Below are 57168 nucleotides of genomic sequence, written 5' to 3' on the forward strand. Positions count from 1 at the left end.
GACACGTTGCTGTTGCCCGCGATCGTCCCCGCGATCGAGAAGTTCCGCGTCACGTTCCTCGCGAAGACATCACCGCCAACCGTGTTCCCCACATCCTGGAGTGCACTCGAGTACGACGTCATCGTCGCGTTCTGGATCGCGCTCGGACCGAACCCGCGGATCACAGCATCGCCAATCCCGAAGCCGCTCAAGGTGTCACTGACGTACGAGACCACGATCGTGCCCGTGATCGGCCCCGGAACGGCGCCATTCCCATTCGAGATGCGAATCACGCCCGGCCCGGCCAGGGCCACCGCGCCACCGCCCGTAGGGCCGTCAATTCTTGGCCTATTCGCCCTCGCAGGGCTGATCGTGCCCTCCAAGAACACAGCAGCGTCATTGATGGATGCCGCCGCGAGCGGTGCCGCGACCGCGATCGTGATCACCGGCGTCGCCCACGCTGCCGTTTTAAGTAGGGCGCGACGAGAGGAAGTCTGATTGGGCTGCAAAGTTTCGAACTGCGTCATGGGAGACCTTTTCGATGCCCCGGCATTGAAAGCCGGAGGAAGCGGGGGAGCTGGGGAACGGCCAGTCACAGACCAACCATTTGTTAAGTATTGCGTTAACAGAACGGGACTTCACCCCTCCAACCCAAAATCTTAAGAAAAATGCCGTAGTTGGCTTGTCTACCGACACACAAACAAGAGATTCCCCCTTATTCCCCATGACAAATCGCGGAAGATTCCTGCTTTCGTGACGCGCATCCGGATACACCCGGGGCACCAAAGGTGCCAACGCGAGACCGAACACCACCACACGCGCCGCACCGAACGGCACCGAGCACGCGCATCTGCCCACAGACCTCGATATGCTCACCGTGGCGAGTTCTCCAGGCTCGCGACGCAGATGTAAGGACCTCAGTGACAGCAGCCGGCGCGTCTCCGGATACCGCGACCATCGCTTTCTCGGTAAGCGACGGAGTTGCGCTGTCAACCGCCCTCGCGCAGCACGTCGCCCGAGAACACCGCATCCGCATGCTTGTCATCAAGGGGCCCATCTCAGCCGACCTGGGACTGCGCACTCGCAGGTACTCGACCGACGTCGACATCGTCGTCGAACCGGCCCGCACAAAAGACCTCATCGAGGCCCTCGGCGCCTACGGCTGGACCCCCCGCCCCTGGCCCGACTTCCCGAAACTCCTCGAGCAGCACTCGCGCACCCTCATCCACGAGTCGTGGCCGAACGACATCGACGTGCATCACTACTGGCCTGGCTTCCTCGGCGAGCCCCAGGACGCATTCGACCGCCTCTGGATGCACCGCATCCAGGTCAACGTCGCCGGCCACCCCATCGAGACCCCCGACCGTGCAGGAAGCGCACTCGTGCTCGCCCTGCACTCACTCCGCGAAGAGGGACAAGTCGCGGACGACTCTCGTCAGATGACGGAGTACGCGGAACTCGTCGACGCGCTCAAGAAGATGGAAGGCGCAGACGCCGAGTACGTCTCCCCCACCCGCACTTCGACTTCCCTCACCGAGCAGATCCTCCAAGATGCGGTGGGCACCGACTCCACGCAGACAGCTCGACGGTTCCTCATCGACCTCGGCCACGACGTCCCACTGGTCCCAGACTCCACAGCAAGCGAACCATTGCGCCTGTGGCGCCTCAACGCGAAAGCCGAGCACGCCATGACCGGCTGGATGCTCAAACTCCAGCGGGCACCCCTGCTCAAGAAGCCCGGTATCGCCGCGCGAGCGTTCTTCCCTTCCCGCGCAGACCTCGAGGCAATCGACCCGGAGCTCCGCAACGGGACGATCAGCCTCCGGAAGTCCTGGTGGCGCCGAGTGAGCCGCGGCCTCCACGGACTGGTACAGGCAAGGCGCGACCTGCGGGCGTTCGACAAGCGCTGAGTCGCCGACGACACAGCCAGGGAACGCTCAGGCGGTCGTGGCCCCTGAGTCACGCTTCTGCAGCAGGCGAGCATCCAACAGCTGCGTCACAAAAGTCAGCACCTGCTCGCCGATGACCAACTCGTCGAGCCCGTACTCGCTCGCCAGCGCACTCACGACGAGACGCAACGATCGCTCACCGTCCAGCTCGTCCCAGATGACCGCCGCGGTGCCAGTCAGCACAAGCGGCTTGCAGTCGGTGTCCGTCAGCGAGAGGAGCGTGAGGTCGCCGCTCTCCTCATCGCGAACAAGCGCCAACGATTCCACCGGGGAGACAACAGCGTCGAAGAGCCCTTCGCTTTCGCGTCGCTCATCGCGTGTGCCCAGGTCCATCCCGTCAGCCTACTGTTTGCGTGCGACGTCGGTGACGCACCACCCGCCGAGACAGAAAACGGCGGCTGCTCGCAGAAGAGCAACCGCCGTCTCACGCCACCAAGTCGGGCCTAGTAGGCGCCTTCGCTCGCGACGACGGCGCGGGCCGTGCGGAAGAGAATGACGAAGTCGCCGGCCATCGACCAGTTCTCGACGTAGTAGAGGTCGAGGCGAACCGTTTCCTCCCACGTGAGGTTCGAGCGTCCGCTGACCTGCCAGAGGCCCGTGATGCCGGGCTTCACCATGAAGCGACGGTGCACGTGGTCCTCGTACTGCTTGACCTCGCGGTCCAGGGGCGGGCGCGGACCGACAAGCGACATGGAGCCGCCGAAGACGTTGAGCAGCTGCGGGAGCTCATCGATGGAGTAGCGACGGATGAACTTGCCGACCCTCGTGATACGAGGGTCGTCCTTCATCTTGAAGAGGATGTCGTTGCCGGCATCGCGACGTTCGCTCTGCAGCTTCTTAAGCACCTCTTCGGCATCGGCGCGCATGCTGCGGAACTTCCACATCGTGAAGCGGCTCCCGCCGTACCCGACGCGCTCCTGCTTGAAGAACACACCACCAGGCGACGTGACCGCGACCGCGACGGCCGTTCCGATGAGGATCGGCGAGAGCACCAGGATCAGGAGACCGGAGACGAGGACATCGAACGCACGCTTGAGCAGCAGGCCCATACGCGTGAACTTCGGGGAGTCGACGTGCAGCAGCGGGAGTCCGGCGACAGGTCGGGTGACGATGCGAGGGCCACCCACATCCAGCAGACCCGGCGCAACGATAAGGAAGTGACGGTCGGGGTCGAGGTCCCAGCCGACCTCGCGGAGCCACTGCGTCGATGTGACGTCGTTGCCCGCGATGACGACGGTGTCGGCGCCGATGGCGTCAAGCGAACCGGCGAGATCCTCGGGGTTGCCACCGATCGGCACCTCAGTGCCGGGCAGGAAGTCGGGAGCGTTCGGGTCGAGCTCACCGCTCTTCCCGTCGATGAGGCAAGCGCCGACGACGTTGTAGCCGGCCGCGTCGCGACGAGAAAGATCGCGGTTGAGGTCGAGAACCGAGTAGCGCGAACCCACGAGCAGCACTCGTGCCTGTAGGTTGCCGCCCTTGCGCTGGCGCACCAGCCACTGGCGGCCGATCCAACGCGACAGGATGAGCGCCACCGTGCCGACAGGGAAGGCGATCAGAACATAACCACGAGCCAGCTCGAACGCGGAGAGGTACGCGAAGATCGACACGATTCCCGCGAGCATGAGCGACGCGTTGAAGACACCGCGGTACTCCTCGAAACCGGAGCCGAGGATGCGGTAGTCGCGAGTGTCGAAGAGGGAGAGCATCCACGCCCAGCCGGCGACGATCACGGCGGAGACGAGCCAGTAGGAGACCTCGGTACTGAAAACGGCGTTAGCGCCAGACGGAACGGCGGCGTTGCCGCCGCCGAGCCAGATGAGCTGCGCGCCGAGCATGACAATCGCGAGGACGGCCAGGTCAGTGAGCACAAGAAGACGGGCGTAGCCCTGGCGCCAGTTCGCGCGACGCTTGATGCTGCGCTGAACGCGAGCCGACGGTTCAGCCGAGCTCTGCGCGAAGTGCGGCTCGACAGAGGGCACTGACTTGCTGTCGCGATCGCTGTCCGTCGTGGTTACGACGGGGATCTGCGCAGTAGCTGGCCCTGAGGTGGGAGGCGTCACGTGTGCTCCAATAAGAGATGAGTACTTTTTGGTGCGCACACCGCGTTGGGGACCGGGCATGCGCTTCGGGTCTCCACGGCCACTGGCCGCGCTCTGTCCGTGCCTGTGGGCTCGTCATAGAGATCCTGGGTGCCTCCTGAGAGTATCCCAACGTTCACGCATAACGAAAGGGTTACCCCGGTCTTTTTTGCGCATCTCTGGCGTGTTTTCCTGCCCGAAACATATTCGGTGTGCATTCGCGTGCGTACACATGCAAAAGGACCGCGCCGGCGCCCGAATCGTGCCAGAAACCAGGCCCGTGACATACTCACCTGCATGGAGCAGACCCCAGGCCAGGCTTCGTCGCGCCCCCAAAGCAACGACGACGCCCTCTCAGATCTCTTCGAGCACGACGCAGCCGGCGGCTCGGACGGCACCCGCCGAGGAGCCCGCAACGAAGACAAGAAGAAGCGTCGCGGCCCGAAGATCCTTCTGTGGACGCTCGTCGGAATCCTCGTTGCGGCCGTTGCCGGCGCCGGGATCATCTGGTGGAACGTGAACCAGGCGTTCAACGACGTCGAGAAGATCCCAGACGCTCTCCCCGACTACGAGGGCCGCCCCGAGCCCCTCACTACCGACGCCGGCACACCCATGAACATCCTGCTCCTCGGCAGCGACTCACGCGCCCCAGGTAGTCCGTCGATCATGACCGACCTCGGCAGCCGCAGCGACACCATGATGCTTGTACACATTCCCGCGGACCGCAGCGACGTTCAAGTCATCTCAATCATGCGTGACAGCTGGCTCGCCATCCCGGGGCATGGAGAGGCCAAGATCAATGCGGCCCTCTCGTACGGTGGCGTACCCCTGGTCGTCCAGACCGTCGAGGGGCTGCTCGGCCAGCGCATCGACCACGTTGCCGTTGTCGACTTCGACGGCTTCGCCGGCATCACGGATGCACTCGGTGGAGTCACGATCAACAATGACGTCGCGTTCACGTCCTCCCACAAGGCAGGTCACCAGTTCGCGGCCGGTCCCATCACACTGAACGGCGAGGAGGCGCTCGCGTTCGTTCGTGAGCGTTACGCCTTCACTGACGGCGACTACCAGCGCGTCCGCAACCAGCAGGCGTGGGTGAAGGCAGTTCTCGACAAGATGTTGACGACAGAGACCCTCACCAACCCTGGCAAGGTGCAGGACATCATCACGAAATTCTCCCCCTACATCGGCGTCGACGACACCTTTACGCTCCAGACGATGATCGATCTTGGAGTCTCCATGCGCGACGTCCGAGGAAGCAACATCCGCAGCTTCACGCTCCCCACAAACGGCACCGGCATGGTCGGTGACCAGTCCGTGGTCTTCCTCGACACCGTCAGCATCGCCGAGCTCAAGAAGCACCTCGCCGCCGACACGGTGAGCGAATACCAGCCGACAGGTCGCTGACCGCTCGTCCGCTGCTCATCGCCCCGCGCATCCACTCGGATGCGCGGGGCGATTCGTTTGCGCTGCGTTTCACCTATCTCAAGGAAATTCAAGTCCCGCTGCAGAGGATCAGTGTCGAGGACACTGAGGCGGCTGATTTCGCGCCGGTCCCGATGTACCCGCTCGGGAGGGACACGACCGCGTTCATGGCGAAGGCGACGCTGATCGAGAGCGTCGTTCGCAGCGCCAGGGTCGCGCCCGCCGGGAGCGGAGAAGTGAGGACCGCCTGCCGCGCGGTGCCGCTGAGCGTCGTGATCGACGCCGTGCCGCCCGAGGCACTGAACGTGCCAATGTTCGCGATTCCGCTTCCGATGATCGTGATCGTGGTGTTGACCGGCAGCGGAACGGTCGAGGATGCGCTCAGGGTGAAACCTGGCCCGATCACACCAAGAACCCCGCAGCTGCCGCGGTTCACGTACGCCCCTACGTCGATATCCGCGCTCGTCGACGCCGACGCGAGCGGCGCGGCGATAGCTGTCGCGATCGCCGGCACCGCCCAGGCGGTGTTCCGAATCAACGATCGGCGATCGGTGGGCTTCTCGAGGGCTCTGTGACGGGACGCGAAGGAATTCTGCACGGCAGGCCTTTACTCAATGGGAGAAATTGGAGCAGGACAAGTGGTGCATGCGCCGAGGGAAACACGACGCACAGAGGTTCAGATAGTAAACGCCCCGTTCGCCAACAGCAAGGCGCAGAGACACATCTGCCCCACGCACGGGAGCCATGCGTGGGGCAAACGAAGCTTCGGCTAGCCGCAGGTCGTATTGAACGTCATGTTGCCGAGGAACACGCCCTGGCCCTGGGCAGCGGCCGTTGTGCCGTTCCATGAGTTGTAGCGGAGGCGGAACGAGGAAATCGTTCCAGGAATCGTAACGACCAGTGAGTTCGCCGTCGTGATCACACCACTGGCCGCGTTTTCGACGTTGGCTCGCCAAGGGTTCGCGGCCGTGCCGGCGCCCTGCACCTGGGACCCGACGGCCGTGGACGTGGCCGTGAGCGCGGTGCCGGCGACCGTGGTGAGCGTGACGGCATCGTTGTACGTAGCAGCCCGAGTGATGCCCTCCAGACGGAAGGACAATCCGGTCACGGGACGCGAGAAGCTGATGTCGACCGTCTGTCCGCGCACGGGCGTCTCGGTGGCCACGCTGGTGCCCGTCACCGTCTGCACGATGGCGAACTTGCCAGGGGCGATCGTGTTGTTCCCGTCGAAGTTGCGCGCGTCGCGGGCGTAGGTGCCCCCGGTGGTGGCGCTCACGATGGAGCTGCTGCTGAACGTGACGTTGACGGGGGTGGTGGTGAAGCCGTTGACAGCGGGAAGCACGACGTTGGCGGAACCGGCAGTGGTCGAGCTCCCGGCGCCGCGAACGTAATTCACGGGCGAAGCGCCAACGGCCGAGAATCGCACCGCACCGGTGTAGGTCTGGACGCACGGCGACGCAGACGCGGCGGGAGTCGCAACCGCAATGGCCATGACGGGCACGCTCCAGGCGGCACTCTTGATGACACCGCGACGGTTGAGGGGTTCGGAAGCGGGAGCAAACACTGGGCGCTCAGGCATAAAGGTATCCGTTCATTTGGGACCGGCGGAGATGCTGCAGTCCACGAGGGGGGGGGAATCAAGTACAGGGGAATCGCCCGAGTATCTCGGGCACAACAGCACCGTAGGTCGTGTTTGTGAACTCAATCGAGCGGTGCGGAAATAGTGCTGGAAAAACGCAAACCGGATGGTCGCTCGGCACGAACTGCTCGGTCTGGTCAAATTTATGGGCTGATCGTGACCAGAGGACGAGGCGGGCGCTCTTCAGCATTGAGCTCGCTGAGAGCTGCCCGCATGAACTTGGCGGAGGTGAAGCCAGAGCGCGTTGCTGCGAGCGCAGGGTCGCAGTCCGGATCGTCGTCGAGCAGAATGCTGGCGAGTTCAGCTCGACTGCGTCTGATGACGCGAACAACCTTTTCGTCGGCCTGCTGGAAGACGGCTTGCAACTTGCGTTCAGAGACTCCGAACTCGATCGCGACCTTTCCAGGTGTCAGTGCCTGATCGACGGCGTGAACACGAATGAATCGCAGCGCCTCTTCCCGAAGATCCGCGTGATCGTCCCGCGGCATGACCCACTGCTTGAGGAGCGAGCGAGCGACCGCATCAGCGGCGTCTTGAAGCTCCCGCCCCACTCGGGACGAACTCGGCGGGAGTGCTTGGGCCAGACCGAAACACGCGCCGAACGCGAAAGCGTTGAGCGAGGGCTCCGGCAGCATGTGAATTGCTGGCTCATCCGGACGGCGCATCGTCAACCCAAGCATGCTCTTGATACTGAACACCAGCACATCGCTCTGGTCGTCGAACGCTTGGAAGCGGATGGTTTCGGCCCCCGGCCGCAAGGCCACCACTGCTCCTCTGTCCAGCGTCGCGCTCATACGACCGACGCTCAGCCGCACCTCTCCACTGTTCACGAAAAGGAACAGGCTGCGCGCTTGGCGCTCAGGCAGATCGCGAAGAAAGGTCGCTTCTACCGGTGAGCACTCGAGCCAGGTAGAGATGAAGTTTGGCCCACGAAGCGCACTGATACTGATCCGGGTCGGAACTGCGGCCTGCGAAAAGCGCACGCCCGCGTGAGCTGCGGCGCGAGCGAATGGAGGCGGCTGGTCGGTGTTGAGCCAGTTGCCTCGTATGCGTTCGAACTCCTGCTGCGTCATGAATTCGAGTCGATTTCCTCACTCACCCAGCGATTCGGCACCTGCCGAGCAGGTGCCGTTCGCAGGCGTCTCGGTTGCCGCATGGACGCGAACACTTCATCCGGTACTCCATCCATTCGTCCCGCACCATCTGTCCCCACCGTCCGAGGACACCCGTCAGAGGCAGACGGTGGACTCGCGGTCGACGCGCATCTGCGAGATGAAGATCGTCTGGGGCACTCGAGATGCCATCTGAGGGGATGCGACCACCCTAGTGAGCCCCATACGAAACTCGCTAGCTAGGCTAGGTAAATGGACAGTGAAGTTGCAAACGGAAGTAACGCACGCCCACACATCAGCACTGCTCTCGGTGGTAGAGATCGCTCCCCGGTGCAGTGAGGTCTCGGTCGCGGATGACCGTGAGCGGAGCCCGATCCGGGTCACCACACACCGCATCCGTCGAGATCTGTACATCCGCCCCCGGCGCCGGCAGGTTGTCGATGTACTCGATCTGCAGCACGCGCTCGCCATAGGCCCTCGAGTAGCTCGCGCATTCGCCGTACGCGCTGCATTCCTCGGTGACTGCGAAGTCGAACCCGAGCTCGTCGCGGCCCCGTTCGGCGAGTTCGGCGGCGTTCTTCTGCCCGATCGCGAGGCCGGATGCGTGCGCCGCGTCGACGTAGGCGCGTGCAAGGTCCAGCGCCCCGGCCTCATCGATACCGTCGAAGCGAGTAAAGGTGTCGAGGTTGTCGATCTCGACGGCGTCGAAACCCGACTCCGCGCATCCCGCGATGATCGGCGATATCACCTCGAGGATGCCGTCGCGTTGCTCGCTGGTCGACGGGTCGAGGACGTACTCGTCCGGCCAGTCGGGGTCGATGACAGGCTCTCCTGAAGAGTCCTGCAGCAGCAGGTCCGGGCGCTCGGCCAACCATTCGGCCGACTCCCCCGGCTGCGTCTGGAAACCGTTGACGTAGCAGATGCTGTAAGCGCCGGGTTCGGGGGCTGCACTCGAATCGCGGGCTACGACGTCGATGCCGCCCTCGATCTCGTAGGGCTCACCCAACTGGTAGTCGAAAGTGCCAGCCGTGGGCGGCAGGGCCAATGATGAGACAGCGCCGTTCTGTGCGCATCCGCTCAGGGACATGCTCAGCAACGTCGCGGCGGCAAGCACGATCGGGGGCAAGGCGTGGCAGGAGCGCATGAAGACATCATGAGCCACCACGGCTTCGCCGAGCAGAGCGGGCTCGGCGAAGCCAGCGGTGTCACCTGTCGTCGCGCAGCAGGACTCCGTCAGAGACGCTCCAGTGGAGTACACCCTGCTCCCCTGCACCCGGCACTCCGACATTGCTGTCGGTGCGAACCAGCGCACTTGAACCGTCTGGCAAGTCGATGACGATTCGCCACGCGGACCCCAGGTAGGTGACAGTCGAGACGGTCACCGGAAGGAAGTTCCTGTTCGTGCCTGAGGACGCTTCGCGAGTTCTGGAAAGCGACAGCTTCTCGGGTCGTATGAGCAGCGCCACCTTCGTGTCGTTCAGCACTTGAGTCGTACGCAGTTCGTGGCCTGCGAAGAGAACGACGGTGCCTTCGCTTCCCCCATCGGAGGAACGCACTGAGCTCCCGTAGAGCACGGTGGATTCACCGAGGAAAGTGCCCACGAACAGCGTCGCCGGGCGCTCGTACAGCTCAACGCCTGTCCCGACCTGCTCAATCTTCCCGTTGTTGAAGACCGCGATGCGGTCAGACATCGACAGCGCTTCCTCCTGGTCGTGCGTAACGTAGACGAACGTCGAACCGACCTCGGTGTGGATGCGCTTGATCTCCGCTTGCAGCCAATCGCGCAGCTTCTTGTCGAGAGCGCCGAGCGGTTCGTCCATGAGCAGCACCGAGGGGCTGTAGACGAGTGCACGAGCCAGGGCGACACGCTGCTGCTGACCGCCGGAGAGCTCACCCGGGAAACGATCACCGTACTCGGTCATGCGAACCATGGCGAGTGCATCTTCGACCATGACCGCGCGCTTGGCCTTGGAGATCTTCCGCACACGAAGCGGGAACTCGACGTTGGCACGGACGCTGAGGTGCGGGAACAGGGCGTAGTTCTGAAACACCATGCCGATGTCGCGCCTGTGGGCAGGGACTCTGGCGACTGACTCGCCATGGATCTTGAGTTCACCGCTGGTCACCTCCGTGAACCCGGCGATCATGCTCAATGTGGTGGTCTTCCCGGAGCCACTGGGTCCGAGGAACGTCATGAACTCACCCGGGCGGATGGTCAGGTCGATCTGATCGACCACCGCCTTCTTGCCATAGGTCTTGGTCAGATCGATGATCGAGATCCCCGCAGGATCCCGTTCCTCGAACCGTCCCGCAGCGTTCGTCTCAAGCTCGACTGCCTGCGCGTCCTTCTGAACCTCGCGTGTGCTCATGCCTGTTGCCTTTTCCTGTTGACGAACCTCAGCTGAGCGACGGACACAGCGAGGATCGAGAAGACGGTGACGATCACGGAAACGGCCGCGACCGTGGGATCCGTGTCCTGAGTCACACTGCGGAAAACCTTGACGGGAAGCGTCTGGAGTCCGGGCGACTGGATAAAGAGGGACACGATGACCTCGTCAAACGAGGTGACGAAGGCGAAGAGAGCACCAGCCCCGACGCCGGGTGCGATGAGTGGCAGCACGATCCGGAAGAAGGTCGTGGTGCGGTTCGCGCCGAGACTCGCAGCCGCGAGCTCGAGCCGCGAGTCGACGCCCTCAAGGCTGGTGAGAACGTTGACGATGACAAAAGGCAAAGCCAGCACGGTGTGCGCGAGCACGAAGCCAGGTACGGTGCCGAGCAGCCCGAACTGCAGGAACACCGCGTAGAGGCCGACCGCGAGCACGATGCCCGGGATCATCATGGGCGTCAGCAGATACCCCTCAAAGAGGGCCCGACCTCGGATGCGCATCTTTGACAACCCGAACGCCGCGAGCGTGCCGGTCACCGTCGCGATGATCGTCGCGAGCACTCCCACCTGGAGTGAGAGCAGGAGCGAGCGGACCCACGTGAGATCGGTGAAAAAGTTCTCGTACCACTGGAGCGAGAACCCCTTCGCGGGGAAGTTGAACGACGCCGTCTCGCTGAACGAGATGGGTACGAGCACGAGAGTCGGGAGGATGAGCCACGCGGCGACCAGTCCGCTGATGATGCCGAGCACGACCTTGAGCTTCACTGCGCTCCTCCCTTCGACGTGCGGGCGTTCTTGCCGAGGCGCGCCACGACGATGAGTGCGACCAGCGTCGCCACGAGCAGCACAACCCCAAGGGCAGAGCCCCGCCCCCAGGCGAGGAAGCCGCTCACCTGTAGCTGGATCATGGCGGAGAGCATCGTGTCCTGCGGCGAGCCGAGCAGCGACGGGATGATGTAGAAGCCCAGCGCCAGGATGAACACGGTCAGGCATCCGGAGAATATCCCGGGGCGTGAAAGCGGCAGGTAGACCCGGAAGAACGCGACCACGGGATGCGCGCCGAGGCTCTTCGCCGCGGTGACGAGGCGAGTGTCGATCCTGGAGAGCGCCGAGTAGAGCGGCATGACCATGAACGGCAGCAGCACCTGCGACATGCCGATCCCGACCCCAAGCGGGGTGCGGATGAGCTGCAGCGGTCCCAGCCCGATGGCGGTGAGCATTCCGTTGATGGGACCGCTGTCCTGCAACAGCACCACCCAGGCGAGGGTTCGCACGAGAATGCTCGACCAAAGCGGCACCATAATCAGCATCGTCATGACCGACCTGGTGCGGTCTGAGACGATCGTCATCAGGTACGCGTACGGGTACGCCATGAGCAGGCACACGAGCGTCACGGACAGCGAGATCAGGAACGTGCCGATGGCTGCCTGGCCGATGAGGGGCGTCGTGAAGAGCCACGCGTAGTTACCAAGACCCGCTTGCGGGTCGGTGAAGCTCAGGATGATGACCTGCACGATCGGGATCGCGAAAAACACCGTGATGAGCACCGCCGCCGGCAGCGTGAGCACCGGCGTGAGCCAGGATGCCGGGAGCCGACGTCGCCGCACGAGCGCCGAGGTGTCGCTTGCGTTCGACGTGCCGATACTGACGGTCGTCGCCTCGGTTGTGAGCTGGGACATGCTCATCAGCCTCCGGCTACCCAGGTGGTCCAGGCGTCGGCGAGCTCATCCCAGTTGTCGACCCAGTAGTCGATCTTGAGGTTGTGTCCGGACTCGAGGTGGTTCGATACGAGCCATTCGCTTGTCAGCTCGGGGACATCCGGAACTGCGTTCACATTCACCGGCGCGTAGGACGTTGCCTCGGAGGCAGCCGCCTGCTGGTCGGCGCCGAGGAGGTAGTTCACGGCGGCGTAGGAAGCGTCAAGGTTCGGGGTGCCCTTTGGAATGGCGATTCCGTCGATGTTGACGACCCATTCCTCCCACATCCCGGCGATCGGCGCACCAGCGTTCGCAGCGCCGAACCCGCGGCCGCTCCAGACGAGGCTCATGTCGACTTCGCCGCTCTCGAGCTGCTGCTGCGACTGGGCACCTGAGGTCCAGGGCACGAGGTTCTCGCCGAGCGAGTCGTACAGGTCCGTTGCACCGTGGAAGTCGTCGACCGTGAGATTGTCGAAGTCTGCGCCGTCAGCGAGCATCGCGAACTCGATCGCCGGCGCTTCCATCCACGGGGTAAGCGGCACGCCGCGTTTGCCGGGGAACTTCGCGGTGTCGAAGAAGTCCGTCGCGCTCTTCGGCCCGTTGTCGCCGTACACGTCGGTGTTGTAGGCGACGACGTAGCCCATGAAAATGTTCGGCACCGTGCATTCCCCGGCGACGGTTCCCTCCGGCGCATTCGACAGGTCGACCTTGGCCGGGTCGATCTTCTCGAACAGCTCACCGCAGTATCGCTCGTTCTCGAGGATCGATGAGTTGACCATGTTCCAGCTCACGTTGTCGGAGTCGACCATGGCCTTGAGCTTCGTGAGCTCGTAGCTGTCCTGCTGCACGGTTGCACCGGATTCCTCGGCGAAGGGGTCCCAGATCGCGCTGGTCTGTCCTTCCTGGATGACACCGCCGTTGCCGGCGTAGACGAGGTTGATGCCGTCGAGGGCGCCGGGAGCGATCTCACCCGCGACGGGCGGAGCGAGGTCGAGGGGAACATCGGATGCGTCCGTTGATCCCGCGAGTGGCGTGCATCCGACGAGCAACAGGCCGCTCGTCGCGATGAGGCCGGCAGCAGCCAGTGGGCGTCTTGCTGTGTTTCTCACTTTTCCTCCTTGAACAGTGGCGCTCAGGCGTGGGCCTGGACGCCGCGGGTGGTTCATTTGGTCAGCGCGGTTCGCTGCCCGTGTCCGAATGCGCCGCGGTAGCTGCAGACGTCCGCGGCGAACCGGCTGGCTGCTTGCAGAGCGACGGCCGGTGTACGGCCCGCGACGATGTTCGCGATGAAGCAGGTCTGGAACGCGTCGCCCGCGCCGATCGTGTCGCGCACCTCGATGGGGGTCGCCGGCTGCGTGAAGATGCCTTCCGGGGTGACGGCGATTGCCCCGTCGCCGCCCCTCGTGACGACGGCGTACTTTACGCCTCGCGCGACGAGTTCGCGCAAGAGGTTGACAGCGTCGTCGACGCTTGCTTCTTCTCGCGAGAAAGCGGCGTAGCGGATGTGCGGGAGCAGCCGCTCCGCGTACTCGAGGCTTTTCTTCGAGAAGTCGAACGAAACCGGAGCGATGTCCGCAAGTGCCTCAAGTAGCGGCTCCGTGAAGCTGCTGTGGCCGGTGTGGATCCAGGCCGCGCCCTGCAGGTGCGACCGGGTGGCCGCATCCAGACGGATGCGGCTCACCGGCGGCAGGAAGTCGGTGAACGTGCGGTTGCCCGATTGATCGACGATGACATCCGTGCGAGAGCTGGGTTCGTCGTGCCATTGCGAGTGGGAGATGTCAACGCCTTCAGCGGCAAGACTGCTCGCGATGAACTCGGCTTGCTCGTCAGAGCCGAGGACTCCGATGTAGGAAGCTTCGAGGCCGAGACGCCGTGCGAAGACGGCTGCGTTGGCCGCACTTCCCCCCGGGAAGACCAGCTGCTCCTGTGGATACCAGTCGACGACATTGTCGCCGACGGCGCACATTCTCGTCATGAGGTCAGTACGCAACCTTGTGCATGTAAAGGCGCGAGTCGAGGTCGTGCCCGGAGACCGACTCGAAGTGGTCGGCGAGACGCATCGTGATGGACGCCATCGGGATGTGCTGCAGCTCAGCACGCAGTGGCGCGTCGATACCGGGAAGCTCGAGGTCCATGACATCGAGAATGCGGTAGTTGGGGTTGTGGGTGTCGAAGAACTTCCTCGCGCGGTCCGCGGATGCGCGGGTCTCGTCCTGACCGGAGAAAAGGAGGTACGGCTGCTCGTTCTGGGCGAGCTCGAACGGACCGTGGAAGAAGTCGCCCGTCGCGAAGTGCGTCGACTTCTTCCACTGCATCTCGACGAGGTAGCAGACGGAGAGCAGGTAGGCCAGGCCAGACAAGCTACCGGAGGCGAGCACGTAGAGGTTGTCGGCGAACGCGTAGGAGCCCGCGATCTCGGCCAGGTGATCTTCGTACGCCTCCGTCGCGGCGAGCGTCGCAGCTGGCATCCGCTCGAGCGCCGAGCGTGCCGCCGCGACTCCCGCGTCGTCGCCATGCGCTTCACGCAGCGAGTACGCGAGCTCGCTCAGCAGCGTGTACTTCGCGCTCGTGATGGAGCGGTTGCTGCCGTAGACGAGAGAGTGGTCGGCCGGTGCCGACAGGGCGTTGTCCGCGTCGATCGCGACGGAGACCAGCAGCGCGCCAGCTGCTTTCGCGGTCTCGGCCGCCTGCACGGTCTCTGGTGTGCCCCCTGAATGCGATGCAGCGACGACGAGGTCGGTCGGTCCGACGTTGCCCGCGTAGAGGGCGTTGAACTCGGCCGCGTTGAGGTTATAGACCGGCACCTTGATCGCGGCGCGCTGAAGCTGGAGGACGACTGGCACGGAGGAAGCCCAGGACCCGCCCATGCCGACGAACAGAATGCGTGCGATGTTACGACCGCGGGCATCCGCTGCGATCTTCTGCGTGAGCCCGCGCTGCGCGACTGCACCTTCGAGCGTTGACACCAGGTCGCTTTCGATGGGGCGGAGCGGGCTAAGTACCTTCGACAATTCGGAACCTCTCGTCGTAATCCAAGTGAGAACGTTCTCACGCCGACGAAGCTAACACAGCTAGATTTCGCGTGTCAACGACGATTTCGACCACTTGAGAACGTTCTCGTTTTTCACCATGACGATCCACAGGAGTTGCCGTCATGGGCTACGCTCAACTTCAGGAGCCCATGCGCTCCTGAAGACTTCGCCGGCATCGCTGGCCCGTTGCCCACCGCGTCCGGCCCTGAGCCGAAGGAGCCCGCATGGCCAAAACCGCCCGAACAGCCACGATCATCGAAGTGGCGAAGGAAGCCGGCGTCTCGACAGCGACAGCAGCCCGAGCCCTCGGAAACTACGGCCCAGTCCGGGAGTCAACGCGCGAGAAGGTGATGCTCGCTGCCAAGAAGCTCAAGTACCAGCCCAACGAGCTCGCCCGAAGCATGATCACCGGGCGAACCAGGTCCATCGGAGTCATCTGCGGTGACGTGCACAATCCGTTCTTCGCCGGCATTGTGCGAGGCGTCACCGACGTGGCCCGCGAGCGCGGGTACACGGTGCTCATCGCGAACAGCGACGAGGACTGGCCAACCGAGGTCGAGGCCGTCGCCACATTCAGCGCGAGCGGTGTCGATGGTCTGATCGCCTCCCCCGCGGAGCCGAAGCGGGTCGACCACCTGGTGGACTGGAGCGGTAGGGGCAAGCCCGTCACCTTCATCGACCGAGCGAGCGCCAAGATCTCCACAGATGCCGTCGTGGTCGATGGCCCGAGCGCAGTCCAGAACGCCGTCGAGACCTTCTTCAGCCTCGGCCATGAGCGCATTGCAATTATCGGTGAGTTCCAGGACATCGACGACATGGAGCGCGTACTCTCACTCAACGAACGCGCACTCGGCCAGCTCGACGTCTTCACGCTCTCCCCCAGCAACGCGAGACTCGTCGGCTACCTCCGTGCTCACGCCGCTGCAGGCAAGACCGTGCATCCTGAACTCGTGGTTCGGGCGGGGTCCTACAACCTGGGGGCCGCGGAAGCAGCCACCGACGCCCTCCTGTCCGCGACTGAGGTGACCGCCATGATTGCCACAGACAACGTCATGAGCCTCGGCGCCTACAGGGCACTCATCGAATCGCCGCTGAGCATCCCGGGTGATGTGTCGTTCATTGGCTTCGACAACCAGGACTGGACCGACCTGGTAACCCCGAGGATCAGCGTGATCGATCAGCCCTCCCACCCAATGGGGCAGCAGGCGGCCCGCATGTTACTTGAACGCATCGACGGCCTCGAAGGCGAACCACGCGTCGTGACATCGCCGACGGCGCTCATCGAGCGCGACTCAGTGGCAGCCCCGCCCAGCAACTAGCCCTGCCCCTTCGCAAACCCAGCCCAGTCGCTCTCACAGCCCCACGTCGGACCACAGCCCCGGGTTGCCTCGGCCCACCTTGATGGCGTCGTCGCGCGACGAGACGCCGAGCTTCTTGAAGAGGCTCCGCAGCTGCGACTTGATCGTGTTGGGCGACACGTGTTCGGCGGCGGCGATGTCGTTGAGCTTCCGGGACTGCAGCAGGTGCCGCAGCACGACCCGTTCGCGCTCGGTGAGCCGGATCTCTGGAGCCACGGCGGGCGCATTGGCGTTGGGGGCACTCGCGAGCGCTCGCCGCACCTGACGAACGGGGAGCCGCACGCCGCTGCTCGCGCACAACGCCTCGTAGTCCTCGTCGCCGAAGCGCATGAGCACGCCGTTGAAGCCCTGTTCCCCGACCATGGTCGTCAGCGTCCGGAACAGCTCGGCAGCCCGATCCCCAGCTCCGGCGCGGAAGTGGATGATCGTGGCAGCGGCCAGCAGCTCCATGCTGACCCGCAGGCTGCGCTCTTCCGTTGGAACGGACTCCATCAGGGCGACCGCCTGCACGTGCTCATCCGCCCTGACCAGCATCCAGACGCGAGCGATCAGCGCCGCTTGCCGATGGAACTCACTGTCTCCAGCTTCCAGGACCGCGAGGGCCTCCGTGGCGCCGCGCGCATCGTTCAACGCGATGCGAATACCGACGTCCGAGAATCGGAGCGCCCACCCATTCAGTCCGTCTTCGACGAGGCCCGCTGGGCGTGCAAGAACGGCGGCGCGATTCCGCAGCGACTGCGCGAGCGGATCCCCGCTCAGCACCTCCAGCCGCGATGCGACCCCAAGGCGAAGCGCCCACTGCTCAGGCGCGATCTCGTCGCCGGGATCTCGCACCAGCCACGCGCGCGCCTCATCGACCTTGAGTTCGTCGATCGCGAGGTTCGCCGCCGCGAGCACCCCCATGACCGTCGCCGCATCAGCCGGGCCGCCATCGAAGCCGGGCGCGCCAACGGCCACACGGTCGGGGCGGCCACTCAGCGCGGTGGGCTGGCGCTTGAGCCAGGAACGCGCCGACGCGAGGTCGCCCGTGATGCTGTGGATGAGGGCTATCGACCCGGCGGCGGCGGTCGCCATTCGTTCGCTGTCGAACTCGACGGCGTCGCCGTATGCGGATTCGAACTCCGCGAGCGCCGCCCGGACCTCGCCTGCGAAGAGCAGGCTCGTCGCCCACTGGATGCGCAACCCTGGAAGGAGGGGGCGCAAGGTCTTGAGCTCAGCGGGGGACGCCTGCTTGACGGCCTCGATGGCGGTCGCGGCGATCCTGGCCGCCACCCGGAAGCGTCCACGCCCTCGTTCGTGCGCCGTCTGCCCCGTGTATTGCGCCAGGTCGTCGATGAGTTCGCCCGCATCGTTCGGCTGCGCCGCCTCGAAGTTGAACCTCGCCGGGCGCACTCGGCCGTCGTCCGGTGCGAAGTTCAGGTATTGCCGCGCGGCGGCCCAACGGGGCTTGTCTTCGAGCACTGCATCCGGCAGCGCGTTCACGACCTCGCGCATCGTGTCCCGCGAGGTTCGAAGCAGCGCGGTCCAGTGCTGCTCGAGAAGTTGCGTGACCGCATCCCAGGCACCGCGCGCCTGAGCGTCGACGATCCGCTCGATAGGCGACGGCGCGACGTCCTGCCGTTGCCGTCGCCGAGGAGCGCCCGACGCATCGATCAGCCTCGGCAGACGGATGGGTGCTGTGTGCGTCAACTGGGGCCTCGTCTCTTGAAAGTCGCGTCGATCCGGCCCGAGATGCGCGCGCGCGCGCACGGGTCTCCGGAACTCGGGGGTGGGCTCGCTTCCAGAAGGGCGATGTCACCAGTCGACGCGAAGCCGCGGTGAGAGTATCCCGACCCCGGCGCGGGTTTCCTGAGTCTTGCTCTCCAAAACTACATGCATTTGCATTCATTGCAGGTACAAGCATATGGTGGTGAACGTCGTTCATTTGTCTGCCGCCGGCTGATCCCCCGCAACGGTCTCTCGATCCCCGGCGAGCACATGCCTCAAGAACGGCTCACACACGTACCCGCCAGGAGCTCCCATGTCATCCCCCACACATATCCCCAACCTCCAGCGCAGAAGCCTGCTCAAAGCAGCCGCCTGGTCGACCCCCGTCATCGCGGTCGCCGTCGCAGCCCCGCTCGCCGCAGCATCGCAAGAGCTCGAGAAGGGCCTCCAGGGCTGGGTGGCCCTGACGACGACGCAGACCACGCAATGGGTTCAAACCCCCTGGCCCCGCCGCGTCACGGTCAATCACCTCACGATCGACGGCAGCGGCACTCCCCCAGACCGCGGACTCTGGGTCACCGGCACGAGCCCCCGCAGCCAGCTCGATGCCGCGAGCATCACCTTCTACGCGGATGCGAACGTCACCTGGGAACCCGTGAGCGGCAACTCCGGCGCATGGTCGACCCCAGTGCGGACAGGGTCAACTCGTATCGACGGCACCGAATGCTCCGTGTACGTGACCCGCTACCAGCGCCCGATCACCGCGACGGCAACACAGACCAACCTCGACAACCAACTCAAGTTCCGATCGGTGGAGAACACCGGCAGGACGCGCGTCTGGGCGCGACGATCAATCACGGCGGATGGTCGTGAGGTCGCCTTCACGCGTGGCCCCGTCACCGTCGGCTGACCGCGGGCGGCCTACAGCCCCGTCTCCGCCCATAGGGCCGGATGCTGAAGACCGAACTCGACAGCCGCCTCACGCGACGAGACGCCGAGCTTCTTCAGCACAGAGAGGAAGCCCTGCTCCGCGACGATCACGGCCAGAGAGCGGAACAGCTTCGTCGCCTGGTCGACGTTCCCCGTGTACAGAAGCCCGGAGACCGAGGCTGCCATCATCTCGGCATTCCACCGCAGACACTCGGCCCGCGCCACGCACGGCCTCGTCGCCAGGGTCGGCGGCGAGCGCCGCCCGCGCCGCTCTTCAACCGATGGCTACACCCACCAAACATCCGTGCACCGCCCGTCACGCGGTGAAGAACAGGGTGAATTCAGGTGGATGCCGCCCGCATCCCACGCACACGCGCTCGTGACCCCGTACCGTGCGAACACGGACGCTGCCACGCCCGTGTCTCCACGCAACAAGCGACGAAAGGCACCGAGATGGATCACGATCCCGACCACGCCGCCGGCGCGATCACCGACCACAGCTCGAGCCTGCTGGTTCCGGAACAGGCGATCAGAGCAATGCACGTGCAGCTCGACGCCGTGCTCGCGCAGCACGCCACCTCGGATCCCGTCACCAATGAGTTCGCCTTCCAGCTCGCCCTTGAGCCGTTCGGAGCCCCGGACACGGAACTCGACGAGAGCATCGAGGACAGTCACATCCTCGGCGCGGCGCTCCTCAACCAGAGCTGGCTCGCGGGCCAGCTCGCGCAGGCGACGGGCACCGATCTGGCGACCGTCATCAGCAACCTGCGGGACTACATCGGCCGCATCGAGCGGTAGAGCTGCGACACGAGCGAACGGCGCACCGCGACTAGCGCTTCCCGCCACTGCGACGAGGAGACCCGAGACGAGAGCGAACCCGGCAGCGGGTCACGACGCGAACTACTCGATGGGGCCGTGGAACATCTCGCACGTGCCGCCAGGGGCCGCCTCGTCGACGATCGCATACGCCGCGGCCGGGCCCGGCGCGGTGCCCTGCTCGATCGTGGACACTGCGGACGGGTTTGACGTGGCCCTCTCCGTCTACCTCTGCTCTGCCGAGAATGCGGGTGGAATGACAGACGGACCGCGCATCGATCGGGGGTGGATGCGCGGCCCGCTGCCGGTTCGGGCCGAGGAGATTCTCGGCTGGTCCTGCAGGTCAGGACATCAGGAGCCCGTGCCCTGCACGTTGTCTCGCGCATCCTGCGCGGAGCCCTTGACGCGCTCAGCGGACGACGTAGCGTCGGACTTCACGCCGTCGGCCGCCGACTGCGCGTCGCCCTTCACCGTGGCGGCGGCTGACTGCGCATCGGTCTTGACGTGCTCGGCCGCATCCATCGCCGTCTCGCGAACGCTGCCGACCGCATCCGCAGCCGGCTGCTTCAGCTCCTGGGCCACATCCTGAGCCGCGCTCTTCACCTCGTCGACGAGCGGCTCGGCGGCATCCTTCGCCTTCGAGGCCGCGTCCTTCTCGGGCTCGCTCGCCGGGACGAGCGACGCGACGAGCGCGCCGAGACCGAATGCGATGAGGCCGACCGCCAAGGGGTTGCCTTTCGCCTTGCGCACCGCTTGGCGCTTCACGTCGGCGACGCCATCGCTGGTGGAGGAGGTGGCGTCGCGAACTGAGTCGGCCGCGCCGTCGCGGGCCCCCATGATGGCGTCCCGCACCGATCCGAGCTTGTGCTTCACCTTCTCCGTCTGCCGGTCGACGATGTTGGATGGGGTGACTTTGTCGGCCAACGCGTCCACGTCAGAGCCGAGGGTGTTGCGGGTGCGCTCGATATCGGCGCGGATCTGGTCTGGGTCAGTGCTCATCGGTGATCTCCGTTCGGGTTGAGCGTGTCTGGGATCTCTTTGATGGTGGCGACCGTCTGCGGGGCGCCTTCGACGTCCTTCAGCTTGCTTCGGCCGACCGCGAAGAGGATCGCCGCGACGATGCCGTACACGACCGCCACGACGACGGCCGACCATGCGTTGCCGATGAGGTAGCCGAGCCCCCACCAGGCTGCGATGGAGAGGAACAGCAGCGCCATGACGCCGGCGTAGCCGGCGCCGCCGAGCAAGCCCGCGCCCTTGCCGGTCTTCTTCGCCGTCTCGGTGAGCTCGGCCTTCGCGAGCGCCACCTCCTGGCGCATGAGCGTCGAGATGTCAGTGCTGACGCGGCCGAGCATGTCGCCGAGCGACACATCGGAGGGATTCCGGGGCGGATGCTGCGGCGGGGGTGCCGGGTACTCGCTGGTCATGACCGGCCCCCTCAGAGTCCGGTTCCGCGGTTCGGGAAGACGTCGCCCTCGCGACGCGGCTCACCCAGCGGGTCGTCGAGTGGGTCACCCACCGGGTTCTCGAGCGGGCGTTCGTCAGCGAACGGCCGCGGCGCTGGCGGGGCGACGGGAACATCATTCGCGATGCCCTCGTCGTAGGTGCCGGTGCCGTAAGACGTGGTGCCTTGCGCGGCGAAGCCGCCGGGCGACTCAGATCGGTCTCCGCCGACGCTCGACCCGGCAGACGAACGGTCGGCCTCGGCCGCCCGGGTTCCACCCGACTGCGACGCAGAGGATCCCGTGAGCGACTGGCCCAGCTCATGCGCCTTCTCGTCCTTCGCGGCCTCGGCGATGGATCGTGTGAGGCGACCGGCGACGAGGCCGGCGGCTCCGGCGATCGCGATGAACGCGAGCGGCTTGCGTCGCGCGAACGAGCGGACCTCGTCCAGCACCCCACTCGGGTTACGGTCTCCGAGCCACGCGCCGACCGCCCCGGTGGTGTCCGCGGCGCGACGCACCAGTTCCGTGGCGAGACCGTCACCCTCGGAGTTGCTGACCATGTTGCGGAACTCGCCGCTCAGCGACTTGAGACCGGTCGCAGCTCGCTCCTGCTGCTGAGTGGCCTGCGAGTTCAGCTGGTGCATGGACTCGGAGTACAGGGATGCGAGCTGGTTCCTCGCCTCGCCGGCGACGTTGCGAGCTTCCTCCTTCGCGGTGCCGGCGACGTTGCCTGCTTCGTCTCTCGCGGTGCCGGCAATGTTGCCTGCTTCGCCTCTCGCGGTGCCAGCGATGTTGCGAGCCTCCTCCTTGGCGCTGGTGCCGGCGGGTGAGAACGTCACGTCTTCCGTGACCCCTGGCTCGAAGACGGTGCCGTCCTCGTGAACTTGCGGGGAGCTGTCGGATGGGAGGGCACCCCCGTGACGGGGCGTGTCCGGAACGGAGAATGGGGTGTCGTTGGACATGGTGGTCCTTTCAGAGCTTTGTCGTGTGGACGGGAACGGAAGTCGCTATTTCTTGCTGAAGGTGTCCTTGACCACGCCGGCGACTTTCTCCATCGTGTTGGGCATGGGCGTGGTGCCGTAAAAGCGCTCGTCCGGTACCGTCGGTGCCGGCATGGGAACACTCGTCGTGGGCCCCTCGTGGTAGGTGAACTCGCCCTTCCCATCCGGGGTCGGTCCGCTCGCCCACGAACCCTCGCTGGCCGCGGCGCCGTCGGAGAAGTTCAGGTACTGGTAGGACACGTCGCGCTCTTCCTTGTTCAGCGGGAAGTTGCTCGGCACGGGCAGGTCCTCCTTGCCCTCGGCTCGCAGCTCATTCGCCGCGGCGATCCACTGGTTCTGATGCATGGTGTCGCGGGCGAGCAGGAACGAGAGCATGTCCCGCACACCGGGGTCATCGGTCATGTTGTAGAGACGCGCGACTTGCACGCGTCCCTGCATCTCCGCGTTCGCGTTGGCCGTGAAGTCGGCGAGCATGTTGCCGCTCGCCGTGATGTACGAGCCCTGCCACGGGTTGCCGTTGCTGTCGACGGGGCGCGCACCGGCGCCGGCGACGATCGCGTGCTGGATGTCGGTGCCGCCGACGACCGCGCCCAGCACGGGGTCGGCTTTGATCGCGGCTTCCGACTGCTCGACGGGAGCCTTCTCGAGAAGCTGCGCGATCATGACCGCGATCATCTCCACGTGGCCGAACTCCTCGGCGCCGATGCCGTACAGCAGGTCGCGGTACTTGCCCGGCTCGTGGGCGTTCCAGGACTGGAAGCCGTACTGCATCGCGACGGTGATCTCGCCGTACTGGCCGCCGAGGATCTCCTGCATCCGCTTCGCCAGCACTGCGTCAGGCTTCGACGGGCTCGACTTGAACTGCAATTCCTGCTTGTGAAAGAACATGACTTCCTCGCGCTCGGGGGTGGCATTGGGGGCCGCTCGCTCGAAAGGGGGGACGGACGAGCGGCATACCCAACGTTGGCGCGGTGCCCGCATACGAAACACGGGCTTGAACCTCCAGCTTCCTGCTGGTACCCCACCGTGTGACAGAGGAAAAACCAGATGAAAGGCAGTTTTGGTGCAATCGGACCCGAGCCTGGGAACGCAGTGTGAGTGAACGTCCGGGGTGTCCCACGTTCAAACTGGGTATGGTCGGAAATTTGCCAAGGTGCCGCCCGTGGCACTCCCGGTGGCCGTCGCGGTGGCCCGCGGCGGGCCGGCCTGCGGCTACCGGCCCGGCCCCGCGGACGACGAAGGGCCGGTCGTCAGCTTGAGCTGACGACCGGCCCTGGGTCGCGTCGTGGGTTCTGCCTACACCGAGCGCGCCCCGTCGGCACTGGCGCCGCCCGCACCGACGCTGCCCTCGTTCGAGGTCAGTGGCTGATCTGTGCCGAGGGCTTCGTCGATCGCGCCATCAGCGGTGGCGCCGCCTGCACCGACGCTTCCCTCCTCCGGGCCGTCAAGATCATGCGAGCCGTGACCATTTGCGTTCGACATCGTGTTCCTTTCCTGGCGGCGACAGCCGCGGTGCTGTTGGGGTCGAGTGCGGCGCGACCGGGGTGCCGCGCACGCCAACCGTGCCCGCCGCATCCTGCGTTCGCCTGGGTACCACCCGGACGGAAGCTGATGAGGCGGCTGGATGCCGGACGCCTCAGCGGTAGCGTCGAGGGACCCGCCAGGGCTCCCCGAAGACCGCATTCCAGCTCGCGGGCTCGAAGGGACTGTCCCCGCCTGCCGGATAGTTCGTGAGCTCACCGAAGATGACCCGGTCCGGGAGGTGGTAGAGGTCGACGCGCACGAAATCGGTCTCCGCACCGAGCCTCGCCGCGACCCGCAGCATCTCGTCGAGGCGAGCGGGCCGAGGAGGAGCCGGCACACGCCACGGAAGCCCTCCTGACATGTCGAGGTGCGTCCAGTCGGGCCGGAAGAAGTCCTGCGTCCGCTCGCCGAACCTCCCTCCGTCGACCTGCACGAAGTGGACGACCCCGTGGAACACGAAGAACTTGTAGTCCTCCGGCACTGCCCCGTCGTCGCCGACGAGATACTCCTCGACGATCACGCGGCGCGGCATCTGCCCATACACCCATTCCTTGTTCGGGCCCTGGCCGTACAGCTTCGAGAGCCACCCGTCGGCGATGCCCACGATGCGCTCGCGGATCGCGTGCTCGGGGCGCACGTGCGCGTACACCCACCCCCAGCGCTCTTCCGGCAACCGAGCCTCGACCGACGCGGTCGGCGAGACGACCACCACGGCACCCGAGCCGTGCGTCGGCTTCACGACGTAGGACTCCGGCAGTTCGAGGGACTCGAATTGGCGAGGGTCGTCGAACACCCCGTACACCTCGGGGAGGTAGTGCGCGCCGACGGATGCCCCCACGTAGTCGCGCACCGCCGCCTTGTCGGCGAAGGTCACGATGAGCGGCCGCCTATCGCGCAACATCTTGTACCGCACCTTGTCCGTGAAGGTCCGCGGATTCGAGGTGCGCACGAGACGCCAGAGCCGCACGAGGCGACTGTGCTCGCGCCATCGACGGAACCGACGTCGCCCGGTTGAGCTGGATGCGCGCATCCGCCCAGTGTGCCGTGGGCGGTGGCGGCGTCGTCGTCACGCCGTGCGATCCGCACGAATTCCGCAGGGGGCTTGCGGAAATTCCTCCGGCCAGCTAACAGCGACCCTCGTTCGCGGAAAATGCCTGATCAACGGTCGGAGCTCGGTCACATTTGCTTCGCCTGCGGTCGATGGACCGCAAATCTCCAAGCTCCTCCCAGACCGTGGCCTCACGATTTTGGGAACGGCGAAGGAGCTCCCCCCATGATTCCCATCTCCGCATTGACCGGATACGAACTCGACCAGAGCACGCCAGGTGTTGTCGTCCTCGAACGAGAAGGCGTGCCGCTCGGGTTCATCGTCGACGTCGAGGGCGTGCACGTCGTCCTCCGCGGTGCACGTGTCGACACCGGCGTTGAGATCAGCCAGCACGTGCAGCTCGAGCGAGCGATCGAATCGCTCGTCTCGGCGTGCTGCGAGGGCGAGGCGCAGCTTGCGACCCGACGCGCATCGAGCAGCGAGAAGCCAGCGTCCGCTCGAGTGAGCGTGAACGCAATCGCGACCCGCCGCACCCGCGCCAGGATCTCTGGCCCCGCCCGCTGAGGACCTAGGACAACCAGGTCAGGCTGACGATCACCCACACGACCAGCAGGGCGATCATGGCTCCCGACGCGAGCAGCGTCGAGATCGTCGCCGTGCGGTTGATGCGCTGAGCGCGCTCTACGCGGCCCACCAGATCGAGCGGCAGCCGCTGCTCGCTGCGCAAGCGCATCGCCGCAGTCACCCAGACGCCGACGACGAACAGTACCGCCACGCTGACAACAATCCCGGTAACGAGCAGGTCGACCGTAGTGGGGAACACCTGGACGGCCGGGGGTTCGACGGGCGATGTCGACGAGGCGAACGGGGGAAAGCGCATGAGACCTAAGTTCCGAGTCGGGGTGGAGGACGACCCTGGGCCCCATTCTGCGCACGCTCGAGGAATCCGGCCGATGAGCTATCGCCTCGCTCGCCCGGGCGCTACCCTGCTCGCCCCGCACAGCTTCGCGCCGTAGAGACCCCTCGATCACGCGATGTCAAGGGGGAACGAGTTCCCAGGCGCCACCTTTTGACTTGAACGCATGACACTCTCCCCCAGAATCGCCCGTGCTGCCTTCGCCGCGTCCGCCGCCCTCGCTACGACAATCCTCCTGGCCGGATGCGGTGGTGACGAGGTCGTGCAGAGCCCGCAATCCCCGAAGACCGGTGCCGAGACCGTCACCCCGACGCAGAGCGAGATGGTCTCCCCCAGCCCCGAGTCACCGGAATCCACGACAGAGGCGCCGACACCCACGACGAGCTCCAGCGAGATGACGACCCCGACTCCGTGATCCTCTAGATCTCGCTCGCCCGGAAGACCGTCACGAGCTCGCCGATCCCTTCGACGCGGATGCGCACCGATTCGCCGTCGGTCAGTGGGCGGTGGTCGCGCAGCGCGTCGGGGAGCTTCTGCGGCGACCCGGTAGCGATGACGTCGCCCGGTTGCAGCGTGATGGACTGCGAGACGTACGAGACGATCTCCGCGAACGGGAAGATGAGCGTTGACGTGCTCTGCGAGACGGTGGTCTTCCCGTCGCGGATGACCTCGACCAGCAGGTGGGTGGGGTCCTCGACCTCATCGGCCGTCACGATTGCAGGCCCGATTGGCGCGAAGCCGTCGAAGCACTTGCCGAGCGTCCACTGGCTGGTGCGGTTCTGCCAGTCGCGCGCCGAGACGTCGTTCACCAGCGTGTACCCGGCGATGTGGGCGAGGGCGTCCTCCGCGGAGACAGCGTGTGTCGTGCGGCCTATGACAACCCCGATCTCACCCTCGTAGTCGACGTCGTCGCTCTGCGGCGGCAGGAGAACTGCATCGTCGGGGCCGATCATCGTGTTCGCGGTCTTCACGAACACATCCGGATGCTCTGGATCCGGTTGCCCTTCACCGCCAGCAACCACGTGGCCGCGGTAGTTATAGCCGATGCAGAGCAGCACTCGGGGCCTGATCGGTGCGAGCAGCCGTTCGCCTTCCCTGAGCGGGAAGCCGGACGGATCAGCCGCGTCGATGACGGCACGTGCATTCGCCGCAGCCCCCTCATCGGTGAGCAGTTCCAGTGTCGAGGCGACGACGCCGGACAGATCGACCAGCCGATCGCCCTCGTCCGAGGCGACAAGCGCCGCGGGCACGCTGACGCCGGCGCGATCCCAGGTCACGATTCTCATGCGTCCGCTCCCAAGCTGCCGAAACTCCCAGGGTGCAGGACGACGCTCTCGACGCCGCTCACCAGTACCGCTTCCAGTTCGGGAGGGAAACCCGGGTCAGAGCCTCGAGGAAGTAGTAGTCGCCCCAGAGGGTCCCCTCGTCGACGCCGACGAGCTTCGGCAGGTCGTAGACGCCGTGCAGCAGCAGCGCGTCGGATGCATCCGCCGGCCGCGGGGTGGCCTCGGCGATGAGCGCATCGATCTGCGCGTGCGCCGCCTCCAATGCGCGGGCCGAGCGCTCCGGGTCCGGCTCGACGGCAGCAAGCTCGAGGAAGCCGCACGCCGCGATCGCGGCAGCCGAGCTGTCGCGGGGCGCATCGCTGCCCTCGCTGTAGACGAGGTCCCAGTACGGGATGCCGTCGCTCGGCAGGTGCGCGAGGTAGTAGTCGGCGCAGCGCCAGGCCGCCTCGAGCTGCCTCGCGTCTCCGACCGCTTGCGAGTTCAGTGCGAAGCCGTAGATGCCCCACGCCTCGCCGCGCGCCCAGCAGGACTCGTCGAACGCGCCCTGCTCGGTGCCGCCGCGCAGGGGCTCACCCGTCTCCGCATCCCAGTAGAAGGTGTGGAAGGTGGAGTCGTCTGCGCGGAAGATCTGCGTGCGCAGCTGCTCCGTGTGGCGGCGGACCGCATCCGCATATCTGGGATCTCCCGTCTGCTCGCCGACCCAGGTGAGCAGCGGCATGTTCATGAGGCTGTCGATAATGGCGCGGCCTCGCTGCGCGGGGTCGCTGAGGTCACCCCAGGCCTGCAGGATGCCGGCGGGCTCGAGGAAGCGCGTCATGAGGCGCTCACCCGCCTTGATGCCTGCCGCGCGCCAACGCTCGTCGCCGGTCTTCTTCCACGCCGTGACAACCGAAAGCGAGTACAGGAAGCCGAGGTCGTGCGTCTCGAGGTCCTCATCGCCGTAGAGGCGCCGTTCGAAGTCGGCGGCGTGCGCGAGCGCGGCCTCATGGAACGCCGGGTCGCCCGTGACGTCACCGGCAAGCCACATCATGCCCGGCCAGAAGCTGGTGGTCCAACCGCGGTTGGCGCCTTCCGCGAAGGTCTCGGTTGCGGGACGGAGCAAGTACCTGCCGTCGCTGGTCGTGTCGTCCGGGTAGGCGGCGCCGAACGCTTCGATGTTGCGTCGAACGGTGTCGGTGGCCGCTGCCAGCGCGTTCTCCACGGTCGTGGATGCGGGCGCGAAAGTCATAGGTGTTCCTTCGTGAGAGTTCGGGAGGTCAGTCAGGCCGCGACGCGCGCGGGTGCCCGCTGCAGGGTGTAGCGTCCGCCAGCCCAGACGACGTAAAGGCAGGCGGCGGTGGTGAGGCCGATGGCGATGGCCGGGGCCGCCGTGAGCACCGCTGCCTGGACGGCGACGATCGCGAACGACGCGAAGGTCATCGGCCAGCGGCGCACGGAGAGGACGAGGGAGGCGCGCACCAGCACGAGCAGACGCGTGTCCTCGACCTGCGTGATCGCAACGAGGGTCACCGCTGCGGTCGCGAGCGTCAGGATGGCGACGACAACCAGCAATGGCACAAGAAGGACGCCGATGCCCGTCGGGACGAGCACAAACACATCCACAAGCGCGACCGTGACAACCGCCGAGGTGACAGCCGAGATGACGAGCGCACGCTTCCACGTGCGACGCACGCCACGGATGAAGGAGCGGATCACGTCGGTGTCGCCCTCAGCGTGCGCGCGGAACGTCGCGAACGACGCTGCGATGCCCGGGCCAGTGAGCGCTGCGCTCGCGGCCAGCAACGGCCACGACAGCGACGGGTCGGTCGTCACGAGCAAGATGAGGAACGGCAGGCTCATGACCGCGAGCATCGCGTTGACTGCGAGCGCCAGGTAGGCGACGTTGAACGCCGTCGAGTAGACGGTGTGCGAGACGCGCTTCACGATCAGCCCTTCAGCCCACTGGTCGCGACGCCCTCGACGAAGTACCGCTGGCCGAGGAGGAAGACGATGGCGATGGGCACAACCGAGATGGTGAGGCCCGCGAAGAGCACGCCGTAGTCGACGTCGTAGAGGCTCGACACGAAGTTCTTCAGACCGAGCTGCATGGTCCAGAGGCTCGGGTCGCGCAGGTAGATGAGCGGCCCGAGGTAGTCGTTCCACGTGTTCACGAACGTGAGCAGCGAGAGGCTCGCGATGGCCGGGATCGACAGCGGCAGCATGATGCGGCGCCAGATGCCGTACTCGCTGAGCCCGTCGAGTCGGGCGGCCTCGGAGAGCTCCATGGGGATGGACTCGTAGAACTGCTTCATGAGGAAGACGCCGAAGGCTCCGAAGGCCTGCAGCAGGATGATCGCCCACAGGGTGTTCGAGAGGTTCGCATTCGACAGCATGATGAACTGCGGGATCATGTACGACTGCCACGGCACGGCGATCGTTCCGACGTAGAGCAGGAACAGGGCGTCACGGCCAGGGAACTTCACTCGCGAGAAGCCGTAGGCGGCGAAGGAGCCGGTGAGCACCTGCAGCGCCGTCACCGTGACCGACAGGAACAGCGTGTTGCCGATCCAGGTCATGATGTCCGACTTGGTCCAGATGTCCACGTAGTTCTGCCAGACGAACACCTCCGGCACCCATCTGACCGGCACCGAGAAGACCGCGTTGGCGTCCTTCAGTGAGCTCATGATCATCCAGAAGAACGGTGTGAGCATTGCCGCCGCGGCGACGATGAGTGCGATGTAGAGGAGCGCCTTGGCGAGACGCGTCTTCTTCTTCTTGCCAGCAGCGGCGGGGTGCGCTGGCGGGTCGACGAGGAGGCGACGTGCTTCGTCCTGCGGGACGACAACTGCCATGGTCTGGGACATCAGTTGTCCTTCCGCTTGTTCCAGAGGAACTGGATGATCGTGACGACGATGCAGAGGAAGAAGAGCACGACGGAGGCCGCTGACGCGTATCCGAACTCGTTCTCCTCGAAGCCCTTGCGGTAGATGAACTGTGAGATGACGGTCGTCGACTGCCCCGGCCCGCCTTCGGTGAGCACGAGGATGAGGTCGAAGATCTTGAAGGAGTTGATCGTCAGCATGACCGTGACGAAGAACATGGTCGGGCGCAGGCACGGCAGCGTGACGTTCCAGAAGCGCTGCCAGGCGTTGGCGCCGTCGACGCGGGCGGCCTCGTGCAGCTCGGGCGGCACCGTCTGGAGCGCCGCGAGGAAGAGCACCATGTAGTAGCCCATGTCGCGCCACGTGCTGATGATGACGACGGCGGGCATCGCCCACTCCGTCGAGGTGAGCCAGCCGGGCGGGTTGTCGATGCCGATGAGGCGCAGGCCCTCGTTGATGGGGCCGAAGTCCGGGCTGAAGAGCAGGTTCCAGACGAGCGCGATCGCGACGATCGACGTGATGTAGGGGAAGAACGCGGCGGTGCGGAAGAACGCGACACCGCGGAGCTTGTTGTTGAGCAGCAGCGCGAGGCTCAGCGAGACGACGATGGTGAGCGGGATGTGCAGCACCGAGTAGTAGATGGTGTTGCCAAACGCGACCTGGAAGCTGCCGTCGCTGAAGAGGCGCGTGAAGTTGTCGAAGCCGATGAACGTGGACGTGCCGAAGATGTTCCAGTTCGTGAGAGACATGTAGAACATCACGATGACGGGCACGAGCGTCAGCGTGGCGAAGCCGATGAAGTTCGGCAGGATGAAGCTCCACCCGACGAGGGTGGTCTTGCGTCGCAGGCGGCTGCGCTGCCTGCGCGCCTCCGGCGTCAGCTCCGGTGGCGCTGCCGACGGCGGCGTCGGTTCCGTGGTGGTGGTCATGATTCTCCTGGAGAGAGGGTGCCGGTCGGCCGGTGAGAGAGCACCAGCCGACCAGCGAAGGGGTTAGTCGAGGCCGACCTCGTTGGCCACGCGGCCCTCGGCTTCAGTGATGGAGTCCTTGACCGACTTGGAGCCGGAGAGGATCGAGGAGTGCATGTCGTTCAGGATGTTCTGCACGGCAGCGGTCTTCGAGTTGGTTGGGCTCTCAGGCAGCGTCTCGTGGGTCTGCACCGCGAAGGCGGAGAGCTCGTCCTGCGGGGCGCCCTCGACGCCGAAGTACGCCTCGACGACCGGGTCGCTCAGGAGCGCCGGCGTGATGCCGATGCCGGCGAGCTTCGTGGCTGCCTCTTCGCTTGCTGCGTAGGCGAGGAAGTCCTTGGCGGCCTGCGTCTTGCCCTCGTCGATGTTGGCGTTGATGCCGAAGCCGGCCGGGTCGCCGAAGGTGACGGGGGTGTTGTCCATGCCCGTGGTGGATGCATCCATCTGCGGCACGGGTGCGATGCCCCACTCGAAGTCGTCAGCCTCGCCGGAAGCCTGCTGCGAGATGAGCGTGGCAACGAACCACGATCCCATGGGGATCATCGCGGCCTTCTGCTTGCCGAACTCGCCCTGGTAGGTGAGCTTGTTGGCGGTGACCGTGTTGAAGGAAGCCTGCGCGCCGTCGTCCTGCAGCTTGAGGGAGTTGTCGTAGTACTTCTCGAAGTAGTCGTACTCGCCGCCGAAGATGTCGCCGTCAGCCTGCGCGTTGGCGAAGCCCTGCACGGTCGACTGCCAGCTGTGCTGGTGAGCCCCCTTGGCGGTCGAGCCTGCACCGGCGAGGCCAGTGGTCAGGAGGTCCGCGTTCTGCACGTAGTCATCCCAAGTCCAGCTGCCGTCCGGGTAGGCGACGCCTGCCTGGTCGAAGAGCGCCTTGTTGTAGTAGAGCACCCACGAGTCCTGGCGGTACGGGGTAGCCCAGGTCGTGCCGTCGATGTTGTACGACTCTGCGCCGCTGATGCCCTCTGGCAGTTCGACGTCGGAGACGTCGAGCAGCTGTCCGCCCTCCTGGAAGGTCGTGACGAACTTGATCTCCTTCTGCGTGATGATGTCCGGGCCGGAACCCGCGGCCAGGTCGGCGGTGAGGAGCGTGTTGTACTCGGCCGGGTCGTAGTCGACGACCTCGACGGTCACGTCCGGGTACTTCTCCGTGAAGCCGTCCGCGAGCAGCTGGAATTCGGGGGTGGATGCGACGCTCCAGCCCGACACCGACAGCGTGATGGGTCCGTCTGGGTCGACGCTCCCGCCACCGCTGCATCCGGTGAGGGCCAGTGCGGCGGCGGCGAGGCCCGCAGTGGCGATCATGGTGCGCTTCTTCATGGTGCTGCTCCTTTGCTGCAATGAACGAGATCCGCTTCGGATCCCTGAAAACCGACGCCCGGGCTACGAGAGGCGGTAGTTGGTGAGGTCGACGGTGCTGCGTGCCCCGTCTGACCAGGTGATGGCGGCGAGCTCGTCCGTGAACTCGACGCCGGTGGTGATGCTCGGGGTGTGGTCTGCGCCCGCGAGGGTGAGGTGCGCGGCGGCCCAGGTGCCGACCTCGACAGGAGCGTCGAGCACGGGCACTGCGGTGGATGCGCCCAGCGGGCTCGCGTCCGTTCGCGTCACGGTGCGTGCCGTTGTGCCGACCGTCAGGCCTCGGAGTGCGCTCGTGATCTGCGCATCCTGCCGGCTCGTGACGGGCCAGCCACCCCAGCGGAGCATCCAGTCGCTCTTGTCGACGCCTTCCGCGAGGTCGGTGACTCGGGCGAGGCGCACCTCTTCGGGGCCGCGAACAGCCGAGACGACCGTGAGGCGGGCGACGACCGTCGCCTCACCGTCGAGACCCGAACCGTGGCGCTGCTGCGTCGCGTTGGGGACAAGCGTGTGGGCGAGCCAGGTGGATGCGGCCACGCCGGCGTCGCCGTCGGTGGTCGTTGCGAGGAGGTCCATGGCGGCGCGATGGGTGGCGGTCCCGGTTCCGTCAATGAGGGCGACCGACTGCTCGAGCGGTTCGTGCCAGGCGGCGTCGTCGAGCAGCGGGCTTGTCGCGCTCGAATAAGCGATGCGGGCGTAGAGGGGCGAGTCGCCGACAAGCGTGTACGGCTTCGCGTGGTCCGTGCCGTGATTGGCGATGCGCACGATGCCGTCGTTCTTCGTGCCCGTGACCACCCAACCGGGGGCCGCGATCGTGCGCACGAAGTCGCCCTGCTCGACGGGAAGCGGCTCGGCCTCAGCGGCCCAGACGGGGTGGTCTGCGGGAAGCAGGATGCCAAGCAGCCCCTTCGACGCCCAATACGGGGAGGCTGGTCCCGAGTAGGCCTGCGCGAGCTGGCGCCACTCGTCGAGCCAACCCATCGTGAGGAGGCCCCGCTCGTCCGGCACGCCTCGTTCTGCGAAGTGCGAGACGACCTTCTCAGCCGCGTGGCGGAGGGCGCCGAGCGAGACCGAGGGCACCTCCGCGAGCGCGCCGACCCAGAAGGGGGCGGCTGCCGCGAAGCGGTAGATGAGGCTGCGGCCCTGCAGAAGCGGCGAGCCGTCGCCGCCGATGAGGTGCACGGCATCCTGCAGGAAGCGGTCGAGGGCCGCGACGTCGCCGGGGAGGCGGTCACCAGCGAGCTCGGCTGCACCGCGCATCCGCGACCACAGAACTGGGTAGATGTGCAGCGCCCAGCCGACATAGTGGTCGTAGGAGCGCTCGTCCCCGTCGGAGAGCCAGCCGTCGGCGCGCACAAACGAGTCGTGCAGCGCGAGGTCGGCGGTGACATCCTCAGGCGACCAGGGGCCGCCGACGGAGCGAAGGAAGGTCTGCACGACAAGCCGGAACCAGAGCCAGTTCGTCCGCGGGTAGGTGTCGTCGCCGACAGCCGGGGCGAAGTAGTCGATGACGCGCTGCTGCGTGAGCTCGTCGAGCGCATCCCAGATCCAGGGGCGGGTGAGGTCGAGGATGAGGGCAAGCGACGCCGCCTCGACCTTCGCCTGCGGGTGTTCCTCGAGACGCACCCAGCGGTCGGCCGCATCCGGGTCGACGCCCGTGCGGATTCCCTGGGAGAAGAAGGAGATGAGCTCGTCGACCCCCTGGCCGCGCTCCCCCGCGATGCGGAAGCCGGCGAGGAGGAAGGTGCGGGCGAAGCCCTCCAGACCGTCGATGTCGTGGCCGTAGCCACCCTCGGCGCCGGGAGGCGTGATGCGGCCGTTTCCGGGCGATGCCCAGGCCATTGCCCCGGTGAGGAGGCGGTCGGCGTAGCTCGTCCAGTCGTCGCGGGTCCATGCTCGCTGCGACGCTGACTGCGCCGCAGTGGCGGGCGCTTCGGGCGTGAGTGCAGGGGACACGGATTCTCCTTTGAATTGCCGTCCGAGAAAGCTTGGAGCGTCGCCTCGGGGTGGTGACGATCGAAAGCGTAGCAATCAATCTCGATCACAACAATGCGGTTATGATCGTGCATGATCGTTTACGATCGATTCGTGTGGCACCGCCATCACCGCAGCAACAGCGAGCACCACCCCCGAGAAGTAGGTCGACGATGACAGACACCACGGACATTTCCGTGCAGAGCGGCACCGCGTTCCGTGGTCCCCTCGCGCGCGCCCTCGACGAGCAGCTCGGCGCCCGGAGTCTCGACCAGGTCATCGCCGACCCCGCACACGCGCTTCCCGTGCCCCCCGCATCCGCCTGGCCTACCGAGTTGCCCGACACTCGCACCCTCGCGGAGATGACGGAGCGAGCCACCGCCGAGCGCGGCACGCCCTGGCCACAGCCGCGCGCCAGCGACGCCGCCCGATACCACGGCGACGGCGACCGGATCGCGTGGGAGACTCCCGCATTCGCGCGCCAGGAACGCCTGACCCGCACCGCCGTCGCGGCTGCCGGTGCCGTCTCAGCCTCACCCGTCGCGGCCGATGCAGGCCCAGGCCCAGGCCCGTCCACCTTCGGCGCGGATGCCCCGGAGTCGCAGCTCGCCGACACCATCGGTTCCGCGACGCTGCTCGCCGACGTCGTCGACGGCGTCATCCTCCTCTGCGAACAGAGCTCCTGGTGCTGGCCCGCCCACGACGACACCCTCGCCCGCCACAACTCCGTCCTCGCCACCGTCGCCGACCCGTACCTCGACCTCGGCGCAGGGGCAGTCGTCGGCCAGCTCGCCTGGATCGACCAGCTCCTCGGCGACCAACTCGACGCGCACTACCCGGGAGTGCGGGCACGCATCCGCCACGAAGCGCGAGTGCGGGTCTTCGAGCCCTTCACGCGGCGCCGCGACTGGCACTGGCTCGGACTCGACGGGGATGCGCACAACTGGAACCCCTGGATCCACGGCAACGTGCTCGTCGCCGCGCTGCGCCTGCTCGACAACCCGAGCGAGGCAGAGGAGCGCGCGCGCATTCTGACGCTCGTCGTGGAGGGACTCGACCGGTACGTCGCGGTCCTGCCAGAGGACGGCGCCATCGACGAGGGCTACGCCTACTGGTGGAACGGCGCCTGCCGCCTGCTCGAGGCGCTTGACCTGCTCACCTTCGCGACGGGCGGCACCTTCGACCCAGTGCCGAGCATCCGCTCACTGCGGGAGACCATCGCGTTCCCACACCGCATGCACCTCGGCGGCGGCTGGTTCGTGAACGCCGCCGACGGGCAGGCGAAACCCAGCGCAGACCAGCCGTGGCACTCGCTCCACCGCGCCGCCGTGCGCGCCGGCGACGACGACGCCAAGCGGTTCGCGGCCGCCCACCGCCGCCCTTCGGAGGCCGCCGTCGTCGAAGCCGAAGGCCTCGGGCGAGTGCTGCGCGGTATGACGGATGTGTCCTGGCTGCAGGCGACCGAATCCGCTCCCCCGGCCCCCGCCGCCACCTGGCTTCCCTCAACGCAGATGCTCGTCGCCCGCGAGCGCGAAGGCTCATCATCTGGCGTGTCCGTCGCAGTCAAGGGCGGGCACAACAACGAGCACCACAACCACAACGACGTCGGCAACTTCCTCGTCGCCTCCGACGGGGTGCCCGTCATCGTCGACGCCGGACGGCCCAGCTACGACGCCCGCACCTTCAGCGACCGGCGCTACGAGCTGTGGCCCATGCAGAGCGAGTGGCACAACGTGCCGTTCGTCGAGGGTCGCGGGCAGCCGACGGGGCGCGAATACGCGGCGTCGCTCATCGAAGTGTCCACCGGCGAGACCCCCATGCTCGGGCTTGAGCTCGTCGGCGCGTACGACGTCGCCGGTCTCGAGTCGTGGCGCCGCGAGGTGCGGCTCGACCGCGAGCGCCGCGAGGTGCGCATCCACGACGCCTGGCGCTGGGCGGGCGCCGACGCAGTGGTACCCGTGTCCGCGAGCCCCTCGACCGCGAGCCCCTCGACCGCAAGCCTCCCGACCGCGAGCGTCACAGAGTTGTGGCCAAGCGAGGTTCCCGAGGAGCTGAACAGCACTTCGCCACAACTTTCCGCAGTTGAAGCCGACGCAGTGGTACCCGCGTCCGCGAGCCCCTCGACCGCGAGCCTCACAGAGTTGTGGCCAAGCGAGGTCCCCGAAGAGCTGAACAGCACCTCGCCACAACTCTCAGCGGTCGATGCCGAGGCAGTGGACGCGACGTTCTCCTTCGCCGCGCCCACACCCGCAACCGTGGTTCACGACCAGGCGGCCCCGCACCGCGCAAACTTCGGTGACAAAACAGCCCGATCGGTGCAGCTTCGCCTCCTCATCGCGGGAAAAGTCACCGAAGTTGAGAGCGGCCTCGTCGTCACCCCCCTGCAGGGTGCCCCGCGCATCCACATCACCTGGGATGCGAGCGCGCCCGCCACCCTCACCCCGATCAAACTCGACGACCCGATGCTCGCGGACGTGTGGGGCCCTAGACTCGTGCGACTCGACCTCGATGTCGCCGACAGGTCAACGATGACCATCACCGTGCGTCAAGAGAACTCGATACTGCCCTTCGGGGACACCAAACCTGTGGGGGTCACAGCATGATGGAACCTGGATCACGGCTTGCCGCCGAGCGGCGGGATCTCATCCTCGAGCGGCTGCTCGCATCCGGTGCGGTGCGGGTCGCTGAACTGACCGACGCGCTTGACGTCACCCCGGTGACGCTCCGCCGCGACCTGCAGCAGCTCGAGGCCGAAGGGCTGCTGGTGCGGGTGCACGGCGGCGCGATCCTGCCGTCCGACGGCGCCCCCGCGCTGCAGGCCCGCCAGGCTGCGAACGGCACGCAGCAGACCATCGGCGTGCTCGTGCCGTCGCTCGACTTCTACTGGCCGAGAGTCATCCGCGGCATGGAGCAGGCGGCCCGCGAGCAGGGCGCGCAGCTGCTGCTGCGCGGCACGTCCTACGAGCTGCAGGATGAGCGCCCCGTGCTCGAGCGGATGGTCGAGCACGAGGGCGTCACCGGTCTCGTCGTCGCGCCGAACACCGACACCGACCACGCCCGCGAGGTCATGGATTGGCTGCACGAGTCCGGTCTGCCGTTTGTGCTCGCCGAACGCGACGCCGTGTGCGGCCCCGATCGCACGCCGGCCGAGTCGGTCACAACCGACCACGCACTCGGCGCGGTGCTCGCCGCCCGCCACCTCGCCCAGCTCGGCCACCGCAAGGTGGGGCTTTTCATCTCCCGAAACTCGCCGACGTCGCGGAAGATCATCGCCGGCTGGTCGACGGCCTGCCGCGAGTTGGGCCTCACGCCGGGTGAGCATGTCGAGCGCATCCTGCCGGACCGTCGCGACCCGCGGTTCTCCGGGGCAGTGGATGCGGTGCTCGATGCCGTCCTCGAGGCCGGCGTCACGGCCTTGCTGGTGCACTCCGACCGCGAGGCGATGGCGATCATCGACGTCGCGCTCGCGCGCGGGCTGAGCGTGCCGGACGACCTGTCCGTTGTCGCCTACGACGACGAGGTCGCGGATCTGTTCACGCCGGCACTGACCGCGGTGACGCCGCCGAGGTCCTCGCTGGGCCGGGCCGCCGTCGAGACGCTGCTCGCGCGCATCGCCGACCCGGCTCGGCCAGTGCACCGCACCGTGCTGAGCCCCAGCTTCAACTCGCGACTCTCGACGGCGCCGCCCCGCACCAGCTAGCCGGTGCCGCGGCGCACGAGATCCCCCGGTGCGCTGAGACCCGGTCGCGCCGGAGGAAATTACCAGGTTCTGTTCACGCGGGCCTGACTAAACTCTCCCGAAGCAAGGGGAGTACTCCCGTCTGCGGTGTGCCCGTCAATACGAGCGTGAATCCACGCTCCGGGGCATCGGCTCCAGCAGGTCAGCATCGCTGATCTGGTCGGGGCGGAGGAGACCTTGGTGTCGTTGTTGAACACCAATTCCCCTTTGGAGTACCCCCATGCAGGTCACCACCTCTGTCTGGCTGATCACGATCGCGGTGACGATCGGATTCTTCGTCTACGAGTTCTTCGCGCACGTGCGGACGCCGCACGAGCCGACCATCCGCGAATCCGCACGCTGGTCGGCGTTCTACATCGGCCTCGCGTTGCTGTTCGGCGTCGGCATCGGCTTCGTTACCGACTGGCGCTACGGCGGCGAGTACTTCGCCGGTTACCTGACCGAGAAGGCGCTGTCGCTCGACAACCTCTTCCTGTTCCTCATCATCATGACCGGCTTCGCGGTGCCGAAGATCTACCAGCAGAAGGTGCTGATGATCGGCATCGTCATCGCCCTCATCATGCGTGGCGGCTTCATCGCCGTCGGGGCCGCCCTCATCGAGAACTTCTCCTGGGTCTTCTATCTTTTCGGGGCGCTGCTGTTCGTGCTCGCCTACCAGCAGATCAAGGGCGACCACGGAGACCCCTCGAACAACGCGTTCATGCGCTTCGTGCGCCGCATCCTTCCCGTCACCGACGAGTACCACGGCGACAAGCTCACCGTGAAGAAGGACGGCAAGCGCTGGGTCACCCCGATGCTGCTCACGATCGTCGCGATCGGCTTCATCGACCTCGTCTTCGCCCTCGACTCGATCCCCGCCATTTACGGCCTCACCAACGAGGCGTACATCGTGTTCACCGCGAACGCCTTTGCGCTCATGGGCCTGCGCCAACTGTTCTTCCTCATCGGCGGACTGCTCGAGCGCCTCGTGTACCTCAGCCAGGGCCTCGCCGTGATCCTCGGCTTCATCGCCGTGAAGCTCGTCTTCCACGCCTTGCATGTCAACGAGGTGCCGTTCATCAACGGCGGTGAGCCGCTGCTGTGGGTGCCCGAGATTCCGATCTGGTTCTCGCTCACCTTCATCGGCGCGACGATCGCCGTGGCGACCATCGCGAGCCTCCTCAAGACCCGCGGCGACCGCGACAAGGCAGAGCGCGCCACGGTGCAGGGCGAGCCCATCGAGACGGCGGCCGACGCTGCGGATGCGACGGGTGCGCGCACGAGCGCGGCGGGTTCGGCGGATGCGGATGCAGATGCGGATGCGGATGCGAGCACCTCGCCCCGCTCATCCACCAACAGCTAGCAAGCCGCGGTTAGCCAGCCGCGACGAAGCAAACGCTGCCCGGCGAGTCGCCCTCTACGACCACTCCCAGAGGGGAAAACGCCGGGCAGCGATGCAGATGGGGCGAGCGGGGAGCACCACAGAACCCCACCGCGGCGGCAAACCCGCGAGACCGCACGAGTGCTGAACGCTGCCCGGCGAGTCGCCCTCTGGGGCCGCTCCCAGAGGGGAAAACGCCGGGCAGAGATGGGGATGGGGGTCATGCGCGGGGTCGCGGCGGCGCGGGCGTGCTGCGTTGCGGCGGGCGGGCGGCGCGGGCGTGCTGCGTTGCGGCAGCGGGCAGCGCGGCGGCGGGCGGCGCGGCTACTCCTCGAGGGGGCCGAGGGCGGCTTGCGCGACGAAGCGGGCGACGGGAGACGCTGTCACCTCGAGCTCGATGACAGCGATCGTGTTCATGCCAGCGCGGAGCACCGAGCCGGGCACGTACAGCGTCTGCTGCGGCCCGCTCCGCCAGTACCGGCCGAGCAGGAAGCCGTTGACGAACGCGTATCCCTTGCCCCACCTCGAAGTGTCCAGGTAGAGGTCCGTTGGTTCATCGAGTTCGAACTCGCCGCGGAGACCCGTGATCCCGAGTGGCGTTGCGCCGTGATGCAGGGGTGCGGACGCGGGGCTGCCGGCGAACCCCTCGGCGATGCTGTCCCCAGCCGCGGCGATCGCCACCCCTGCCGCGGCGACGTCGATGGGTGTCGCCGTCCAGCCTTCGAGCGGGGCTCCGTCGAGGAGCGGCGTGCCGATGATGCCCTTCTCCTCGCCGATGCGCTCGGCGTAGTTCACACGGCCCTGTTCCTCGACGAGCACGCGCAGGCGTCGGCCGGGTGGGACCACGATTGCCGTCTCGTGGAGGGTGCGGGAGAGCGTGCCGACGCGGATGCCGTCGACCGAGACCCACGCGTGGTCGCGCACCTCGTCGAACTCGAGGAGGCGCCCACCGCCAGCAGTGCCGGATGCGTCGGGCAGCTCGACCTCGTAGCTCACGAGCGCGCTCAGGTGCTGCAGCGCATCGAAGGTCGGCGGCACGGTGTACGTCGTGGGCGCAGCAAGAGAGTCTGCCGAGCGAATGGAACCGGGTGAGTCTGCCGAGCCAGAGTCGGCAGACGGGCCGGTCGAGCGCGCGGAGGTCGTTCGGGGCGAGCCGGCTGAACCGGCTGAGGCGTTCGACAGGGCCGGGAGCCACGCATCCGCTGCCACGGCGGCGAGGGGTACCGTGAGCTCGGGGGCTGGCCCGCTTGGCTCCGGCGACTCGGCGGGCACGGGGGCGTACTTCGCGATGATGTCCTTGAAGGCGAAGAACTTGGGGGTCGGGTTCCCGGCCTCGTCGAGCGGCGCGTCGTAGTCGTAGGACGTCGCGATGGGCAGGTACCTGCCCTTGTGGTTGGCGCCATTGGTGAGCCCGTAGTTGGTGCCGCCGTGGACCATGTAGAAGTTGACGGACGCGCCGGCCGCGAGGAGCGCGTCGAGCTCGCGCGCCGCGTCCTCGACGCTGGTCGTGTGGTGGAAGGCACCCCACCAGTCGAACCAGCCGTCCCAGAACTCGGCGCACATGAGCGGCCCGGTCGGCTGGTGGCGTCGCAGCGTCGCGAGGCGCTCGTCGGCGCGCGACCCGAACGAGCCGGTGAGGTGCACGCCGTTGACGCTGCCGTCGCTCAGCATCTGGTCGGTGGGCTGGTCGATCGTGGTCAGCGGCACGACGATGCCCGCCTCGCGCGTGACCTCGACGAGCCGCTCGAGGTAGGCGGTGTCGTTGCCGTAGGCGCCGTATTCGTTCTCGATCTGCACGAGCACAACCGGTCCGCCGTGCGTGATCTGCCGCGGCACGACGATGTTGTACACACGGCGAAGGTACGTCTCGACTTCGGCGAGGTACGCGGGTTCCGACCGGCGCAGCCCGATGCCGGGCATCGCGGTGAGCCATGTCGGCAGGCCGCCGTTGTGCCATTCGGCGCAGATGTAGGGGCCTGGTCGCACGATGGCGTGCATCCCCTCGGCGGCGACGAGGTCGAGGAAGTGTCCGAGGTCGTTCCACCCCGTCGCGTCCCACTCCCCCTTGCGGGGCTCGTGCGCGTTCCACGCAACGTAGGTCTCGATGGTGTTGAGGCCCATGAGCTTCGCCTTGTGGATGCGGTCGGCCCACTGCTCAGGATGCACGCGGAAGTAGTGCAGGGCCCCGGAGAGCACTCGGTGCGGTGCACCATCCAGGAGGAAGTGCTCTTCGCCGATCTCGAAGGTCATGTGGGCAAGCTCCAGTCTTCTGTCTGCGGCGGCAGGGTTCGGGTTCGATGACGTGCGGGCGGATTCAGCGCAGGACGGCGTCGCCGGAGCCTTCGACGAGCCCCTGCACGTCGCCCCAGCTGGGCTGCGATTCCCAGTCGCCGTCGCTGCGGCACGCGCAGGCGCCGCACGCGGCGGCGGTGAGGAGACGCTGCTCGAGGGTGCCGCCGCGGGTGAGCTCGACGAGGTAGCCGGCCGCGAACGCGTCGCCGGCGCCGACGGTGTCGACGACGTCCACGCGGTAGGCGGGCACTTCGAGTTCGAGTTCCCCGTCGACGCCGGATGCGCCGTGCTCGCCGCGCTTGATGAGCACCTGGGTCGGCCCGAGAGCTTGCAGGGCGCGGGCTTGTCCAAGCGGGGTCCCGCCGCCGACGATCATGGCGGCCTCGTCGTCGCCGGCGAAGACGATGTCGCTGAGCGCGACGAGTTCCCGGTAGCGGGGTGCGGCCTGCTCGGCCGACCAGAGCTTGCTGCGGTGGTTGACGTCGAATGACACGGTCACGCCGCGCTCGCGGGCGAGGCGGACGGCGCTCAGCACGGTCTCGGCGGCGCTGTCGCTGAGGGCGAGGCTGATGCCGGTGACGTGCAGCACGTCAGCGCTGGTGACGACGGCGTTTGGGACATCGGCGGGCGTGATGCGGCTGCCCGCGAACCCGTGCCGGTAGTAGGTGACGCGGCTGTGGCCGGGGCGCGGCCGGTCTTTGATCATGAGCGCGGTCGGCGCATCCGGGTCGATCGTCGCGTGCAACTGCACCTGCTCGGCCCTGAGCGTGCGGCGGATGCGGTTGCCGATGGCGTCGTCGCCGAGGCGGCCGATCCAGGCCGACTCCGCGCCAAGGCGTGCGGCGGCGATCGCCACGTTGCTCTCGGCGCCGCCGAAGCTCATCTCGGCCTCTGACTGCAGGTCGAAGCCGCCGGCGCGGCGCGCGAGCACAAGCCCGAGCGCCTCGCCGATGGTGACGATGCCGCTCACGCGGCGGCCGCCTTGGCCTGCATCACAGTGGCGGCGATCGCCGCGGCTTCGCGGGCCGCGGAGGCTACAGCGTCGGCCCCGGCGTCGAGCAGCTTCGCGCTGCCGAGCCAGCTGCCGCTGACGGCGAAGACGGCCGGATGCTCGAGGTGCTCGGCGAGGTTCGCCGGCGTGATTCCGCCGCTCGGCATGAACGTGATGTCGCGGAACACGGACGCGTACGCGCCGAGCAGCGACAGCCCGCCGAAGGCGCCCGCCGGGAAGAGCTTGAGTTGCGTGAGCCCCAGCGCGCGGGCGGCCGTGATGTCGGTGGGCGTGAGTGTGCCGGGGAGCACGGGGACGCCGGCGCGCTGCCCTGCGCGGACCACGTCGGCGGACAGGCCGGGCGACACGAGGAACTGGGCACCGGCATCCAGGGCTTGCTGTGCCTGATCGACGTCGAGCACCGTGCCGGCGCCCACGACCAGGTCGGGGCGACCGGCGATTTGGCGCATCGCGGCGAGCGCCCCGTCGCCGCGGAGCGCGATCTCGACGATGCCGATGCCGCCGGCGACGAGCCCGTCGGCGAGCGCCTCAGCCTGCGCGATGGTGCTCGGCGTGGAGAGCGGAACGACGGGGTGCCCGTCGAGGACGGTGCTCATCGTGCGAGCCACCCGCCATCGACGGGAAGGACGATCCCCGTGACGTAGGCGGCCGCGGGGCTCGCCAGGAACACGGCGGCGCCGCCCAGGTCTTCGGCCTCGCCCCAGCGGCCGGCGGGAATTCGCTCGAGGATCGAGCGCGACCGGTCGCTGTCTTCGCGCAGCGCCTCGGTGTTGTCGGTGGCGATGTAGCCGGGGGCGATGGCGTTGACGGTCACGCCGCGCGCGGCCCACTCGTTGCTGAGCGCGTGCACGAGGCCGGCGATGGCCGACTTCGACGCCGTGTAGCCGGGCACGTTGATGCCGCCCTGGAAGCTGAGGAGGCTCGCGGTGAAGATGATTCGCCCTTCGGCCCGCTCGAACATGGCGCCGCCGACGATCTGGCTCAGCACGAACTGACTGGAGAGGTTGACCTGGATGACCTCGTCCCACCAGTCGAGCGAGTGCTCGGCGGCGGGGGCGCGGCGGATGATGCCCGCGTTGTTGACGAGGATGTCGGCGTGCTTGACGGCCTCGCCGAACTGCTGGACGGCAGCGCGGTCGCCGAAGTCGACGGCGTGGCCTTCGAAGCTGCGGCCGAGCGCACGGACGCGGGCACCGACCTCGCCGCCGTCCGCCTCCTGCTGCGAGGAGGCGCCGATGATGTCTGCACCGGCTTCCGCGAGCGCTGTGGCGATGCCGAGGCCGATGCCGCGGCGGGCGCCGGTGACGACGGCGGTCTTTCCTGTGAGATCGAAGCTGGTCATGGTTAGCCTTCCTGGACGTTGACGAGGATCTTCATGGCGGCGGCGCCAGAGAGCTGATCGAAGGCCGACTGGGTCTCGCTCAGACCGACGACGCTCGTGATGAGCTCATCCGCTGGCACGGCCCCGGCCGCGAGGAGCTCGACGGCCCGCTCGAAGTCGGCGCGTTCGTAGACGCGGGCGCCGATGAGCTCGAGCTCGCGCCAGAAGACGCGGTGGAGGTTCATGGGCACGGGGTTCGGGTGGATGGCGACCAGCACGACGCGTCCGCGCACCTTGGCGTAGTCGACGGCGGTGAGCGCGGTCACTGCGACTCCGGCGACCTCGAAGACGACGTCGGCGCCGGCCGAGCCGGTGGCCTCGTCGATGATGGCGACGGCGTCGCTGGAGACGGGGTCGATCGTGCGGGCGCCGAGGCGCTCGGCGAGGGCGCGGCGTTCCGCGTTGGGTTCGATGACGTAGACGACGGCGCCGGTCTCGGCGGCAACCCGTGCGATGAGCTGTCCGATGGGCCCGCCGCCGATGATGACGGCCGTCTCGCCTGCAGCGAGTCGCGAGCGCGAGACGTCGTGGCAGGCGACGGCGAGCGGCTCGACCAGGGCGGCGTGCTCGAGGGAGAGGCCGGCGGGGAGCGGCACGACGAGGTCTTCGCGCACGGTCCAGAGTTCCTGGAGAGAACCGGGCGAGTCGATGCCGACGAAGTTGAGCTTTTGGCAGATGTGCGCGTTGCCGGCCTTGCACGCCGGGCATTCGCCGCACCAGTCGAGTGGCATCACGGTGACGTTGTCGCCGGGGGCGACCGAGGTGACGCCCTCGCCGACAGCTTCGATCGTGCCGCTCATCTCGTGGCCGATCGCCTGCGGGATGTCGACACGCGAATCCATCGATCCGTGGAGGACGTGCAGGTCGGTTCCGCAGATGCCCGTGTAGGCGACCCGGATCTGCACCTCGCCCCGACCGGGCGCTTGGGGCTCGACCTCATTGACGACGATGCGGTGTTCCCCGCTGTACTGCGCTGCTCTCACGCCCATGCTCCTTTGCCTGGTGGAACTTATTTCCATTTCAAGGTCCGACTGGCGGAACTTGGTTTCATCTGGCTACTATAGCGGTCGTGGCGAGCGCGAACGCAAGTGCCGCCAGTACTCAACGAGGAGGAACCATGCGGATCAACAAGATCAGCAAGATCGGCGCCATCGCAGGCGTCGCAATCGCAGGACTGGGCCTCAGCGCATGCTCCGGCAGCGGTGCCGGCGGTGGCGCTGAAGGCGGGGCGGAACCGGGCGTCGGCGAGCTCATGGGCAGCGAGAAGGCGTTCCGTGTCGCCTTCAACCAGAGCGTCGAGCACCCGCAGGCACAGGCGCTGCTCGAGTTCTCCGACGAGCTGTACGAGGCGACCGATGGCCGCTTCTCACTCGATCTCTACACCGACGAGGTGCTCGGCGACCAGGCATCCACGATCGAGCAGGTGCAGTCGGGCACCATCGACTTCGCGATGATCGCCGGGTCGCTGCTCGAAAACTTCGAGCCCGACTTCTCCGTGGTGAACCTCCCCTACCTCTACGACTCGCCAGAGCACCAGATGCAGGTGCTCAACGACGAAGAGATCATGGGTGACCTGTACGGCGCAGTCGAGGACGACAGCATCAAGGTGCTGTCCGCGTTCCACGGCGGCGTGCGCAACGTGTACTCCAGCAAGGGCGCCGTTGAGACCCCCGCCGACCTCGCCGGACAGAAGATCCGCGTCATCGGCTCCGACACGAACGTCAAGATGATGGAGCTCATGGGCGGTGTCGGCACGCCGATGGCCCAGGGTGAGGTCTTCACGGCCATCCAGTCGGGCGTGCTCGACGGTGCCGAGAACAATGAGCTCATCTACTCGAGCCTCTCGCACGACGAGATCGCACCGTTCTACTCGCAGACGCAGCACCTCATGATGCCCGACTACCTCATCGCGGGCACCACGGTGTGGGATGGCATCGAGCCCGACGTGCAGGCCACGATGACGGACCTGCTCGCAGCGAGCTCCGACCGTGAGCTCGAGCTCTTCGCCGAAGCAGTCGACGCCGCCAAGGGTGAGGCTGAAGAGGCCGGGGCCACGTTCAACGAGGTCGACGTCGAGACGTTCCGCGAGGCGACGCTTCCGCTCCACGAGGAGCGCGTCACGAACGAGCGCACGCAGGCCATCTACGACGCCATCGAAGCAGCGAGGAGCTAGCTCGTGAAGCAAGCCGCCGCCGCAGTCGAGCTGTGGTTCGGACGCATCCTGACAGCACTCGTCATCGCGCTCTTCGGCGTGCTGCTGCTGCTCGTGGTGTGGCAGGTCTTCACCAGACTCGTGCTGAACGCGCCAAGCGCGTGGACCGAGGAAGCCGCCCGCTTCACCTTCGTCTGGGTCAGCTTCATCGGCATCGCCGTTGTCGTCGGCCAGAAGGCTGACGTCGTCATGGACTTCCTCGTCGAGCGCCTGCCGAGGCAACTCCAGCGCGGAGCCGACATCGTCGCCTACCTCGCGACCCTCGCGTTCGTCCTCTACGCCCTCGTCTACGGCGGCGGCAAGCAGGCGATCCTCGCCTGGGGGCAGTCCAACCCCATCCTCCCGGTGACGCAGGGCCAGCTCTACCTGGCCCTGCCCATCGCAGGAATCCTCTTCTCGCTCTACATCGTCCTGCACATCTCACGCACGCTCTCGCCCAGCTACTCGGTCAGGTCGCGTGGGCACGAGGACCCGGAGGCCGCATCCATATGATCGAGCCAGGTCTCATCGCACTGATCCTCGTCGGCGGGCTCGTCCTGCTGCTCGCGCTCGGGGCTCCCATCTCCATCAGCATCGGATTGCCCTCGGCGGTCTGCATGCTCCTCATCCTCGGCTTCGACAACGGAGCCATCACCAGCGCGCAGCAGATGTTCCGCGGTGCCAACTCGTTCGCCCTGCTCGCGATCCCGTTCTTCGTCTTAGCCGGCGTGATCATGAACAACGGCGGCATAGCGGAACGGCTCATCAATCTCGCCCGAGTGCTCGTCGGGCGGATGCCCGCACCGCTCGCGCAGACGAATGTCATCGCGAACGCGATCTTCGGCACCGTCTCCGGCTCCGCCGTCGCGACGGCCTCCGCGGTCGGCGCCACGATGGCGCCCATGCAGAAGAAGGACGGCTACGACCCCGCGTTCTCCACCGCAGTGAACGTCGCCTCAGCCCCCGCCGGCATGATCATCCCGCCGAGCAACACGCTCATCATCTACTCGCTGGCAGCGGGTGGCACGTCGGTCGGCGCCTTGTTCGTCGCTGGCTACATCCCTGGTGCCCTGTGGGCGCTCGCCTGCGCCGTGGTCGTCTTCTTCTACGCCCGCAAGCACCCGGAGCTGCGCGGTAAGCCGCTGCCCGCGTTCGGCATCATCCTCGGCACCTTCCTGAAGGCCCTCCCGGCGCTCGGCCTCATCGTCGTCGCCATCGGCGGTATCGTCGCCGGGTTCTTCACCCCGACCGAAGGCTCGGCCGTCGCCGTCGTCTACGCCCTGCTGCTGTCGTTCATTTACCGGACGGTGTCCGTGAAGGACCTGCCGCGCCTCCTCTTCGAGTCGGCGCGCACCAGCTCCATCGTGATCTTCCTGATCGCCGTGTCCTCGATCATGGCGTTCGTCATGACCTACGCTCGCCTTCCGCAGCTGCTCGCTGACACGCTCTTCGGCTGGACGGACTCCAAGGTCGTCGTGCTGCTCATCATGATGATCGTGCTGATCATCATCGGCATCCCGCTCGACCCGACCCCCGCCATCCTGATCTTCACGCCGATCTTCCTCCCGATCGCGATCTCCTACGGCGTCGACCCCGTGCACTTCGGCATCATGATGGTCATGAACCTGTCGATCGGTGTGATCTCACCGCCTTCGGCGCCCGTGCTGTTCGTCGGCGCGCAAGTCGCGGGAGTGAGACTCGAGCCAGTCATCATCCGCCTCCTCCCCTTCCTGCTCGCGCTCATCGTCGTCCTGTTCCTGGTCGTTTTCGTGCCGCAGCTCTCGCTCTGGCTGCCTGGCCTCTTCGGCCTGGTCTGACCCGACCCTTCCTGACCTGAATCCCTCAACGAAAGGCATCCCCTTGTCTCACCAGTACCGTCCCGGCCGCCCGGAAGACATCCCCACCCTCGACCAGCAGGCGCTCCGTGACCGCTACCTCGTCGAGCAGCTCCTCACGCCCGGCGAGATCCGCGTCGTCTCGACGCACTTCGACCGCGTCGTCACGGTTGGCGCCGTCCCGACGGATGCACCGCTCACGCTCGAGACAGTGGACGAGCTCCGCAGCGTCAACTTCCTCGACCGCCGCGAGATCGGCATCGTCAACACGGGCGGCACCGGCACGGTCGTCGCCGACGGCGAGCGTTACGAGCTCGCCAAGACGGCGGTGCTGTACCTCGGCCGCGGCACCGTCGACGTCACCTTCGAGAGCGCCGACGCCGCCGACCCCGCCAAGTTCTACGGCTTCAGCGCGCCCGCGCATACTGCGTTCCCGAACACGCTCGTCACCCCGGAAGAGGGCACGATCCGGGAGCTCGGCGACCAGGTCACCTCCAACCGCCGCACGCTGCGCCAGTGCATCCACGAGAACGGCGTCAAGAGCTGCCAGATCGTCATGGGCGTCACGAGCCTGCACGCCGGCAGCATGTGGAACACCATGCCAGCCCACACCCACGACCGCCGCACCGAGGTGTACCACTACTTCGACCTCGACGACGATCAGCGGGTTGTGCACCTCATGGGCGACCCCACGGAGACGCGCCACCTCATGGTCGCGAACGGCGACGTCGTGCTCTCACCGAGCTGGTCCCTGCACTCGGGAGTAGGATCTTCCAGCTACTCGTTCGTTTGGGCGATGGCCGGCGAGAACCAGTCGTTCGACGACATGGACTCCGTGCCGATCACAGCGATGCGGTGACAACAACAGATGCGAGGGTGATCAGGATGGACGATCTGGACCGGTCACCGGCTCCGTCGGCGGGTGCCAGCGAGAAGACGCTGCTGGTGCTCGCCGCGGCCCTCGCGCATCCGCGATTCACGGACATCGTCGCCGAGGCTGGCCTCGCGAAGGCGACCGTGCACCGCATCCTGGGCACCCTCGTCGCGCAGGAGTACCTCGGCGGGGGCGCCGAGCAGGGGTACCGGGCTGGCCCGAACCTGCTCGCGCTTGCCGGGCGTGCGCTCTCCAGCGTCGACATCTCGCAGGTCGCCTCCCCCATCGTCGAAGAGCTGGCCGCGAAGGTCGACTGCACGATCCACGTGGGCGTCGCCACGGACAGCGAGATGGTCTACGTCATCCGGCGCGACGCCGCGAAGCCGTACCGCATGCGCTCGCGCGTGGGGCTCGGCGTCCCGATGCACAGCTCGGGGATGGGGAAAGCCGTGCTCGCCGACTGGGCGCCGGACCGGGTGGATGCACTCGCCGCGCGGGTCGGCCTGCCGCGGCGCACCGACCTCACGATCACCGACCTCGACGCGCTGCACGAAGAGCTCGACCGGGTCCGCGAACGCGGCTACTCGACCGACCTTGGCGAGAACGAGGTGGGCACGGTCTGCGTGTCTGCGCCCATCCGCGACCACACGGGCGCCGTCACCTACGGGCTGTCGGTGTCGTCGATCGAGCTCGAGTACCCGGGCCGCACCATCGAAGAGCTCGCGCCCATCGCGATCGCCGCCGCCGAGCGCATCTCGCGGGAACTCGGGGCGCCAGAGGCGTAGGGGGCAGGCCGCGCCGAGATTTGGCTGGGCGAGGCGAGGCGAGCCTTTCCGCGGTGCCTCTGTCCAACTTCAGTGCAATTTCCGGACCTGACACGATTCAGTCGTCGTCGGGTCCGGGTTTTGCACTGATGTTGGACACCGCGATGGTTAAACGGGCCCGATGACGGTCACGCGGAACACGAGTGAACCCGGTGGCTGCGGCTGCATGGTCAGGAGTGTCACCTGCGGCAATGTGGCAGGCGGAACCGAGGTCCCGGGTACGGGCGCCGCGACCGCGACCGCCAAGACGGGCAACGAACAGGCCGTCGCAGCGACCGCCGACCGGCGGGAAACAGGCTGGTGAGGCGCAGGCTGGTGGGAAACGGGCACGCGGGAGACAGAGAGAGCGGGTTCGGTCATCGGGGGTCTCTTCTGGGGGCGCCCGGGGGAAGGCGAGAGCTATCAACGGTGATTGAGCCGCTTTGAGCTCAGCGCGCACGTCTCCGCTCGTCGCGACCGAGCGCTTGGTGCGTTCTTCTCGTGAGCCACAACCATCCCGTGAGTGCGAGCCCCCAGACCAGGAAGAGCGGATCCCAGAGGAGCGCGTGGCCGATCATGGCGTCGCGGTCGTAACCGCCGTCCGGGACGAGGACGCCGAGCAGCACCGCTCCGCTGACCACGATATTGACGAGCGCGTAGAGCACGATGCCGCCGCCGCCCACCCAGCTGATCGCCCGCCAGACTCTCGGCCAGGGCATCCGCTGCGCGTCGACGGCGACGGGGATGAGCGCGGCGAGTGCCTTCGCGAGCGCGACCGCGCCGAGCATGAGGCCCGACTCGAGCGGGGCGCGATTCGAGAACTCGACGGCGATCGCCCCGATGGTCGACAGCAGCCAGGTGCCGCCGATGGCCCAGTAGGCGCTGAAGGCGGCGTGCACGAGGCCGATCGCGGCGGCGACCAGCACGAGCATGCGCGCGGTGCGGCGCGTTCGGGATGCTCGGTCGCCGTGGGTGTCCGGGCCGTCGGGTGGGTCGGGTGCATTGACGCCCACCGCCGCCTACTCCCCTTGCGTCGAGTCGCCCGCGTCCTCCAGGTAGACGAGCGCGTTTCCGTCGGGGTCGGTGAAGGAGAACATGGGCGGCACTGTCTCCCAGCGCAGCACTTCCTCGTTGTGGAGCTCGACGCCGCTCGCTTTGATGCGGGCGTGTGCCTCCTCCGCGTCGGAGGTGCCGAGCCGCACGGCGATGGGGATCTCGCTGTCGTGCGGGAGGAGCACGATGCCGACGCTCGAGCCCGGCGGGAGCACTTCCACGTAGCGGGCGCCGGGCCACGCTTCGACGTCCATGAGGAGCTCGCAGCCGAGCACGTCCGTGTAGAAAGCGAGCGCCGCATCCACGTCGGAGACGGGAACCGAGACGCTGAGCACGCGAGTTGTCTTTGCCATGAGTCCAGTTCAGCGCGGGTTGGCGAGGATCGCCAGTGGTTGGCGTGGATGCGCAGGGAGTTCGGTGGGAGGGGCGGCAAATGCCCGCGACCCGTGCCACGAACGGACGAGGCCCGCAGTGCGCCACATCCCGCATCTTTTGGATGCTGAAAGCGGTGAGCCGCGGGCCTCGTCGGAGCGGTGCTGCTAGCCGTTCGACTTCGTCGAGCGCTTGCGCAGCACAAGCGCGGTCGCGCCTGCAATTAGCAGCACGAGCGCCGCGATCAGACCGGTGCCGAGGTTCTCGGCACCGGTGGTGGCGAGAGAGTCGGATCCGCCTGCCGTGTTGCCGCCCGCTGCCGGACCTGTCGTCGTCTGGACTGGTGCCGCGGTCGCGGATGCGGTCGTCGCAACAGGGACTGCCGTTGGCGTACTGGAAGCGGTCGGCGTCGTCGTTGCCGTGGCGGTCGGTTCCGTCGTCGGCTGAACGGTTGCCGTTGGCTCAGCAGTCACGGTCGGCTCGACTGTTGCCGTCGGCTCAGCAGTCACGGTCGGCTCGACTGTTGCCGTCGGCTCAGCAGTCACGGTCGGCTCAGCCGTCACCGTCGGCTCGACCGTCACCGTTGGTACAGCCGTCAACGTCGGCTCGGTCGTCGCTGTGCTGGTGGCGGTCGGGCTCGCGCTCGCCACGACACGAAGCGGGACCCGAACCTGGACGGTTGGCTCGTCGGTCAACTGTGGCCATTCGCTCTGCGCGTGCACGACAAGTGCCGTGCCCGGGTTGAAGAGAGTCGGCGAAGGAACGTCGTGGAGACCTTCGGGAATCGTCACGGTGATCTTGGAGCCGTCGTCGGACCTGACCGCCGGGATCGGGAACTGGAATGCGTCACTGGCTTGCACTCCGAAGTAGACAGCGTCAACACCCTCTTCGATAAAGCCGGCGCGCCCGGTGTTGATCGTGACAACATCGCCGGGCTGAGCTTGAACGTACTCATGGGTGGTCGAGTGATAGACCTGCGAGAAGTGGTAGAACTGACCGCGCTCGGCGATCTGCGACTCATCGAGGTTGATCGTGGCGACGCCGGCGCCATCGGCAGGGGTCCGCGTGAGGTTGAACCGGGCGTTGAAGGAGTATCCAACCGATGAAGGGTCCGTCGTTGCGGGGAGCGACGCGCCCGGCGCAACATCTGCTCGCATCTCGATCGTGACGATGTGCTCGTAGTCGATTCCCCCTGACATCGAGCCAATGGTCTGGTCGGTGAGGGCAAGCGTCACGCTGTTCGTCGCGGCGTCATAGGGAACAGTGGTGCGAACGGACGGATAGCCCGATATGAACACCTCCGCCTCAGTGAAGTCGGCGACCTTCGTGGCCACCACGGGCAGTTCGAACACGAATGACGCAGTGTCTTCTGGGACTGCGACGTCCGGATACACGGTGCGGGCTGTGGCCTGGTAGGGCGTGGGCGACACCTCGAAATCGAGGGTGTCCGCTGCACTCGCGCTCGAAGCGCCAAGCAATGCGCTACCGGCGACGGCCAGCGTCAGAGCTGACGCCCCTAACATCGCCATGGACTTTCGGTGCCGACCTGGAAGTTTCTTTCGCACGTGACTCCTTCAGGATCACCGGGGAAAAGGGGGACAAATGGAGCATTTCTGGTGGTCGGGTGACCCCTGAACTAAGAAAAGACAATAGCCTTAATTTTCAGCGGCCTGGGGCGTCTGCTCAAATGAGACGCCACGCAACTTCGATGTGGACTTCATTCTCGCAGCCCTCAATAGCCCCAGACACCCGGAGAACAACCGGGCAATAAGCGTGCATCTGGAACTGTTCAAGTTATTTCTTGATCTGCGGTTCCGTGACCTGTTACTTTCCGACATAGTCACGGGACTCCACCCGCTTCCCCTCCTGGTGACTCCCTCTTCTGACTCTCTACTGAGATGAGCCATCGTGACGAGCAAGTCCCCTGCCCTGAAACGCCGACCCCTTGTGTCGGCGGCCGCGAGCCTTGCGATCGTGGCGTCGAGCCTCGCCGTGGTAGCGCCTGCAGCGCATGCCGAGGTCGGCGAGGCGACGACCTGGGTCTTGATGAACGGCAGCACGATCGTCGATGAATTTGGGTCAAACGAGAGCGTCTACATCACTGGAGCACAGTCTGGCGGCGGCCTCATTCCGAGCTCCGACTTCTACGTGATTCCGAACCGAGATTGGTCAACGGTCCCCCTTGATTCCTCGCTCGAGGGTCTGGATGTCACGAATTCTGATCACATTCCGAACACCTACGTCGGATGGCAGGTCGTCCAAGAGCCGTTGTGGTTCGGCACTCTTCGCACTGGCACGTATGACGTCGTCGTTGATCGAGACCAGGACGGGCGACTGAGCGATGTTGATCAGATCATCGGCTTTGGTTCTGCTCCCGGATTCACCGTTGAATACAACGGAACACTTTCCGAACTCGCGAAGACTGCCCTCAAAGAGGACTTCGGGGCCCGGTGGTCCAACGCGGCCCTACAAGCGCAGAAGTATGCACTCACTGTCCGCATTTTGGAGATTCCAGGCACGCTACTGCCGACCGCAACGAAGGCGGGAATTGTCGTCGCCAAGAGTCGCGAATACAACCCTCTCGCTAGTGGATTTCTGCATCTTACGGATGGAGTGGAATTCTGTGTAGAGAACGACTTCACGTGCGGCGTTGAGCAACTCGTACCTCTATCCGGGAAGCCGGGCGGTGGGGATGTCCAGAAGGTAGCCGACAACCTGAAGCTCGCTGCGGATGCGATCTACGCCGATCCGCCAGACTTCGACTACAGCGAAGTGGTTCCGTACGTCGCCCCGACGCTTGCAGATGAGACGCAGTCCGACTCGGTCCTTGGCAGTCTTGCGAAGTTCACGAATCGTTACGCGGAGGCCGCAGCATGGGCCGAAGCGCTGCTGCACGCTGTTGAGAAGCACGATGGCGCTGCGATCGATGGCGCTACAGCCTCCGTTCGTCTGCAAGCCACTGCCGTCTCGGAGTACAGTCTTGGCCTCGCGAACGCCCTCGCTGAGGCTCGGACATCGGCAGCGACGCTCTCCGACGCTGCCTTGTCTGAGGGACTCGAGGATGGGCTGGAAGCACGGATTGACGCTGCAACCGCCACACGTGATCGCGTCGCTCAGAGCGGTCTGACGGTCGAAGAGCGGGCGGCTTTGAGCGCCAAGGGTTTCAGCGATGAGCAAATCGAACTTCTTGTTGTTGATGTCCTGGAATCCAGCTTCGATACGGCGCGCCTTTCGACATTCCTCGACCCTGTTGCGGAGGATGTGGCGATTGCAAACGACGCTCTCCTGGAGCTGTCATATCAAGCACTCAACGAAGTTGACGCGATCGACGCTGGCTTCGGGGGGAACCAACCGCCCATTGCGGTCGCAGACACTGCAACAGTCGTGAGTGGCGGAGAGGTTCAAATCCTGGTCGGGGACAACGACTCTGATCCAGAGGGTGGCCCGCTCACCTACGCACTCGAGACGGCTGCGATGCACGGCACCGCGCAATGCGCTGATGGAATCTGCACGTACGCACCAACCGGTGACTACACAGGTCTCGATTCGTTTTCGTACCGGGTCTCCGATGCCGAGGGCTTGAGCACCGTCGGTACGGTTTCGGTCACCGTGCTTGAGTCCGGCCAGCTCATTGCGACGAGTGACCAAGTCACGGTCGCTGCAGGAGGAACAGTCACATTCGATGTTCTGACCAATGACCTTAGCGCCGAACTAAACGAGAACCTCACGATCAGCTCGTTTACGTCGGCCTCACAAGGCACCGCTAACTGCGAGGTGGGGGGCCGCACCTGCACATACTCAGCAGAGAGTGGTTCGGGCGCGGCGAGCTTCACTTACACCGTCCTGAGCTCGGACGGCACCAAGTCGGCGATCGGTGAGGTTCTCGTCAATGTGTCGGACAGTCTTGCGCCCCCGATCCTCATCTTTGGGCAAGACGAGTTTGTCGTCGAAGCAGGCTCTATTCTCGACCTCACTTACTTCGCTGACGCGCAGGGGGACGCCGAACTGACGAACTGGGATTGGTCGTTCAGCGATGGGCGCACCTCAAGCGATCCCGGAACGTCCTTCGTTTTTGATGCAGAGGGGCAGATCGACGTCGCTCTGACCGTCACGGATTCTCTCGGTGCAAAGACGACGGTGGAGACCCGAGTCAGTGTTGTCAACGCGGCACCGTCACTCAGCTTCGTCGGGTCTCAGCCTGCCCGCGCGGCTCTTGGGGTTGAGCGGAACTTTTCAGCTCAAGCGAACGACTCGGGTATCGATGAGACTTTGACCACAACGTGGAACTTTGGCGATGGTACGACGGCCATCGGCGAGCAGGTCTCCCATGTGTGGACTTCGCCGGGCGAATATCAGGTGTCCGTCGCGGCTTCAGACGGTCGGGCGACTTCTGAGGTGCTGACGCACACTGTTGAGGTCGTCGCGGGGGCGCAACCCCCAAGCCTGGGGCTATCGCAGACATCGTGGAGCATCCCGGAAGGTTCTGCTCTCGTCCTCGTCCCTCAGATCAGTGACCCGGATGGAGAACTCGAACGAGTCACCTGGGACTTCGGCGACGGAACTATTGCTGAAGGCATCGATCAGACTCACCAGTACGCGAGCGAGGGAAGCTTCGCCGTGCACATCACTGTCATCGACGACACGGGTCTCGTTTCCGTTGCTACGGCGAATGTGACGGTGTTCAATGTTGCGCCGGTCATCACCAGCGTCACGACATCTTCTCCCTGGCCTCGAGTGGGCGAAGAGACGACGATCCGCTGGGTTGGCCACGATCCGGGTGGCGACCCGCTGACGGTGTCCTGGCAGTTCGAGGATGAGGAGCCGGTCGCGGGCGAAGAAGTGGTCCGCACCTGGACAGAGCCCGGCACCCACACGGTGCGGGTACAAGTCACGGATGATGCTGGTGCGTCGACGACGTTCGAGACTACGGTCGCCGTCGTTCGGGACCACGATGGCCCAATCCTCGCGTTCGACACGTCACCCGATCTCAATTGCGACGTCCGCTATCTGGGCGATGCGAGCCCGAGCTTCTTCGGAGCGACAGCGTGCGCCACTTTTGTCCACGTTGCAGGGCAGAGCCCTGAGGGTGAGACAGCGACCATTTTCGGTCCTTCGCACATTCCGGCGGGGCCGTCCGCGTCTGGTTTCTCTCCTGTCTCGCAGTCGAAGTCGGGAACTGGAACGCGCCTTGATCCACTCACCATCGAGACCGTCGTGATGGCGGGGCCGAGCATGGAAGTCACCCAACGAGACACCTATGTCATCGGTGACAACGCCTACCGAACAGATACATCGGTTCGAAACATCTCGGAGGCCTCTCTCGACATCGAAATCGGCTACGGCGCAGACTGCTACCTCCAAGACAATGACAACGGCTACGGCAGCTATGACGAGCAGACCGGCGCGGTGACTTGTCGAGCGCAGGACGTGGCGACGGGGGGCCCCGGTGATCGAATCGAGCAATTCATACCGCTCACCCCAGACTCGAGCTGGACCTACGGTTCGTACAGCGGCGTGTGGGCGAATATGGTCACTCGGGGTCCACTCCCTAACGAGCTCAGCTCGGCGGAGTCGCCGATCGACAACGGGATGGGTCTTGAATGGGCCCACACGGTGACTCCGAACTCGGAGGCCAGCGTGGCTCGTCTCACCAACTTCTCACCACTCGGGCTCGAGTCCGTGCCGGCCTCAGTTCGGTCTCCGGCCTCGGCAGAAGCGGGATCGCGGGTGCCGATCGAGGTGACCTTCACGAACCCGAATCTCCTTCCGGTT

53 protein-coding genes (2 of these 53 only partly in view) are annotated in these 57168 nt (G+C 66.2%); 16 read left to right on the top strand and 37 right to left on the bottom strand.

All coding sequences use genetic code 11. The annotated features are described in order from the left end of the window. Positions 1-506, bottom strand: partial view of a hypothetical protein gene (locus tag C5B85_RS12975; protein ID WP_146077958.1) — the 5' portion only. It extends 142 nt beyond the left edge of the window; 506 of the gene's 648 nt are visible here — the first part of the coding sequence; its start codon is at positions 504-506; the stop codon falls past the left edge of the window. A 393-nt stretch (positions 507-899) separates the two neighbouring features. Between C5B85_RS12975 and C5B85_RS12980 the strand changes: the two genes are divergently transcribed. Further along, the gene (locus tag C5B85_RS12980; RefSeq protein ID WP_104286435.1) at positions 900-1889 is read left to right on the top strand and encodes a nucleotidyltransferase family protein; all 990 of its coding nucleotides are present in this window, start codon (positions 900-902) and stop codon (positions 1887-1889) included. 27 nt (positions 1890-1916) lie between these two features. Here C5B85_RS12980 and C5B85_RS12985 read toward each other — a convergent pair whose 3' ends face one another. Both C5B85_RS12985 and C5B85_RS12990 read right to left on the bottom strand, forming a co-directional pair. Next, positions 1917-2261 carry a PqqD family protein gene (locus tag C5B85_RS12985; RefSeq protein ID WP_104286436.1) on the bottom strand — a complete coding sequence of 115 codons (345 nt, stop codon included), beginning with the start codon at positions 2259-2261 and terminating at the stop codon, positions 1917-1919. 110 nt (positions 2262-2371) lie between these two features. Continuing rightward, positions 2372-3988 carry a sugar transferase gene (locus C5B85_RS12990; RefSeq protein ID WP_258070776.1) on the bottom strand — a complete coding sequence of 539 codons (1617 nt, stop codon included), beginning with the start codon at positions 3986-3988 and terminating at the stop codon, positions 2372-2374. Positions 3989-4303: 315 nt separating this feature from the next. On the opposite strand from C5B85_RS12990, the gene C5B85_RS12995 reads away from it, so the two are divergent. After that, positions 4304-5413, top strand: coding sequence for an LCP family protein (locus C5B85_RS12995; protein WP_104286438.1), 1110 nt, complete (start codon positions 4304-4306; stop codon positions 5411-5413). Between the two features lie 88 nt (positions 5414-5501). Here C5B85_RS12995 and C5B85_RS13000 read toward each other — a convergent pair whose 3' ends face one another. The 10 genes from C5B85_RS13000 to C5B85_RS13045 form a co-directional block, all read right to left on the bottom strand. After that, positions 5502-6029 (bottom strand): hypothetical protein, encoded by a 528-nt coding sequence (locus tag C5B85_RS13000; RefSeq protein ID WP_146077959.1) that lies wholly within the window; start codon positions 6027-6029, stop codon positions 5502-5504. Between the two features lie 171 nt (positions 6030-6200). Continuing rightward, complete coding sequence (locus tag C5B85_RS13005; RefSeq protein WP_104286439.1) at positions 6201-7010, bottom strand: hypothetical protein; 810 nt, start codon at positions 7008-7010, stop codon at positions 6201-6203. Between the two features lie 203 nt (positions 7011-7213). Beyond that, positions 7214-8143: a hypothetical protein gene (locus C5B85_RS13010; protein WP_104286440.1), complete on the bottom strand. Its 930-nt coding sequence runs from the start codon at positions 8141-8143 to the stop codon at positions 7214-7216. 334 nt (positions 8144-8477) lie between these two features. Beyond that, positions 8478-9326 carry an endo alpha-1,4 polygalactosaminidase gene (locus C5B85_RS13015; protein WP_219819408.1) on the bottom strand — a complete coding sequence of 283 codons (849 nt, stop codon included), beginning with the start codon at positions 9324-9326 and terminating at the stop codon, positions 8478-8480. A gap of 61 nt (positions 9327-9387) precedes the next feature. Further along, positions 9388-10551: an ABC transporter ATP-binding protein gene (locus C5B85_RS13020; protein WP_104286441.1), complete on the bottom strand. Its 1164-nt coding sequence runs from the start codon at positions 10549-10551 to the stop codon at positions 9388-9390. Next, a complete protein-coding gene (locus tag C5B85_RS13025) occupies positions 10548-11333 on the bottom strand; it encodes an ABC transporter permease (RefSeq protein ID WP_104286442.1) in 786 nt (261 codons plus the stop codon). Before C5B85_RS13025 ends, C5B85_RS13020 begins: the two co-directional genes overlap by 4 nt. Further along, the gene (locus tag C5B85_RS13030; RefSeq protein WP_104286487.1) at positions 11330-12247 is read right to left on the bottom strand and encodes an ABC transporter permease; all 918 of its coding nucleotides are present in this window, start codon (positions 12245-12247) and stop codon (positions 11330-11332) included. Before C5B85_RS13030 ends, C5B85_RS13025 begins: the two co-directional genes overlap by 4 nt. A gap of 5 nt (positions 12248-12252) precedes the next feature. Further along, a complete protein-coding gene (locus C5B85_RS13035; protein WP_258070777.1) occupies positions 12253-13374 on the bottom strand; it encodes an extracellular solute-binding protein in 1122 nt (373 codons plus the stop codon). 53 nt (positions 13375-13427) lie between these two features. Further along, entirely contained in the window at positions 13428-14240 is an 813-nt protein-coding gene (locus C5B85_RS19230; protein ID WP_181064428.1) for a PfkB family carbohydrate kinase, read from the bottom strand. A 4-nt stretch (positions 14241-14244) separates the two neighbouring features. Then, complete coding sequence (locus C5B85_RS13045; RefSeq protein ID WP_146077960.1) at positions 14245-15276, bottom strand: SIS domain-containing protein; 1032 nt, start codon at positions 15274-15276, stop codon at positions 14245-14247. Between the two features lie 245 nt (positions 15277-15521). Here C5B85_RS13045 and C5B85_RS13050 point away from each other — a divergent pair, with 245 nt between their 5' ends. After that, positions 15522-16616, top strand: a complete 1095-nt coding sequence (locus C5B85_RS13050) for a LacI family DNA-binding transcriptional regulator (RefSeq protein WP_104286445.1) — start codon at positions 15522-15524, stop codon at positions 16614-16616. Between the two features lie 33 nt (positions 16617-16649). Here C5B85_RS13050 and C5B85_RS13055 read toward each other — a convergent pair whose 3' ends face one another. Next, complete coding sequence (locus C5B85_RS13055; protein ID WP_104286446.1) at positions 16650-18344, bottom strand: LuxR C-terminal-related transcriptional regulator; 1695 nt, start codon at positions 18342-18344, stop codon at positions 16650-16652. A 331-nt stretch (positions 18345-18675) separates the two neighbouring features. Here C5B85_RS13055 and C5B85_RS13060 point away from each other — a divergent pair, with 331 nt between their 5' ends. Further along, a complete protein-coding gene (locus tag C5B85_RS13060; protein WP_104286447.1) occupies positions 18676-19272 on the top strand; it encodes a hypothetical protein in 597 nt (198 codons plus the stop codon). A gap of 11 nt (positions 19273-19283) precedes the next feature. On the opposite strand, the gene C5B85_RS13065 is transcribed toward C5B85_RS13060, so the two are convergent. Beyond that, positions 19284-19481: a hypothetical protein gene (locus tag C5B85_RS13065; RefSeq protein WP_104286448.1), complete on the bottom strand. Its 198-nt coding sequence runs from the start codon at positions 19479-19481 to the stop codon at positions 19284-19286. A gap of 264 nt (positions 19482-19745) precedes the next feature. On the opposite strand from C5B85_RS13065, the gene C5B85_RS13070 reads away from it, so the two are divergent. Next, complete coding sequence (locus C5B85_RS13070) at positions 19746-20090, top strand: hypothetical protein (protein WP_104286449.1); 345 nt, start codon at positions 19746-19748, stop codon at positions 20088-20090. A 369-nt stretch (positions 20091-20459) separates the two neighbouring features. Here C5B85_RS13070 and C5B85_RS13075 read toward each other — a convergent pair whose 3' ends face one another. The 6 genes from C5B85_RS13075 to C5B85_RS13100 all read right to left on the bottom strand — a co-directional run bounded on the left by C5B85_RS13075 (position 20460) and on the right by C5B85_RS13100 (position 25108). After that, positions 20460-21107: a DUF3618 domain-containing protein gene (locus C5B85_RS13075; protein ID WP_104286450.1), complete on the bottom strand. Its 648-nt coding sequence runs from the start codon at positions 21105-21107 to the stop codon at positions 20460-20462. After that, entirely contained in the window at positions 21104-21535 is a 432-nt protein-coding gene (locus C5B85_RS13080; protein ID WP_104286451.1) for a phage holin family protein, read from the bottom strand. The genes C5B85_RS13075 and C5B85_RS13080 overlap by 4 nt, the downstream gene beginning before the upstream one ends. A gap of 11 nt (positions 21536-21546) precedes the next feature. After that, positions 21547-22515, bottom strand: a complete 969-nt coding sequence (locus C5B85_RS13085) for a hypothetical protein (protein WP_104286452.1) — start codon at positions 22513-22515, stop codon at positions 21547-21549. 45 nt (positions 22516-22560) lie between these two features. Beyond that, positions 22561-23442: a manganese catalase family protein gene (locus tag C5B85_RS13090; RefSeq protein ID WP_104286453.1), complete on the bottom strand. Its 882-nt coding sequence runs from the start codon at positions 23440-23442 to the stop codon at positions 22561-22563. Between the two features lie 408 nt (positions 23443-23850). Next, positions 23851-24036, bottom strand: coding sequence for a hypothetical protein (locus C5B85_RS13095; RefSeq protein ID WP_104286454.1), 186 nt, complete (start codon positions 24034-24036; stop codon positions 23851-23853). Positions 24037-24190: 154 nt separating this feature from the next. Then, positions 24191-25108 (bottom strand): ATP-grasp fold amidoligase family protein, encoded by a 918-nt coding sequence (locus tag C5B85_RS13100; protein WP_104286455.1) that lies wholly within the window; start codon positions 25106-25108, stop codon positions 24191-24193. A 243-nt stretch (positions 25109-25351) separates the two neighbouring features. On the opposite strand from C5B85_RS13100, the gene C5B85_RS13105 reads away from it, so the two are divergent. Further along, entirely contained in the window at positions 25352-25690 is a 339-nt protein-coding gene (locus C5B85_RS13105) for a hypothetical protein (protein ID WP_104286456.1), read from the top strand. A 4-nt stretch (positions 25691-25694) separates the two neighbouring features. Here the strand turns inward: C5B85_RS13105 and C5B85_RS13110 are convergent, their stop codons facing one another. Next, positions 25695-26006 (bottom strand): hypothetical protein, encoded by a 312-nt coding sequence (locus C5B85_RS13110; RefSeq protein WP_104286457.1) that lies wholly within the window; start codon positions 26004-26006, stop codon positions 25695-25697. Between the two features lie 202 nt (positions 26007-26208). Between C5B85_RS13110 and C5B85_RS13115 the strand changes: the two genes are divergently transcribed. Continuing rightward, positions 26209-26457, top strand: a complete 249-nt coding sequence (locus C5B85_RS13115; protein ID WP_104286458.1) for a hypothetical protein — start codon at positions 26209-26211, stop codon at positions 26455-26457. A gap of 4 nt (positions 26458-26461) precedes the next feature. Here the strand turns inward: C5B85_RS13115 and C5B85_RS13120 are convergent, their stop codons facing one another. The 7 genes from C5B85_RS13120 to C5B85_RS13150 all read right to left on the bottom strand — a co-directional run bounded on the left by C5B85_RS13120 (position 26462) and on the right by C5B85_RS13150 (position 34466). Next, positions 26462-27328, bottom strand: coding sequence for a fumarylacetoacetate hydrolase family protein (locus C5B85_RS13120; RefSeq protein WP_104286459.1), 867 nt, complete (start codon positions 27326-27328; stop codon positions 26462-26464). A gap of 58 nt (positions 27329-27386) precedes the next feature. After that, positions 27387-28556 carry a glycoside hydrolase family 88 protein gene (locus C5B85_RS13125; protein WP_104286460.1) on the bottom strand — a complete coding sequence of 390 codons (1170 nt, stop codon included), beginning with the start codon at positions 28554-28556 and terminating at the stop codon, positions 27387-27389. A gap of 32 nt (positions 28557-28588) precedes the next feature. Beyond that, on the bottom strand, positions 28589-29251 hold the full coding sequence (locus C5B85_RS13130) for a ferredoxin-NADPH reductase (RefSeq protein WP_104286461.1): 663 nt from the start codon (positions 29249-29251) through the stop codon (positions 28589-28591). 2 nt (positions 29252-29253) lie between these two features. Beyond that, the gene (locus tag C5B85_RS13135) at positions 29254-30171 is read right to left on the bottom strand and encodes a carbohydrate ABC transporter permease (RefSeq protein ID WP_258070781.1); all 918 of its coding nucleotides are present in this window, start codon (positions 30169-30171) and stop codon (positions 29254-29256) included. Then, positions 30171-31118, bottom strand: a complete 948-nt coding sequence (locus tag C5B85_RS13140; RefSeq protein WP_104286462.1) for a carbohydrate ABC transporter permease — start codon at positions 31116-31118, stop codon at positions 30171-30173. The genes C5B85_RS13135 and C5B85_RS13140 overlap by 1 nt, the downstream gene beginning before the upstream one ends. 63 nt (positions 31119-31181) lie before the next feature. Beyond that, complete coding sequence (locus C5B85_RS13145) at positions 31182-32474, bottom strand: extracellular solute-binding protein (RefSeq protein WP_104286463.1); 1293 nt, start codon at positions 32472-32474, stop codon at positions 31182-31184. A gap of 63 nt (positions 32475-32537) precedes the next feature. Beyond that, positions 32538-34466, bottom strand: coding sequence for a DUF2264 domain-containing protein (locus C5B85_RS13150; protein ID WP_104286464.1), 1929 nt, complete (start codon positions 34464-34466; stop codon positions 32538-32540). 191 nt (positions 34467-34657) lie between these two features. On the opposite strand from C5B85_RS13150, the gene C5B85_RS13155 reads away from it, so the two are divergent. The 3 genes from C5B85_RS13155 to C5B85_RS13165 all read left to right on the top strand — a co-directional run bounded on the left by C5B85_RS13155 (position 34658) and on the right by C5B85_RS13165 (position 39565). Continuing rightward, complete coding sequence (locus tag C5B85_RS13155) at positions 34658-37087, top strand: heparinase II/III family protein (RefSeq protein ID WP_104286465.1); 2430 nt, start codon at positions 34658-34660, stop codon at positions 37085-37087. After that, entirely contained in the window at positions 37084-38184 is a 1101-nt protein-coding gene (locus C5B85_RS13160; protein ID WP_104286466.1) for a substrate-binding domain-containing protein, read from the top strand. Before C5B85_RS13155 ends, C5B85_RS13160 begins: the two co-directional genes overlap by 4 nt. Positions 38185-38443: 259 nt before the next feature. After that, positions 38444-39565, top strand: coding sequence for a TerC family protein (locus C5B85_RS13165; RefSeq protein ID WP_104286467.1), 1122 nt, complete (start codon positions 38444-38446; stop codon positions 39563-39565). Between the two features lie 342 nt (positions 39566-39907). On the opposite strand, the gene C5B85_RS13170 is transcribed toward C5B85_RS13165, so the two are convergent. From C5B85_RS13170 to C5B85_RS13190, 5 genes are all read right to left on the bottom strand, one after another. Next, positions 39908-41833 (bottom strand): beta-galactosidase, encoded by a 1926-nt coding sequence (locus C5B85_RS13170; RefSeq protein WP_104286468.1) that lies wholly within the window; start codon positions 41831-41833, stop codon positions 39908-39910. Between the two features lie 64 nt (positions 41834-41897). Beyond that, positions 41898-42845 (bottom strand): sugar kinase, encoded by a 948-nt coding sequence (locus C5B85_RS13175; RefSeq protein WP_219819409.1) that lies wholly within the window; start codon positions 42843-42845, stop codon positions 41898-41900. Next, on the bottom strand, positions 42842-43483 hold the full coding sequence (locus tag C5B85_RS13180) for a bifunctional 4-hydroxy-2-oxoglutarate aldolase/2-dehydro-3-deoxy-phosphogluconate aldolase (protein ID WP_104286491.1): 642 nt from the start codon (positions 43481-43483) through the stop codon (positions 42842-42844). The genes C5B85_RS13175 and C5B85_RS13180 overlap by 4 nt, the downstream gene beginning before the upstream one ends. Continuing rightward, positions 43480-44229 (bottom strand): SDR family oxidoreductase, encoded by a 750-nt coding sequence (locus C5B85_RS13185; protein WP_104286469.1) that lies wholly within the window; start codon positions 44227-44229, stop codon positions 43480-43482. The genes C5B85_RS13180 and C5B85_RS13185 overlap by 4 nt, the downstream gene beginning before the upstream one ends. 2 nt (positions 44230-44231) lie before the next feature. Continuing rightward, positions 44232-45257, bottom strand: coding sequence for a zinc-binding dehydrogenase (locus C5B85_RS13190; RefSeq protein WP_374953099.1), 1026 nt, complete (start codon positions 45255-45257; stop codon positions 44232-44234). Positions 45258-45385: 128 nt separating this feature from the next. Here C5B85_RS13190 and C5B85_RS13195 point away from each other — a divergent pair, with 128 nt between their 5' ends. From C5B85_RS13195 to C5B85_RS13215, 5 genes are read left to right on the top strand one after another with little or no spacing between them, the layout of a single operon-like run. Next, positions 45386-46441, top strand: coding sequence for a TRAP transporter substrate-binding protein (locus C5B85_RS13195; RefSeq protein WP_104286470.1), 1056 nt, complete (start codon positions 45386-45388; stop codon positions 46439-46441). Positions 46442-46444: 3 nt separating this feature from the next. Further along, positions 46445-46972 carry a TRAP transporter small permease gene (locus C5B85_RS13200; protein ID WP_104286471.1) on the top strand — a complete coding sequence of 176 codons (528 nt, stop codon included), beginning with the start codon at positions 46445-46447 and terminating at the stop codon, positions 46970-46972. Further along, the gene (locus tag C5B85_RS13205) at positions 46969-48276 is read left to right on the top strand and encodes a TRAP transporter large permease (RefSeq protein ID WP_104286472.1); all 1308 of its coding nucleotides are present in this window, start codon (positions 46969-46971) and stop codon (positions 48274-48276) included. The genes C5B85_RS13200 and C5B85_RS13205 overlap by 4 nt, the downstream gene beginning before the upstream one ends. A gap of 43 nt (positions 48277-48319) precedes the next feature. Next, on the top strand, positions 48320-49153 hold the full coding sequence (kduI, locus tag C5B85_RS13210; RefSeq protein WP_104286473.1) for a 5-dehydro-4-deoxy-D-glucuronate isomerase: 834 nt from the start codon (positions 48320-48322) through the stop codon (positions 49151-49153). Between the two features lie 26 nt (positions 49154-49179). Then, complete coding sequence (locus C5B85_RS13215; protein ID WP_104286474.1) at positions 49180-49953, top strand: IclR family transcriptional regulator; 774 nt, start codon at positions 49180-49182, stop codon at positions 49951-49953. A 467-nt stretch (positions 49954-50420) separates the two neighbouring features. On the opposite strand, the gene C5B85_RS13220 is transcribed toward C5B85_RS13215, so the two are convergent. From C5B85_RS13220 to C5B85_RS13230, 3 genes are all read right to left on the bottom strand, one after another. Then, positions 50421-50984 (bottom strand): DUF3995 domain-containing protein, encoded by a 564-nt coding sequence (locus C5B85_RS13220; RefSeq protein WP_258070782.1) that lies wholly within the window; start codon positions 50982-50984, stop codon positions 50421-50423. A gap of 6 nt (positions 50985-50990) precedes the next feature. After that, entirely contained in the window at positions 50991-51377 is a 387-nt protein-coding gene (locus tag C5B85_RS13225) for a VOC family protein (protein WP_104286475.1), read from the bottom strand. A 186-nt stretch (positions 51378-51563) separates the two neighbouring features. Further along, complete coding sequence (locus tag C5B85_RS13230) at positions 51564-52961, bottom strand: hypothetical protein (protein ID WP_146077961.1); 1398 nt, start codon at positions 52959-52961, stop codon at positions 51564-51566. A 343-nt stretch (positions 52962-53304) separates the two neighbouring features. Between C5B85_RS13230 and C5B85_RS13235 the strand changes: the two genes are divergently transcribed. Further along, on the top strand, positions 53305-57168 hold the 5' portion of the coding sequence (locus tag C5B85_RS13235; RefSeq protein ID WP_146077962.1) for a PKD domain-containing protein. It continues 1782 nt past the right edge of the window; the window shows 3864 of its 5646 coding nt (coding positions 1-3864); the start codon lies at positions 53305-53307; the stop codon falls past the right edge of the window.

Origin of the sequence: Pseudoclavibacter sp. AY1F1, assembly GCF_002931075.1 — a bacterium.
GTDB lineage: Bacteria > Actinomycetota > Actinomycetes > Actinomycetales > Microbacteriaceae > Pseudoclavibacter.

What these genes read in the sequence shown, in the direction of transcription:
- C5B85_RS12985 (WP_104286436.1), bottom strand. Translation starts at nt 2,261, where the DNA reads ATGGACCTGGGCACACGCGATGAGCGACGCGAAAGCGAAGGGCTCTTC.
- C5B85_RS12995 (WP_104286438.1), top strand. Translation starts at nt 4,304, where the DNA reads ATGGAGCAGACCCCAGGCCAGGCTTCGTCGCGCCCCCAAAGCAACGAC.
- C5B85_RS13005 (WP_104286439.1), bottom strand. Translation starts at nt 7,010, where the DNA reads ATGCCTGAGCGCCCAGTGTTTGCTCCCGCTTCCGAACCCCTCAACCGT.
- C5B85_RS13010 (WP_104286440.1), bottom strand. Translation starts at nt 8,143, where the DNA reads ATGACGCAGCAGGAGTTCGAACGCATACGAGGCAACTGGCTCAACACC.
- C5B85_RS13015 (WP_219819408.1), bottom strand. Translation starts at nt 9,326, where the DNA reads ATGCGCTCCTGCCACGCCTTGCCCCCGATCGTGCTTGCCGCCGCGACG.
- C5B85_RS13020 (WP_104286441.1), bottom strand. Translation starts at nt 10,551, where the DNA reads ATGAGCACACGCGAGGTTCAGAAGGACGCGCAGGCAGTCGAGCTTGAG.
- C5B85_RS13030 (WP_104286487.1), bottom strand. Translation starts at nt 12,247, where the DNA reads ATGTCCCAGCTCACAACCGAGGCGACGACCGTCAGTATCGGCACGTCG.
- C5B85_RS19230 (WP_181064428.1), bottom strand. Translation starts at nt 14,240, where the DNA reads ATGACGAGAATGTGCGCCGTCGGCGACAATGTCGTCGACTGGTATCCA.
- C5B85_RS13050 (WP_104286445.1), top strand. Translation starts at nt 15,522, where the DNA reads ATGGCCAAAACCGCCCGAACAGCCACGATCATCGAAGTGGCGAAGGAA.
- C5B85_RS13060 (WP_104286447.1), top strand. Translation starts at nt 18,676, where the DNA reads ATGTCATCCCCCACACATATCCCCAACCTCCAGCGCAGAAGCCTGCTC.
- C5B85_RS13065 (WP_104286448.1), bottom strand. Translation starts at nt 19,481, where the DNA reads ATGATGGCAGCCTCGGTCTCCGGGCTTCTGTACACGGGGAACGTCGAC.
- C5B85_RS13070 (WP_104286449.1), top strand. Translation starts at nt 19,746, where the DNA reads ATGGATCACGATCCCGACCACGCCGCCGGCGCGATCACCGACCACAGC.
- C5B85_RS13075 (WP_104286450.1), bottom strand. Translation starts at nt 21,107, where the DNA reads ATGAGCACTGACCCAGACCAGATCCGCGCCGATATCGAGCGCACCCGC.
- C5B85_RS13080 (WP_104286451.1), bottom strand. Translation starts at nt 21,535, where the DNA reads ATGACCAGCGAGTACCCGGCACCCCCGCCGCAGCATCCGCCCCGGAAT.
- C5B85_RS13085 (WP_104286452.1), bottom strand. Translation starts at nt 22,515, where the DNA reads ATGTCCAACGACACCCCATTCTCCGTTCCGGACACGCCCCGTCACGGG.
- C5B85_RS13090 (WP_104286453.1), bottom strand. Translation starts at nt 23,442, where the DNA reads ATGTTCTTTCACAAGCAGGAATTGCAGTTCAAGTCGAGCCCGTCGAAG.
- C5B85_RS13095 (WP_104286454.1), bottom strand. Translation starts at nt 24,036, where the DNA reads ATGTCGAACGCAAATGGTCACGGCTCGCATGATCTTGACGGCCCGGAG.
- C5B85_RS13100 (WP_104286455.1), bottom strand. Translation starts at nt 25,108, where the DNA reads ATGCGCGCATCCAGCTCAACCGGGCGACGTCGGTTCCGTCGATGGCGC.
- C5B85_RS13105 (WP_104286456.1), top strand. Translation starts at nt 25,352, where the DNA reads ATGATTCCCATCTCCGCATTGACCGGATACGAACTCGACCAGAGCACG.
- C5B85_RS13110 (WP_104286457.1), bottom strand. Translation starts at nt 26,006, where the DNA reads ATGCGCTTTCCCCCGTTCGCCTCGTCGACATCGCCCGTCGAACCCCCG.
- C5B85_RS13115 (WP_104286458.1), top strand. Translation starts at nt 26,209, where the DNA reads ATGACACTCTCCCCCAGAATCGCCCGTGCTGCCTTCGCCGCGTCCGCC.
- C5B85_RS13120 (WP_104286459.1), bottom strand. Translation starts at nt 27,328, where the DNA reads ATGAGAATCGTGACCTGGGATCGCGCCGGCGTCAGCGTGCCCGCGGCG.
- C5B85_RS13125 (WP_104286460.1), bottom strand. Translation starts at nt 28,556, where the DNA reads ATGACTTTCGCGCCCGCATCCACGACCGTGGAGAACGCGCTGGCAGCG.
- C5B85_RS13135 (WP_258070781.1), bottom strand. Translation starts at nt 30,171, where the DNA reads ATGTCCCAGACCATGGCAGTTGTCGTCCCGCAGGACGAAGCACGTCGC.
- C5B85_RS13140 (WP_104286462.1), bottom strand. Translation starts at nt 31,118, where the DNA reads ATGACCACCACCACGGAACCGACGCCGCCGTCGGCAGCGCCACCGGAG.
- C5B85_RS13145 (WP_104286463.1), bottom strand. Translation starts at nt 32,474, where the DNA reads ATGAAGAAGCGCACCATGATCGCCACTGCGGGCCTCGCCGCCGCCGCA.
- C5B85_RS13155 (WP_104286465.1), top strand. Translation starts at nt 34,658, where the DNA reads ATGACAGACACCACGGACATTTCCGTGCAGAGCGGCACCGCGTTCCGT.
- C5B85_RS13160 (WP_104286466.1), top strand. Translation starts at nt 37,084, where the DNA reads ATGATGGAACCTGGATCACGGCTTGCCGCCGAGCGGCGGGATCTCATC.
- C5B85_RS13165 (WP_104286467.1), top strand. Translation starts at nt 38,444, where the DNA reads ATGCAGGTCACCACCTCTGTCTGGCTGATCACGATCGCGGTGACGATC.
- C5B85_RS13170 (WP_104286468.1), bottom strand. Translation starts at nt 41,833, where the DNA reads ATGACCTTCGAGATCGGCGAAGAGCACTTCCTCCTGGATGGTGCACCG.
- C5B85_RS13180 (WP_104286491.1), bottom strand. Translation starts at nt 43,483, where the DNA reads ATGAGCACCGTCCTCGACGGGCACCCCGTCGTTCCGCTCTCCACGCCG.
- C5B85_RS13185 (WP_104286469.1), bottom strand. Translation starts at nt 44,229, where the DNA reads ATGACCAGCTTCGATCTCACAGGAAAGACCGCCGTCGTCACCGGCGCC.
- C5B85_RS13190 (WP_374953099.1), bottom strand. Translation starts at nt 45,257, where the DNA reads ATGGGCGTGAGAGCAGCGCAGTACAGCGGGGAACACCGCATCGTCGTC.
- C5B85_RS13195 (WP_104286470.1), top strand. Translation starts at nt 45,386, where the DNA reads ATGCGGATCAACAAGATCAGCAAGATCGGCGCCATCGCAGGCGTCGCA.
- C5B85_RS13205 (WP_104286472.1), top strand. Translation starts at nt 46,969, where the DNA reads ATGATCGAGCCAGGTCTCATCGCACTGATCCTCGTCGGCGGGCTCGTC.
- C5B85_RS13215 (WP_104286474.1), top strand. Translation starts at nt 49,180, where the DNA reads ATGGACGATCTGGACCGGTCACCGGCTCCGTCGGCGGGTGCCAGCGAG.
- C5B85_RS13225 (WP_104286475.1), bottom strand. Translation starts at nt 51,377, where the DNA reads ATGGCAAAGACAACTCGCGTGCTCAGCGTCTCGGTTCCCGTCTCCGAC.